47 protein-coding genes (2 of these 47 cut by a window edge) are annotated in these 57,671 nt (G+C 32.5%); 29 read left to right on the forward strand and 18 right to left on the reverse strand.

Going from position 1 to position 57,671, the window contains the following annotated elements; translation table 11 throughout:
- The 7 genes from ACJBCC_RS00240 to ACJBCC_RS00270 all read left to right on the forward strand — a co-directional run.
- Positions 1-43, forward strand: partial view of a glycoside hydrolase family 2 TIM barrel-domain containing protein gene (locus ACJBCC_RS00240; protein ID WP_299098859.1) — the end only. The gene continues 1,013 nt to the left of window position 1, outside the view; 43 of the gene's 1,056 nt are visible here — the last part of the coding sequence; its start codon lies beyond the left edge, outside the window; its stop codon occupies positions 41-43.
- Between the two features lie 139 nt (positions 44-182).
- On the forward strand, positions 183-1,691 hold the full coding sequence (locus tag ACJBCC_RS00245) for a glycoside hydrolase family 30 protein (RefSeq protein WP_407556086.1): 1,509 nt from the start codon (positions 183-185) through the stop codon (positions 1,689-1,691).
- Between the two features lie 2 nt (positions 1,692-1,693).
- A complete protein-coding gene (locus ACJBCC_RS00250) occupies positions 1,694-3,115 on the forward strand; it encodes an MFS transporter (protein ID WP_299098861.1) in 1,422 nt (473 codons plus the stop codon).
- Positions 3,116-3,184: 69 nt separating this feature from the next.
- Positions 3,185-6,478, forward strand: coding sequence for a VCBS repeat-containing protein (locus tag ACJBCC_RS00255; RefSeq protein WP_299098862.1), 3,294 nt, complete (start codon positions 3,185-3,187; stop codon positions 6,476-6,478).
- Positions 6,479-6,916: 438 nt separating this feature from the next.
- Positions 6,917-8,644 (forward strand): T9SS type A sorting domain-containing protein, encoded by a 1,728-nt coding sequence (locus ACJBCC_RS00260; protein ID WP_299098863.1) that lies wholly within the window; start codon positions 6,917-6,919, stop codon positions 8,642-8,644.
- A 126-nt stretch (positions 8,645-8,770) separates the two neighbouring features.
- Complete coding sequence (locus ACJBCC_RS00265; RefSeq protein ID WP_299098864.1) at positions 8,771-10,888, forward strand: thioredoxin domain-containing protein; 2,118 nt, start codon at positions 8,771-8,773, stop codon at positions 10,886-10,888.
- Positions 10,889-10,961: 73 nt separating this feature from the next.
- Positions 10,962-11,966: a LacI family DNA-binding transcriptional regulator gene (locus tag ACJBCC_RS00270; RefSeq protein ID WP_299098865.1), complete on the forward strand. Its 1,005-nt coding sequence runs from the start codon at positions 10,962-10,964 to the stop codon at positions 11,964-11,966.
- 69 nt (positions 11,967-12,035) lie between these two features.
- Here ACJBCC_RS00270 and ACJBCC_RS00275 read toward each other — a convergent pair whose 3' ends face one another.
- Entirely contained in the window at positions 12,036-12,449 is a 414-nt protein-coding gene (locus ACJBCC_RS00275; protein ID WP_407556087.1) for a hypothetical protein, read from the reverse strand.
- A gap of 205 nt (positions 12,450-12,654) precedes the next feature.
- Between ACJBCC_RS00275 and ACJBCC_RS00280 the strand changes: the two genes are divergently transcribed.
- The gene (locus ACJBCC_RS00280; protein ID WP_407556088.1) at positions 12,655-13,977 is read left to right on the forward strand and encodes a M20/M25/M40 family metallo-hydrolase; all 1,323 of its coding nucleotides are present in this window, start codon (positions 12,655-12,657) and stop codon (positions 13,975-13,977) included.
- Between the two features lie 18 nt (positions 13,978-13,995).
- The gene (locus tag ACJBCC_RS00285) at positions 13,996-14,604 is read left to right on the forward strand and encodes an alpha-ketoglutarate-dependent dioxygenase AlkB (RefSeq protein WP_299098868.1); all 609 of its coding nucleotides are present in this window, start codon (positions 13,996-13,998) and stop codon (positions 14,602-14,604) included.
- Here ACJBCC_RS00285 and ACJBCC_RS00290 read toward each other — a convergent pair.
- Positions 14,601-15,839 carry a 3-deoxy-D-manno-octulosonic acid transferase gene (locus ACJBCC_RS00290; RefSeq protein ID WP_299098869.1) on the reverse strand — a complete coding sequence of 413 codons (1,239 nt, stop codon included), beginning with the start codon at positions 15,837-15,839 and terminating at the stop codon, positions 14,601-14,603. The genes ACJBCC_RS00285 and ACJBCC_RS00290 overlap by 4 nt on opposite strands.
- 283 nt (positions 15,840-16,122) lie before the next feature.
- Between ACJBCC_RS00290 and ACJBCC_RS00295 the strand changes: the two genes are divergently transcribed.
- From ACJBCC_RS00295 to ACJBCC_RS00310, 4 genes are all read left to right on the forward strand, one after another.
- A complete protein-coding gene (locus tag ACJBCC_RS00295) occupies positions 16,123-17,283 on the forward strand; it encodes a DegT/DnrJ/EryC1/StrS aminotransferase family protein (RefSeq protein WP_299098870.1) in 1,161 nt (386 codons plus the stop codon).
- A 2-nt stretch (positions 17,284-17,285) separates the two neighbouring features.
- Positions 17,286-18,305: a UDP-glucose 4-epimerase GalE gene (gene galE / locus ACJBCC_RS00300; RefSeq protein WP_299098871.1), complete on the forward strand. Its 1,020-nt coding sequence runs from the start codon at positions 17,286-17,288 to the stop codon at positions 18,303-18,305.
- Between the two features lie 10 nt (positions 18,306-18,315).
- Positions 18,316-19,593: an amidohydrolase family protein gene (locus tag ACJBCC_RS00305; protein ID WP_299098872.1), complete on the forward strand. Its 1,278-nt coding sequence runs from the start codon at positions 18,316-18,318 to the stop codon at positions 19,591-19,593.
- Positions 19,594-19,782: 189 nt separating this feature from the next.
- Positions 19,783-19,974: a hypothetical protein gene (locus ACJBCC_RS00310; protein ID WP_299098873.1), complete on the forward strand. Its 192-nt coding sequence runs from the start codon at positions 19,783-19,785 to the stop codon at positions 19,972-19,974.
- Positions 19,975-20,013: 39 nt separating this feature from the next.
- On the opposite strand, the gene lspA is transcribed toward ACJBCC_RS00310, so the two are convergent.
- The 4 genes from lspA to ACJBCC_RS00330 form a co-directional block, all read right to left on the reverse strand.
- The gene (gene lspA, locus ACJBCC_RS00315) at positions 20,014-20,514 is read right to left on the reverse strand and encodes a signal peptidase II (protein WP_367179556.1); all 501 of its coding nucleotides are present in this window, start codon (positions 20,512-20,514) and stop codon (positions 20,014-20,016) included.
- A 12-nt stretch (positions 20,515-20,526) separates the two neighbouring features.
- Positions 20,527-21,420, reverse strand: a complete 894-nt coding sequence (gene fabD / locus ACJBCC_RS00320; protein ID WP_407556089.1) for an ACP S-malonyltransferase — start codon at positions 21,418-21,420, stop codon at positions 20,527-20,529.
- Positions 21,421-21,512: 92 nt separating this feature from the next.
- Positions 21,513-22,328, reverse strand: coding sequence for a hypothetical protein (locus tag ACJBCC_RS00325; protein WP_407556090.1), 816 nt, complete (start codon positions 22,326-22,328; stop codon positions 21,513-21,515).
- Positions 22,329-22,407: 79 nt separating this feature from the next.
- Complete coding sequence (locus ACJBCC_RS00330; protein ID WP_299098876.1) at positions 22,408-23,961, reverse strand: NAD(P)/FAD-dependent oxidoreductase; 1,554 nt, start codon at positions 23,959-23,961, stop codon at positions 22,408-22,410.
- A gap of 124 nt (positions 23,962-24,085) precedes the next feature.
- Between ACJBCC_RS00330 and ACJBCC_RS00335 the strand changes: the two genes are divergently transcribed.
- The gene (locus tag ACJBCC_RS00335) at positions 24,086-25,090 is read left to right on the forward strand and encodes an App1 family protein (RefSeq protein ID WP_299098877.1); all 1,005 of its coding nucleotides are present in this window, start codon (positions 24,086-24,088) and stop codon (positions 25,088-25,090) included.
- A gap of 13 nt (positions 25,091-25,103) precedes the next feature.
- Here the strand turns inward: ACJBCC_RS00335 and ACJBCC_RS00340 are convergent, their stop codons facing one another.
- From ACJBCC_RS00340 to ACJBCC_RS00360, 5 genes are all read right to left on the reverse strand, one after another.
- Positions 25,104-25,931 (reverse strand): phosphatase PAP2 family protein, encoded by an 828-nt coding sequence (locus tag ACJBCC_RS00340; RefSeq protein WP_299098878.1) that lies wholly within the window; start codon positions 25,929-25,931, stop codon positions 25,104-25,106.
- Positions 25,932-25,961: 30 nt separating this feature from the next.
- Positions 25,962-26,576 carry a deoxynucleoside kinase gene (locus ACJBCC_RS00345; protein WP_115817884.1) on the reverse strand — a complete coding sequence of 205 codons (615 nt, stop codon included), beginning with the start codon at positions 26,574-26,576 and terminating at the stop codon, positions 25,962-25,964.
- Between the two features lie 3 nt (positions 26,577-26,579).
- A complete protein-coding gene (locus ACJBCC_RS00350; protein ID WP_299098879.1) occupies positions 26,580-27,380 on the reverse strand; it encodes a hypothetical protein in 801 nt (266 codons plus the stop codon).
- 96 nt (positions 27,381-27,476) lie between these two features.
- Complete coding sequence (locus tag ACJBCC_RS00355) at positions 27,477-28,160, reverse strand: response regulator transcription factor (protein ID WP_407556091.1); 684 nt, start codon at positions 28,158-28,160, stop codon at positions 27,477-27,479.
- Positions 28,153-29,685 (reverse strand): sensor histidine kinase, encoded by a 1,533-nt coding sequence (locus ACJBCC_RS00360; protein ID WP_407556092.1) that lies wholly within the window; start codon positions 29,683-29,685, stop codon positions 28,153-28,155. Before ACJBCC_RS00360 ends, ACJBCC_RS00355 begins: the two co-directional genes overlap by 8 nt.
- 140 nt (positions 29,686-29,825) lie before the next feature.
- Between ACJBCC_RS00360 and ACJBCC_RS00365 the strand changes: the two genes are divergently transcribed.
- The 3 genes from ACJBCC_RS00365 (at position 29,826) to ACJBCC_RS00375 (ending at position 34,529) form a co-directional block, all read left to right on the forward strand.
- Positions 29,826-30,689 carry a GLPGLI family protein gene (locus ACJBCC_RS00365; protein WP_407556093.1) on the forward strand — a complete coding sequence of 288 codons (864 nt, stop codon included), beginning with the start codon at positions 29,826-29,828 and terminating at the stop codon, positions 30,687-30,689.
- A 115-nt stretch (positions 30,690-30,804) separates the two neighbouring features.
- Positions 30,805-31,707 (forward strand): GLPGLI family protein, encoded by a 903-nt coding sequence (locus tag ACJBCC_RS00370; RefSeq protein WP_407556094.1) that lies wholly within the window; start codon positions 30,805-30,807, stop codon positions 31,705-31,707.
- A 98-nt stretch (positions 31,708-31,805) separates the two neighbouring features.
- The gene (locus tag ACJBCC_RS00375; protein WP_407556095.1) at positions 31,806-34,529 is read left to right on the forward strand and encodes a carboxypeptidase regulatory-like domain-containing protein; all 2,724 of its coding nucleotides are present in this window, start codon (positions 31,806-31,808) and stop codon (positions 34,527-34,529) included.
- 16 nt (positions 34,530-34,545) lie between these two features.
- Here ACJBCC_RS00375 and ACJBCC_RS00380 read toward each other — a convergent pair whose 3' ends face one another.
- From ACJBCC_RS00380 to ACJBCC_RS00400, 5 genes are all read right to left on the reverse strand, one after another.
- The gene (locus ACJBCC_RS00380; RefSeq protein ID WP_407556096.1) at positions 34,546-35,283 is read right to left on the reverse strand and encodes a carboxypeptidase-like regulatory domain-containing protein; all 738 of its coding nucleotides are present in this window, start codon (positions 35,281-35,283) and stop codon (positions 34,546-34,548) included.
- A gap of 135 nt (positions 35,284-35,418) precedes the next feature.
- A complete protein-coding gene (locus ACJBCC_RS00385) occupies positions 35,419-37,836 on the reverse strand; it encodes a sodium-translocating pyrophosphatase (protein ID WP_407556097.1) in 2,418 nt (805 codons plus the stop codon).
- A gap of 282 nt (positions 37,837-38,118) precedes the next feature.
- A complete protein-coding gene (locus tag ACJBCC_RS00390; protein WP_407556098.1) occupies positions 38,119-38,646 on the reverse strand; it encodes an inorganic diphosphatase in 528 nt (175 codons plus the stop codon).
- Between the two features lie 125 nt (positions 38,647-38,771).
- Positions 38,772-41,252 carry a DUF5686 family protein gene (locus ACJBCC_RS00395; RefSeq protein ID WP_407556099.1) on the reverse strand — a complete coding sequence of 827 codons (2,481 nt, stop codon included), beginning with the start codon at positions 41,250-41,252 and terminating at the stop codon, positions 38,772-38,774.
- Positions 41,253-41,368: 116 nt separating this feature from the next.
- The gene (locus ACJBCC_RS00400; RefSeq protein WP_299098894.1) at positions 41,369-42,346 is read right to left on the reverse strand and encodes a pyruvate dehydrogenase complex E1 component subunit beta; all 978 of its coding nucleotides are present in this window, start codon (positions 42,344-42,346) and stop codon (positions 41,369-41,371) included.
- A 175-nt stretch (positions 42,347-42,521) separates the two neighbouring features.
- On the opposite strand from ACJBCC_RS00400, the gene ACJBCC_RS00405 reads away from it, so the two are divergent.
- The 6 genes from ACJBCC_RS00405 (at position 42,522) to ACJBCC_RS00430 (ending at position 49,140) form a co-directional block, all read left to right on the forward strand.
- On the forward strand, positions 42,522-43,547 hold the full coding sequence (locus ACJBCC_RS00405) for a T9SS type A sorting domain-containing protein (protein ID WP_407556100.1): 1,026 nt from the start codon (positions 42,522-42,524) through the stop codon (positions 43,545-43,547).
- A 119-nt stretch (positions 43,548-43,666) separates the two neighbouring features.
- Entirely contained in the window at positions 43,667-44,413 is a 747-nt protein-coding gene (locus ACJBCC_RS00410; RefSeq protein ID WP_407556101.1) for an electron transfer flavoprotein subunit beta/FixA family protein, read from the forward strand.
- An 88-nt stretch (positions 44,414-44,501) separates the two neighbouring features.
- Positions 44,502-45,464, forward strand: coding sequence for an electron transfer flavoprotein subunit alpha/FixB family protein (locus ACJBCC_RS00415; RefSeq protein WP_299098900.1), 963 nt, complete (start codon positions 44,502-44,504; stop codon positions 45,462-45,464).
- A 184-nt stretch (positions 45,465-45,648) separates the two neighbouring features.
- Complete coding sequence (locus tag ACJBCC_RS00420) at positions 45,649-46,263, forward strand: bifunctional nuclease domain-containing protein (protein WP_407556102.1); 615 nt, start codon at positions 45,649-45,651, stop codon at positions 46,261-46,263.
- 15 nt (positions 46,264-46,278) lie between these two features.
- Entirely contained in the window at positions 46,279-48,078 is a 1,800-nt protein-coding gene (locus ACJBCC_RS00425; protein WP_407556103.1) for a NupC/NupG family nucleoside CNT transporter, read from the forward strand.
- A gap of 237 nt (positions 48,079-48,315) precedes the next feature.
- Complete coding sequence (locus ACJBCC_RS00430) at positions 48,316-49,140, forward strand: thymidylate synthase (RefSeq protein WP_407556104.1); 825 nt, start codon at positions 48,316-48,318, stop codon at positions 49,138-49,140.
- A 79-nt stretch (positions 49,141-49,219) separates the two neighbouring features.
- Here ACJBCC_RS00430 and ACJBCC_RS00435 read toward each other — a convergent pair whose 3' ends face one another.
- Complete coding sequence (locus ACJBCC_RS00435) at positions 49,220-49,522, reverse strand: isoamylase early set domain-containing protein (RefSeq protein ID WP_299098905.1); 303 nt, start codon at positions 49,520-49,522, stop codon at positions 49,220-49,222.
- Between the two features lie 287 nt (positions 49,523-49,809).
- Here ACJBCC_RS00435 and ACJBCC_RS00440 point away from each other — a divergent pair, with 287 nt between their 5' ends.
- On the forward strand, positions 49,810-50,742 hold the full coding sequence (locus ACJBCC_RS00440; protein WP_407556105.1) for a dihydrofolate reductase: 933 nt from the start codon (positions 49,810-49,812) through the stop codon (positions 50,740-50,742).
- A gap of 75 nt (positions 50,743-50,817) precedes the next feature.
- Here ACJBCC_RS00440 and metK read toward each other — a convergent pair whose 3' ends face one another.
- Complete coding sequence (gene metK / locus ACJBCC_RS00445; protein ID WP_407556106.1) at positions 50,818-52,071, reverse strand: methionine adenosyltransferase; 1,254 nt, start codon at positions 52,069-52,071, stop codon at positions 50,818-50,820.
- A 364-nt stretch (positions 52,072-52,435) separates the two neighbouring features.
- Here metK and ACJBCC_RS00450 point away from each other — a divergent pair, with 364 nt between their 5' ends.
- The 5 genes from ACJBCC_RS00450 to cobA form a co-directional block, all read left to right on the forward strand.
- Positions 52,436-53,635: a polysaccharide lyase family 7 protein gene (locus ACJBCC_RS00450; RefSeq protein ID WP_407556107.1), complete on the forward strand. Its 1,200-nt coding sequence runs from the start codon at positions 52,436-52,438 to the stop codon at positions 53,633-53,635.
- A gap of 32 nt (positions 53,636-53,667) precedes the next feature.
- Positions 53,668-54,078, forward strand: a complete 411-nt coding sequence (locus tag ACJBCC_RS00455) for an Rrf2 family transcriptional regulator (RefSeq protein ID WP_299098912.1) — start codon at positions 53,668-53,670, stop codon at positions 54,076-54,078.
- 214 nt (positions 54,079-54,292) lie between these two features.
- The gene (locus tag ACJBCC_RS00460) at positions 54,293-54,913 is read left to right on the forward strand and encodes a phosphoadenosine phosphosulfate reductase family protein (RefSeq protein WP_407556108.1); all 621 of its coding nucleotides are present in this window, start codon (positions 54,293-54,295) and stop codon (positions 54,911-54,913) included.
- A gap of 9 nt (positions 54,914-54,922) precedes the next feature.
- Positions 54,923-57,016, forward strand: coding sequence for a HEPN domain-containing protein (locus ACJBCC_RS00465; protein ID WP_407556109.1), 2,094 nt, complete (start codon positions 54,923-54,925; stop codon positions 57,014-57,016).
- 4 nt (positions 57,017-57,020) lie between these two features.
- Positions 57,021-57,671 carry the 5' portion of a uroporphyrinogen-III C-methyltransferase gene (cobA, locus tag ACJBCC_RS00470; RefSeq protein WP_407556110.1) on the forward strand. 126 nt of this gene lie beyond the right edge of the window, so the window shows 651 of its 777 coding nt (coding positions 1-651); the start codon lies at positions 57,021-57,023; its stop codon lies off the right edge, out of view.

The following is a 57,671-nucleotide window of genomic DNA, read 5'->3' on the forward strand; positions in this document are numbered from 1 at the left end:
TGTAAAAAACATCTATACGAATGTAAATAGCACTAATAATTAGATTGTTTGAATGCAATTATTCAATTATTAAAATTAGTTTATATATGAGTATTGTCCCCTTGAGGGGACTTTAGGGGTGTTTTATAGGAGCACACTAAACAGTTATAGAAAGAAACAAATAATATAAGTGTAATCAACACATGAAAACATCAAAACACAGCATATTAGCACTCTTAATTTTTACTGTAATTAGTTGTGCTTCAGAAAAAAAAGAAATTGAAAACTTAGATGTCGAAATTTATGAAACTTCAGAAAGTGGAAATAAACTCACAAGAATTACAGAGTTTTCTAAGGTAGATTCTTCAGCAGTTATAAAAATATTACCAGAGCAAAAATTTCAAACCATAACAGGTTTTGGTGGTTCGTTTACTGAGTCTTCGGCTTATTTGTTAAATAAGTTGAGTAAAAAGAATCGCGATACTATTCTTCAAGCTTATTTTGCAGAAGATGGTGCGCGGTATTCATTAACAAGAACACATATTGCGTCTTGTGATTTTTCATTAACTAACTATACCTACGCACCAAAAGTTGATGATATGGAAATGGAAAGTTTCAATATCGATGAAGATCGTGATGATTTAATTCCGATGATAAAAGAAGCGCAAGCTATTTCTCAAGATGGTTTTAAAATCATTTCTTCACCTTGGACGTCGCCACCTTGGATGAAAGACAACAAAGCATATGTTGGTGGAAAATTATTGCCAAAATATTACGATGCGTTTGCCTTATACTTTTCAAAATACATAGAAGCTTATAAAGCTGAAGGAATTGATATTTGGGGATTAACACCAGTTAATGAGCCTCATGGAAATGGAAATAATTGGGAAAGTATGCACTTTTCACCAGAAGAAGAAACTGATTTTGTGCAAAACCATTTAGGTCCAAAATTAGAAGCTGATGGTTTTGGAGACGTAAATATTCTCGGATATGACCAGAACAGAAAAGGTATAAAAGAATGGGTAGATGAAATGTATAAAAATGAAGCGTCATCAAAATATTTTGATGGATTAGCTATTCATTGGTACGAAAGTACATTCGATTATTTACCTAAGGAATTACAATACGCGCATAACAAAGCACCAAAAAAATATCTTATTGAAACCGAAGGTTGTGTTGATTCTGAAAATCCAAAGTGGCAAGATGATGCTTGGTATTGGAAAAAAGAAGCTACTGATTGGGGTTGGGATTGGGCTTCGCCAGAAGAAAAACATCTACACCCGAAATATTCGCCCGTAAATCGTTACGCCAGAGATATTATTGGTTGCCTAAATAATTGGGTAGATGGTTGGGTAGATTGGAACATGGTTTTAGATCGACAAGGAGGACCAAATTGGTTTAAAAATTGGTGTGTGGCACCAGTCATTCTAGATCCAGATGCAGATTCCATTTACTTTACACCATTGTATTACACAATGGCTCATTTTAGTAAATACATAAGACCAGGTGCTGAGGTTATTGGTGTAGAGAATGCTGATAAAGATTTAATGGTAACGGCAGCTAAAAATCTTGATGGATCAATTGCAGTTATATTATTTAACGAAGGTAAAACACCAAAGAATTTTACACTGTCGCTTGGATCCGAAACTGTAAAAGTAAAAATAAACCAACAAGCTATTCAAACGATTTTAATTCCAACGAAAACGAAATAAACATGTCCACGATAACCAATAAAGTGCCATTAGGTCAGAAAATTGCTTTTGGATTTGGAATGCTAGCCAATCAAATGTTTCCTGCTATTATAAGTATTTTTATTGTAGTACTTGTTCAGGGTATGGGATTTCCTGGCTGGATGTGGGGAGTAGTTTCTTTAGTTCCAAGACTTTTTGATGCTATTACAGATCCAATTATGGGTTTTATTTCAGATAACACAAAATCAAAATGGGGAAGAAGAAGGCAATATGTTTTTATTGGTTCCATAATTATGGGTATTACGTTTACAATAATGTGGCAACTATATCCTGTGAACGGCATCGATTATAATTTTGCTTATTTTCTTTTTTGGTCTCTATTGTTTTATTTAGGACTAACTATCTTCAGTGTACCATATGTTGCTATGGGATATGAAATGAGTGATGATTTTCATGAGCGTACTAATATTATGGCAATTGCTCAGTTTATAGGACAATGGGCTTGGGTAATTGCACCATGGTTTTGGATTTTAATGGATGACAAAGATTGGTTTGCTTCTAGTGCAATAGCAGTAAGAGAATTGGCTATTTGGGTCGCACTTGCGTGTATGATTTTCGCAATGATACCAGCGATTTTTATAAAAGGAAAATCTACGATAAATGAAAATTATGAGAGCGTAACTTTTGCAAGCATTCTTCAAAAATTACGTATAATTTTTGTTGTTAATTTTAGAGAGGCTCTTAAAATGAAGCCGTTTAGAAAACTATGTTTAGCTACTTTTTTAGTTTTCAATGCATTTAATACAGTAGCCGCTTTTACTTATTTTATTGTAGTGTATTATTTGTTTGATGGTGTGACAGGTCCAGATGGTGCATGGTGGTGGCCAACACTTTTTGGTAGTGTTGGTGCGTTAGTAACTACGTTTATGGTAATTCCGGTAGTTGCGAAAATGGCTAAAGTATTAGGGAAGAAAAAAGCCTTTATGGTATCTCAAGGTGTCTCAGTAATCGGCTATATTATGTTATGGTTCTTGTTTATACCTGGAAAGCCATATATGTTTTTATTTGCATTACCTTTTTTCTCTTTTGGAATTGGAGGTTTATTTACTTTAATGATGTCTATGACGGCAGATGTAATAGATCTAGATGAACTTAACACAGGCAAGCGACGCGAAGGTGTTTTTGGCGCTATCTATTGGTGGATGGTAAAGTTTGGATTTGGAATTGCTGGTGGACTAAGCGGACTTATTTTTTCAATCATAGGTTTTGAATCTGGTGCTACAACTCAAACAGAAGAAGCAATTACAGGTTTAAGGTTGTTCTTCTCCGGCTTACCTATCTTAGGTACACTTGTAGCGATGTACATCATGCGTAATTACAATTTATCTGAAGAACGTGCCAATGAAATTAGAGCAGAATTGGATGCACGAAAAGCAGAATCTTAGTATGTAATTGTATTCTTAGCCTTCATAATTCCATATCTTTACTACATTGATTATAATACTAAATATAATATGAAGACTACTAAAATTCAACTTTCAATCGCAAGTTTATTTTGCCTTTTTATTCTTAATTGTAATCAAGAACCAAAACGAGATTTAAACCCAGAAACTTTAGTTGGTGGATTTCAGTTATTATCTCCAAAACAAACAGGTATAGATTTTAACAACGCGATTAAAGAATCGGAGAAAGTCAATCATTTATACTATAACCAAATATATAGTGGAGCTGGTGTAGCTATAGGAGATATCAACAATGATGGATTGCCAGATATATTCTTCTGTGGTAACCAAGTTAGTGATAGACTGTATTTAAATAAAGGCGATTTAAAATTTGAAAATATTACAAAATCATCGAGAGTTGCAAGAAATTCTGGATGGTCTTGGGGAGTGACCATGGCAGATGTGAATAATGATGGTTATTTAGATATTTATATTAGTAGAAATGGCGAATCTATGAAGCCAGAAGAGCGTAAAAATCAACTTTTAATAAATAATCAAGACCTTACGTTTACAGAATCTGCTTCGCTCTATGGGTTAGCAGATCTTGGATTCTCTTCGCAAGCCGTATTTTTTGATATGGATAATGATGGTGATTTAGATATGTATCAAGTCAATCAACTTCCTGACTCTAGATTGTTTAAGCGCTACATAAATATTCCTAAAAAACGCGAAGTTTATTATAAGGATAAATTATATAGAAATGATAATGGGAAATATACTGATGTATCTGAAGAAGTGGGTATTTCTAGAGATATGACATACGGATTGAGTGTAAGTGCGTCAGATTTTAATAACGATGGATGGACGGATTTGTACATAGCAAATGACTATGATAAACCAGATATGTTGTATTATAATAATGGCGATGGAACTTTTAAAAATGTAATTGATGATAAACTAAAACACATCTCTCAATTTAGTATGGGAACTGATACAGGTGATATAAATAATGATGGCCTTATGGATCTAATTACCTTAGACATGGCATCAGATGACCACTATCGCTCAAAGACTAATATGGGTTCTATGAGTGCTGAGAAATTTCATGCTTTAGTAGATGATGGTAATCATTACCAATATATGACCAATACGCTTCAAATTAATAATGGAAATAGTTTTTCAGATATTGCAAATATTGCAGGTATTGCAAAAACCGATTGGAGTTGGGCAGGCTTATTAGTGGATTTAGATAATGATGGATTAAAAGATATAATCATTTCAAACGGTGTAAAAAAAGATGTTAGAAACAATGATTTTTTAACAGATTTATACAAAAAATTGGAAACGGATTCTCAAGAGTTTTTTGAGATGACAAAATCTGCGCCATCTGTACCATTAGCTAATCATGCCTTCAAGAATAAAGGGAATTATAAATTTGAAAGAGTTGCAGAAGATTGGAGTTTTAATACACCAAGTTTTTCTAGCGGAATGTCTTATGGCGATTTGGATAATGATGGCGATTTAGATATTGTTGTTAATAATATGGAAGCGCCTGCTTTTGTTTATGAAAATAAAACCAACGGGAATTACCTTAAGATTAAATTTAAAGGTTCAGATAGAAATCAATTAGGTTATGGTGCAAAAGCAATAATTTATCATAATGGAAAAAAACAGGTTTCAGAGAATGTGGTAACGCGAGGCTATTTATCGTCGGTAGAACCTGGTCTGTTTTTTGGCTTAGGTAAAGATAAAGAAATAGACAAAATTGAAGTGATTTGGCCAGATGGTAAAACTAATATGTTTGAAGATGTTAGTGCAAACAAAGCAATAACCGCAATTTATTCAAAAGCGGAAGCCGTATCAAAAAAAGCAGAAGTCTCAGAAAAACTCTTTTTAGAAACCAAAGCATCAAATTTAGGTATTGATTTTGTTCATGATGAAAATGAGTTAAACGAATACAAAGAAGAAGTTTTGCTACCGCACAATATTTCTCAAAACGGACCTTTTTCGTCTGTTGCAGATGTGAATAATGACGGATTTGAAGATTTATTTATTGGTGGAGCCGCAGGACAATCAGGTGTGCTTTATTTACAAAAACCAGATGGAAGATTTGAATTAAGTAGCTCTCAGCCTTGGCAACAAGACAAAGCATCTGAAGATTTGGGAGCATTATTTTTAGATGTTGATGGCGATAATGATTTAGATTTATACGTTACTAGTGGAGGCAGTGAATACACTCAAGGAAACACGTTGTTAAAGGATAGATTGTATATCAATTCAGGAACCGGAAGTTTTATAAAAAATGAGAAAGCAATTCCTAATGTTTATGAAAGCACAATTTGCGTAAAAGCTTCAGATATTGATAACGATGGCGATTTAGATCTGTTTGTAGGTACAAGACTAAAATCTGGTCAATATGGATTTCCTGCAAGTAGTTATTTGCTCATCAATAATAATGGTATTTATAGTAAAGCATCTAATGAAACAGCTATAGAATTAAGCAATATTGGTATGGTTACAGATGCCGTATTTTCAGACGTGGATAAAGATGGAGATGAAGATTTATTAATTGTTGGTGAATGGATGGAGATCAAAGTGTTAGAGAATAAAGAGGGCATTTTTAAAAATAGTTCTACTGATTTTGGTTTAAAAAATACAAGAGGAATTTGGTGGTCTATTACAGCTAGTGATTTAGATAATGATGGTGATGACGATTACATTATAGGAAACCTTGGTTTAAATAATAAATTTAAAGCCTCTGCAGAGCACCCTTTTAAAGTTTACGTTAATGATTTTGATGATAATGGAACAAATGATGTGGTCCTAGCAAAATTCTATAAGGATGATTATGTGCCAATGCGAGGAAGAGAATGTACAAGTCAGCAAATGCCTTATGTTGCAGATAAATTTAAAGACTACCATAGTTTTGCATCTTCAAAATTAATAGACATTCTACCTGTAGATAAAGTTGAAGAAGGAGTTGTTTATGAGATAGAGAGTTTTGAAAGTGTTATTTTAATTAATGAAGGTGGTCGCTTAATTAGAAAACCACTACCTATTGAAGCTCAAGTAACGCCAATTAAATCGTCTATCGTTATGGATTTCAACAACGATGGAAATAGCGATATTTTAACAATTGGTAATCACTACGGTGTTGAAGTTGAAACCACGCGCTATGATGCTGGGTTTGGTAATGTCTTATTGAACGATGGTAACAATAATTTTGAAAATCTTTCCACTTCTCAAAGTGGTTTTTATATCCCAGCAGATAGTAGAGATGCTAAAGTTCTAAAATGTGGTAAAAAGAGTATTCTGATTATTTCTAATAATGATAGTGCGGTTTCTGCATTTGAAATCAAAAAGTAAATCGAAAGGTTTTGGCACTTTTAGCATATGTCTTGAAATATACAATTTCAATATAACAACTTAAGGATGTTTAAAATTGAATTAACTCGCGTTTTTACCATAGTATTATGTTCCATTAGAGAAAAAACGAACACATCATTGAAAAAACGAACCACTACATTACCTATACATAACTGATTTTTCGATTAATTACAGTTGGATTAAAAGGGTTTCGAACTATTATGAATGCTTATATCTGCTGGTCTTATTTGGAATTTCGCACTAAAGCTGTATTTTGATTGCGATGTATGCTTTTTGTATTGTAAAAATTTTAGAATTTCACAAAAAACAAGCTTAATTTTAAAGGTATTGATAATTGGTGGGTTCAACTCTGCTTTCAGATTATTACAATGACCACTAATTATTGATTCAATAAACTAATAAATAAACAAACTAATTATGAAAAAAATTACTTTACTGTTTGCTCTTTTGGCTATGTCATTTGGGTATTCACAATCTTTACCTTTTGATTTTAGCGATCCAGAGCAGTTAATGACTGGGCAAGAAGGAACATCGGCAAGTATTATTGATGATGCTGGTAATGACGTTATGGAAATTGTTGGTGGAACGACAGATTGGGATCACGTATCAATTACTTTCGCAGAAAATGTTGATCTTTCTGATGACGCTAACAACACAATAACCCTGAGATTTAAGCCAACAACAGATTTGGGTACTAGAAACCATATCTTAAAGTTTGAAGGAGGCGTAGGTGGTGATGCAGCTACTGAAATGGGCTTTACAAGTTCGGGTGCAGATTGGCAAGATATTACTCTAGATATGCCGGCAGGAGCAGGAAATTATTCAAGCATGATTCTTTTTACAGATGCTGGAGGAGGAACTGCTACAGGGACTTATTTAGTTGATGATATTGCTTGTACATGTGGCAATATTGCGCCACCTCCACCATCAGAAGCTACTTTGCCAATTGATTTTAGTGATGCTTATGAATTATTTGAAGGTGTAGGAGCGGTAACAAGTTTAACAGTAGATCCACTTGATGCTAATGATGCCGTAATGGAAGTTACTAGTGGAGGAGGAGATTGGGATCACGCCAAAATAGAATTTGCACAAAACGTTGATCTATCTGATGATAGTAATAATACCATTTCATTTAGAATTAATCCTTTAAACGGTACAGGAAGTAATAACCACTTATTAAAGTTTGAAAATGGTACTACCGCGCCAACTGAAGTTGGTTTTACCACTATAGGAACAGGTTGGCAAGATGTTAGCTTAGATTTTCCAGCAGGTTTAGGTAACTATCCGTTAATGATTTTATTTACAGATGCTGGTTCAAATGGCCAAGATACTTATTTAGTAGACGATTTTTCAGGTGCTACAAATATTGTACCTGTCGAAGATCCAGAAGCTGCACCAATTCCAAATGCACCAGATGGAGAGACCTATAGTATTTATAACGATACCAATAGTTATTCTACAACTTTTCCGGTTGCTTATAGTTTTGGTACGTTAAGTGATGAGCCAGATTTAGATCCAGGAGCCAGTGAAAATAAAGCATTAAAATTTGACTTTAGTTTTGCAGGTTGGGGACAAGGTGAAGGAGGACCAGATGACGTGTCTAGCTACGGTTTTGTGAACTTTATGTATTGGGCTGCTCCAGGTGTACCAGGTTTTCAGTTTAATATGATAAGTAATGTTGGTGGAAATGTTACCGAGCATACTTATGAAATAGGAACACAAGAAGCAGTAGTAACAGGAGAATGGACTCAAGTATCTATTCCGATGTCTTATTTCACTAATATAGGATTTTCTAGCACAGATTTTTTCCAATGGAAGTGTGATGCATTTATGGCAGTAGTTCACGATCCAGGTGTTGTTTTCTTTGACAACTTAATTTTAACACAAAATGCATTATCGGTTAATTCTTTTAATGCTGCGGAATTTACAGCGTTCCCTAATCCAACAAATGATAACTGGAATATTTCAAGTAGTGTTCAAATGAATAGTATCGGTGTATTTAACGTTTTAGGAAGACAAGTATTAACCTTGGCTCCTAATGCTAACGAAACTGTAATTGATGCAACATCATTAAAAACAGGGATTTATTTTGTCAAAATTGAAGGAGAAAACGGTTCTAAAACCATCAAATTAATTAAAGAGTAAGATTAATAGCAATAAATATAATTTTAGATAAAGCGTGTTTATTAAATTTAAACACGCTTTTTTTATAAATTAACTTTTGGAAGTTTTAATTTAGTTGCTTGTCATTAGTTCAATAGAAAATAATAGATGTTTAAAAAGTTACATTTCTACATAGTTATCGTTGCAGTCCTTACGAGTTGTTCTCAAGGTAAAAATCCTAAAGAAACCAATACTGATGATAGAGCTAATGATTTAATAAATGAAACTAGTCCTTATTTGCTTCAACACGCATACAATCCCGTAAATTGGAAAGCTTGGAATAAAGAATCACTAAATTATGCAAAACAAGAGAATAAACTTATTGTGATCTCAGTAGGATATTCTGCTTGTCATTGGTGTCATGTGATGGAAGAAGAAAGTTTTGAAAATGATTCTGTGGCAAAATTGATGAATGAAAACTTTATTAGTATAAAAGTAGATCGAGAGGAACGTCCAGATGTAGATCAGATCTATATGAATGCTGTTCAATTGATGACAGGTAGTGGTGGTTGGCCATTAAACTGTATAGCTTTACCAGATGGCAGACCTGTTTTTGGTGGTACATATTTTACAAAAGCGCAATGGACTAAAATTTTAAAAGATATGTCTGCATTGTATAAAAGTGATCCTCAAAAAGTAATCGCATATGCAGAACAACTAACGGAAGGTGTTAAAAATTCAGATTTAATAGCTGTTAATAAAGAAGAGGTTCTATACACACCTTTGGCAGTTAAAACAATGGTAAAACAATGGCGATCTTCATTAGATTTTAAAGATGGAGGACATGAAAAAGCGCCTAAGTTTCCTATGCCTAGTGATCTACATTTCTTATTGCGATATAGTTTTCAACTTAATGATAATGCCATTAAAGATTATGTTCTTACAACTTTAACTAAAATGGCTAATGGTGGAATTTATGATCAAATTGGAGGAGGTTTTTCAAGATATTCAGTTGATGAACGCTGGCATGTGCCTCATTTTGAAAAAATGTTATATGATAACGCACAACTAGTAAGTTTGTACTCAAAAGCCTATCAAATAACAAAAAATGAAGCCTTTAAAAATATAATTATTGAGACCTTAGATTTTGTTGATAACGAACTTACACAAACTGAAGGTGCCTTCTATTCTTCAATAGATGCAGATAGCCATACTAAAGATGGCGAATTAGAAGAAGGTGTTTATTATACCTGGACAAAGGAAGAATTAAAAGCAGCATTAGGTAACGATTTTAAATTATTTCAAGACTATTATAATATCAATGCTCTAGGTAAATGGGAAAATGACCAATACATTTTATATAAAACTAAAAATGATGTTGAGTTTTCAAAATCAGAAGGTTTATCATTAATAGATCTCCAATCAAAAGTCAAAACTTGGAAAACAAATCTTTTAAATTTAAGAACTCAACGAGAACGACCAAGAACTGATGATAAGGTTCTGACTTCTTGGAATGCTTTGATGTTAAAAGCCTATGTAGATGCCTATCGTGTTTTAGGAAATGAAATTTACTTAAATAAAGCCATTAGAAATGGTAAGTTTCTAAAAGAGAATCAAATAAATAAAGATGGTTCTATGTTTCATAATTATAAAAATGGAAAGAGTTCTATAGAAGGTTTTTCTGAAGATTATGTACATACTATTTCTGCCTTTATAGAATTGTATCAAGCCACTTTTAATGAAGAATGGTTGCACTCTGCAAATGAATTAATGATATATGTTATAGCGCATTTTCTTGATAAAGAAAGCAGTATGTTCTATTTTACTTCAGACAAAGCCACAGATCTAATAGCTAGAAAAATAGAAATTTTTGATAATGTTATTCCTTCATCTAATTCCGTTTTAGCAGATGGTTTATTCAAATTAGGACATTACTTTTCAAATAAAACATATACCAATTTAGCGCAGCAAATGTTAAGTAATGTAAATAAAGATTTAGAGCAAACGCCATCTGGCTATTCTAATTGGTTAAACTTATATCTTAATTATTCTAATCCATATTATGAGGTGGCAATTTCAGGTAATGATGCTAAGGAAAAACTAAAAGAATTAGATAAATCTTATTTGCCTAATGTGCTATTTTCTGGAGCTAAAAATGAAAGTGAGTTACCTCTGTTGCAGAATAAATATATTGAGGGAGAAACATTTTTATATGTATGTGTTAATGGAACCTGTAAAATGCCCGTTTCAAGTTCTAAAAAAGCAATAGATCAAATATTAAAGTAAAGTTAACAGAGTTTACATATTTTGAAAAGAGTATATTTGGTAATACCCTTTTTCTAGTTAAAATAGAACCATTATGACAACACTTAAAGAATTAGCAGCCCTTTTAAATATTTCAGTTTCTACGGTATCAAAAGCCTTAAATGATAGTCATGAAATTAGTGAAAACACAAGAACTCGTGTTAAGGAGTTAGCGACTAAACTTAATTATAAGCCTAATAGAATTGCGCAACAATTAAAGACCAATAAATCTAAAACCATAGGTGTCATTCTTCCAACAGTTACTAATCCATTTTTTGCAGAAGTATTACATGGCATTGAAAAAACGGCCACAAATAACGATTACGATATCATTGTTTGTTTGTCTAACGAAACGTTTTTAAAAGAAAAACGAAGCTTAGAGTTATTATCTAATGGAAGTGTTGATGGATTTATAATGGCCGTTGCTAGAGAGAGCCAAGTTAAAAATGAAACAGAGCATATTTTAGATGTTATTAAAAGTAGACTGCCAGTTTTAATGTTTGATAGAGTGGTAAACGAAATTGAATGTAATAAAGTTATAGTAGATGATTTTCAATCTGTATTGGAAGCTACCGAATATTTAATTGAAAAAGAAAATCGAAAGCACATTTTATTAGTTAGTAATATTGAGGAGCTTAGTGTTGGTAAATTAAGAATAGAAGGGTATTCAAAGGCTCTAGAAAATCACAATTTAAAACCGCACATACTTAAGTTAGATCATGCGGTAGATGTTGATGTTGAAAAAAAGATATACGACTATTTAAAGGCCAACACTACTATTGATGCTATCTTGTCAATTGATCATGTGACCGGAATTGTAGCCATCAATATGGCTAAGAAATTAGGACTAAAAATCCCAGAAGAAATGTCTGTAATGGGATTTGGTTTTGACCATACACCTTTACTATCTAGTCCAAAAATTTCTATTATTCATCAAAAAGCACATGAAATAGGAGAGATATCTACGAAATTATTAATTGATAGTCTAAAAGATGATTCTCTACAATTACAAACAATTGTTGTGCCAAGTGATCTTAAATTAAATGAATCTACCGATTAAATTTTAAAAAAGACACAAAAAAAAGACCTGATTTAAAATCAGGTCTTTTTTTTATATCTAAAAGATAGATTACATATCTTTTACTTTGTTTACTGCATTTTGTCCAGCTTCTTTAGCTCCGTCAACTGCATTTTTACCAGCTTCTTTAGCTCCATCAACAGCATCGTTAGCAGCATCTTTTACGCTATCTACAGCGTTAGAAGCACCTTCTTTTACGCTATCAGCAGCATCACCAGCAGCTTCTTTAGCTTCATCAACAGCATCACCTGCAGCATCAACAGCATCACTAGCAGCACCTTCTACAGCGTCAGCAGCGTTATCAACAGCATCTCCTGCAGCATCAGCAGCATCTTCTAATGCATCACCTGTAGCATCAGCAGCGTTTTCAACAGCATCAGCAGCATTTTCAGCAGTTTCTCTACATGACGTAAATGATAAACCTAATACAGCAACTAGTGCTAAACTTAATACAACTTTTTTCATTTTAATAGTTTTAGTGTTAATTTTTGTTAATGTACGAAAATACTAATTTCAATGTAATTTTAACATAATTTTTTAATTTATTATCCGTACAGCTGTGGTATATACGTATGTAGGTTTAAGTTTGGACTATGAATTTAAGTTTTTTTTTCAATTGTAAATAGGTTAATATTTATATTTACATGTAGAACGTATATGGTAATTTATTATGATAAATTTAAAATCTATAGATAGAGGAATTCTATTTTTTCTTTTTTTGAGTATCTCTATTCTGAGTTTCGCACAAAATGATAAAATTGAACGTAGAATATTAAAAGGTGTAGATATACACTTAGAAAATGCTATTGATCTGATTAAAACATCAGTTAATATTAATAGTGGAACTATGAACTTTAAAGGTGTAAGAGAAGTTGGTTCATTATTTCAAAAAGAACTAGATAAATTAGGTTTTAAGACGGAACTTACTAATGGACAAGCTTATGGTAGAGCAGGTCATTTAATAGCAACGAGGAAGGGTACAAAAGGACCTAAGTTTTTAATGATAGGTCATTTAGATACTGTTTTTGAGTTAGAAAGCCCTTTACAAGAGTACACCATGCAAAATGATTCCATAATGAAAGGTCCTGGTGTAGCCGATATGAAAGGAGGAGATGTTATCATCATTCTGGCATTGCAAGCGTTAGAAAAAGCTGGTGTTTTAAATGATATGTCAATTGAAATTATAATGACTGGTGACGAGGAGAAAAGTGGTAAACCGTTAGAGTTGTCAAAAAAAGATTTAATTGAAGCAGCAAAGCGATCTGATATTGCGTTAGGTTTTGAGAATGGCGATAATGACCCAACGACCATTGTTGTTGCTCGAAGAGGTTCTACTGATTGGGAGCTTAAGGTAACTGGAAAACCAGCCCATTCTTCTCAAATATTTACAGAAGAAGTTGGTGTAGGCGCTATTTATGAAACCTCTAGAATCTTAAATGAGTTTTATCTACAATTGGCCAAAGAAAAAGATTTAACTTTTAATCCAGGGTTTATAATTGGTGGTACCACGTTAAATCAAGAAGAAGATGGAACGGGAGGTTTAGCTTATGGAAAGACTAACGTTGTGGCACAAAACGCAATTGTTCGAGGAGATTTAAGAGCAGTTTCCCTTGACCAATTACTAAAGGCAAAAGAAATAATGACTAAAATTGTTTCCGACAATTATGCCCAAACAAATGCACAAATCAACTTTTCGTCCGGTGGTTATCCGCCATTATCTTTAACCGAGGGTAATACTAGGCTATTAGGTTATTTTAATACTGTAAGTGAGGATTTAGGTTTTGGTTCGGTTACAGCAGTGAACCCAAGAAATGCTGGTGCTGCAGATATATCGTTTACTTCAGGATATGTAGATATGGCCATTGATGGTTTAGGACTTACAGGTGGAGGAGGAGATCATACAATCCATGAGTCAGGTAACTTAAAAACCGTTGAAAAGCAAGCGAAAATTACAGCTGTATTAATGTATAGATTAGTTAATTCAAAGTTTTAAAAATTACTAAAAATTAGTTTGGACTTATTCAATTCAAAAATACAATCTAACCTTTTGCCCTTTGATGGTACAGTTCATTATTATGGATCTATTATGTCTGTTCAAAATGCGCAAGAATATTATAAATATTTATTAGAAAATATTGAATGGGAAAACGATAAGGCCATCATTTTTGGAAAACTCATCGTTACAAAGCGAAAAGTCGCCTGGTATGGAAATAAGCCTTATAGTTATACCTATTCTAAGACGACTAAGTCTGCTTTACCATGGACAAAAGAACTTCTGGACCTTAAAGAACTTGTGGAGCAAAAAACAGGCGAACGTTTTAATTCGTGTTTGCTGAATTTATATCATAGTGGTGAAGAAGGAATGTCTTGGCATAGTGATGGTGAAAAAGATTTAAAAAAGAATGGCGCAATTGGTTCTTTAAGCTTTGGAGCAGAACGCAAATTTTTATTTAAGCATAAAGTTACTAAGCAAAATGTTGCTGTTAATTTGCAAAAGGGCAGTCTATTGGTAATGAAAGGCGCTACGCAAACGAATTGGTTACATCGCTTACCTCCAACAAAGAAGGTAAAAACGCCAAGAATAAATTTAACGTTTAGAACAATTGAACCTAAGACTTAAATTTTTAAGTAGTCAATAATCTTAAGAACGGCCCCTTTATTAGAATCTATATAGTTTTTGTTAATATAACCTTTATTTTTTCTATAAGTACTCTCAGTAATTAAAGTGTTAATATTAGAATTAAATTCTGTAGAATTACTCACAGTAATTACACCATGTAATTCAATTAGCTCTTTTGCTTCTGGGAATTTGTCATAGTTTTTTCCTATTAATATTGGGATTCCAAATACAGCAGGTTCTAATATGTTGTGAAGCCCTGTAGAACCAGCTCCTCCACCAACATAAGCTATGTCGGCATAGCTGTATACTTTGCTTAAATATCCAATGGTATCTAGGATAAAAACAGGGTAGCTTGAAAGATCTATATTGTCATTTAATTGAGAATAACAAATGGTTTCTACACGTAATTGCGTTTTTAATGAGGTTATATAACTAGGTTTTATATTGTGTGGTGCAATAACAAATTTTAAATTCGGATCAGAATTTGAATTAATAAAATCCATATATATTTTGTCGTCCTCTGGCCATGTGCTTCCAAAAACAATACAGATGTTTTCATTTTTAAACTCCTCAATAAACGCAACATTATTGTCTGTTTTTAATTGGTTGTGAACACGGTCAAATCTGGTGTCGCCAGAAATAGTCACATTATTATAGTCAATATCTTCAAGTAAAGATTTTGAATTTTTATCTTGAGTAAAAATATGATTAAAGGCAAATAAAGCAGATTTTGTATAGCTTCCATACCATTTAAAAAAAGTTTGATCTTTTCTAAATACTGCCGAAATTAAAATAGCTTTTAGCTGACGATTTTTAAGTTCATTTAAGAAGTTAGGCCAAATTTCATACTTAACGAATAATGTATAATCAGGATTTACGATGTCAAGAAATTTTTTGGCATTCGCTTTAGTATCTAAAGGTAAATAAACGACAACATCTGCAATCTCAGTGTTCTTTCTAACTTCATAGCCAGAGGGAGAAAAAAAGGTAAGTACGACTTTGTAATTTGGGTATTTGGCCTTTAGAGCTTCAAAAACAGGGAGTCCTTGTTCGTATTCTCCAAGTGAAGCACAATGAAACCAAAAGCTATTATCATTGGTTTTTATAGAATTTTGAAGTTTTAAAAAGGTGTTTTTTCTACCATCAACACCTTGTTTCAATTTAGAATTGAATAATGCTAAAATTCTAATCACTAAACTAGCGATATTAATTCCTATGGAATAGAGTGCTTTCAAAAACAAATATTTGTGCTAAAATACAGTTCTTTCAATAAATTGCGTTGTTATAGCGCTTACAATTTTGTATTTTCGCTGAGCTCATCTTGACTTTTTGTTTTTAACCGAAAATGTGATAGAAAATGTGTAATTGAAGTTATTTTTGATGAGCATAGCCTCACTGCGCACAAGAATATAGCAAGTATTTGATTATATAATATTCTCAATTGAATATGGAGAAGAATAATTAAATATTTTATGCTATTAATTTTCTTATTTATTTACAATAAATGTAATCTCGAGAATGAAAAAAATTCAAATGGTTGACCTTCAGAGTCAATACGCAAAAATAAAAGATGTTGTAGATCCTTCAATTGCCGAAGTGATGAATAGTGCTGCATTTATTAATGGACCAAAGGTACATGAGTTCCAAAAAAATCTTGAAGATTATTTAGGTGTAAAACATGTTATTCCTTGTGCCAACGGAACGGATGCTTTACAAATTGCCATGATGGGTTTAGGTTTAAAACCTGGTGACGAGGTCATAACAGCAGATTTCACTTTTGCAGCCACTGTAGAAGTAATTGCTTTACTGCAGTTAACACCTGTTTTAGTAGATGTAGATCCCGTAACTTTTAATATCGATGTAGATGCTATTAAAAAAGCAATAACACCAAAAACAAAAGCAATTGTGCCAGTTCATTTGTTTGGACTGCCTGCAGATATGGATGCTATAATGGATTTAGCTAAAGAGCATAATTTATTTGTCATTGAAGATAATGCGCAAGGTATTGGTGCAAATTACACGCACAAAGATGGTAGTAAAACGAAAACAGGAGCAATCGGTCATGCGGCTTCAACGTCATTTTTTCCGTCTAAAAATTTAGGTTGCTATGGTGATGGTGGTGCAATTTTTACAAACGATGATGACTTAGCACATACGATTAGAGGTATTGTAAACCATGGTATGTACAAACGCTATCATCATGATGTTGTTGGTGTAAACTCTAGGTTAGATTCTATACAAGCCGCAGTATTAGATGCGAAATTACCCCATTTAGATACGTATAATCGAAAAAGACGTGCTGCAGCCAATAAGTATAATGAAGCTTTTAAAAATCATCCTAACATAACAATTCCAACAGGAAGAGATGTTTGTGAAGGTATTTGCGATACCTGTGACTGCCATGTATTTCATCAGTATACATTAAATTTAAAGGATGTAGATCGTGATGCTTTAGTAGCACATTTACAAGAAAACAATATTCCATGTGGTGTGTATTATCCAATTCCACTTCATAGACAAAAGGCTTATTTAGATGAACGTTATAATGAATCTGACTTTACAGTTACAAATCAACTGATTAAATCTGTTATTTCATTACCAATGCATACAGAATTAGAAGATGATCAAATTGAATTTATAACGAGTTCGGTTCTTAATTTTATTAATAATAATTCTTAAATATGAAAATATTAGTTACTGGAGGACTTGGTTTTATTGGGTCTCATACAGTTGTGGAGTTACAAAATAAGGGTTTTGAAGTTGTAATTATTGATGATTTATCTAACTCTTCAGAGGAAGCTTTAGATGGTATCACAGCAATTACTAACGTGAAGCCGCATTTTGAAAAATTAGACCTAAAAATAAAAACAGACGTACAAGATTTTTTTAAGCGTCATAATGATATCGCAGGAGTTATACATTTTGCGGCAAGTAAAGCGGTTGGAGAAAGTGTTTTAGAACCATTGAAATATTATGAAAATAATATTTCTACGTTGGTTTATTTACTTCAAGAATTAAAAGGTTTAAGTAGAAAAAATTTTATATTTAGTTCTTCTTGTACAGTATATGGTCAAGCAGATGAATTACCTATAACTGAAAACGCTCCAGTAAAACCAGCAGAATCTCCGTATGGTAATACAAAACAAATTGGAGAAGAAATTATTAGTGATACATGTAAAGTGAACGAAGATATTAATGCAATCGCTTTACGCTATTTTAATCCAATTGGAGCACATCCTTCAACTGAAATTGGCGAATTGCCAATTGGAGTACCACAAAATTTAGTACCTTATATCACTCAAACAGGAATTGGGATGCGTGAACAACTTTCAGTATTTGGTGGTGATTACCTTACTTCTGATGGAACATGTGTTAGAGACTATATTCATGTTGTAGATTTGGCAAAAGCGCATGTTGTTGCATTACAACGTTTATTAGAGAATAAAAATGATTCTAATTATGAGTTTTTTAATTTAGGATCAGGCAAGGGTAGTACAGTTTTAGAAGCTATTCAATCTTTTGAACGTGTTTCTGGTAAAGTCTTAAATTATAAAATTGTAGATAGACGAGAAGGTGATATCACTGCGGCTTATGCTGAAACATCTAAAGCGAACAATGTCTTAGGCTGGAAAACACAGTTAAGTTTAGATGACGCAATGGATTCCGCATGGAAGTGGGAACAGAAAATTAGAAATAAATAAAAATTAACTTATGAAAACTTTACTCAGAATTTTTGTACTACTCTGTTCAATTTCTTTAACTGCGCAAGATACCTATTTGCATTGCGGAAAATTAGTAGATACAAAATCGGGTAAAATACTCAAGAAAAAAACAATTATAATTTCTGGAAATAAGATTAAATCTGTTGAAAGCGGTTTTATAGAGTCAAGTAATAATGAAGATTTAATAATTGATTTAAAGTCTAAAACGGTAATGCCAGGTTTAATAGATATGCATGTTCATATTGAAGGTGAAACAAACCCTAAATCTTATTTAGAAGACTATACATTAAATGACGCTGATGTAGCTTACAACTCAGTAAACTACGCAAATATTACTTTAATGAGTGGTTTTACAACAGTTAGAGATTTAGGAGGATCTGGAGTAAATGTTTCATTAAGAAACGCAATAAATGCGGGGAAAATTACAGGTCCAAGAATTTTTACTGCAGAAAAGGCATTGGCTACAACAGGAGGTCATGCAGATCCTACAAATGGTGCTAAAAGATCTTTAATAGGAAATCCTGGTCCTAAAGAGGGTGTTGTTAACGGCATAGAAGATGCAAAAAAAGCAGTGCGACAACGTTATAAAAACGGAGCAGATTTAATTAAAATTACGGCCACTGGTGGTGTTCTAAGTGTTGCAAAGAGTAGTCAGAATCCTCAATTTACTGTAGAAGAAATAAAGGCAATTTGCGATACAGCTGCCGATTACGGGTTTCATGTTGCAGCGCATGCACATGGCGATGAAGGTATGCAGCGTGCTATTTTAGGAGGCGTAAAAACTATTGAGCATGGTACTTTAATGAGTGAGGAAACCATGGAATTAATGAAAAAGCATGATGTTTATTTAGTGCCTACTATAACTGCAGGAAAATTTGTTTCGGATAAAGCAAAAATTGATGGCTATTATCCTGAAATCATTGTGCCTAAAGCTTTAAATATAGGTCCTAAAATTCAGGAAATGTTTGGTAGAGCCTACAAAGCTGGTGTTGGTATTGCTTTCGGAACTGATGCCGCAGTTTTTTATCATGGCGATAATGGAAAAGAATTTGGTTATATGGTAGAAGCAGGAATGCCGGAAATGGAGGCGCTTCAGAGCGCAACACTCACGAATGCCATGCTGTTAAAAATGGAAAATGAAATAGGGCAAATAAAGCCTGGTTTTTTGGCGGATATTATTGCCGTAGATGAAGACCCAATTAAAAACATTTCTACAATGGAAAACGTCACTTTTGTGATGAAGGAAGGTGTTGTCTACAAAAAATAGTAATATTTAATTCTAGATTTCTATTAGTGTATAATAACTCAAACAATTCCTCGTTAAGGATTGTGTACGTATTAGTACATCTAAATTTCAATATGCTAATTCTATAAGCACTTAACTAGGTTTTAACGTTTACAACTTGGGATTGGTTTCTAATCTTTGTTATTTTGTAAGGAATGATAATTGAATAAGATGAAATTGATAAGTATTAAACGAGAGACCAAAACAGAAGGTCGCTTCACAAAAAAAATGGGTGTATTGTCTACAAACGTTACCTACATTAAAAAACAATTCTTAAGTATCCCTTACCAAACTTTACACAAATATCGTGAAACATATTATGGTAAAGTTAAAGATTGCGACGATTGCCAACTAGCGCGTTAGGTTCTTTTTTAAATTATGAGTTGAATAGATCTATTTTTACTAAGATTGTAGATCAGCTTTCTTTTTACTTTTTAGTGTAAAACCACTCCATAATAACATAACCATTCCTAAAGAAACAGATAGGTCAGCTATGTTAAATATACCAGTTTTAAAGACACCACCTAAATTAATAAAAAAGAAATCTGTTACTTGACCAAATACAATTCGGTCAAAAACATTAGCAATTCCACCACCAACAATACAGCAAAAAGCGATTAAGCTTAATTTGTCTAGTTCTTTCGTTTTCACAATGTAGTAGATAACGTAGCCTAAAACAATTGTTGGTAAAACTAATAAGAAGATTAATCTAAGTGTAGGATTCATATCGCTTCCCATACCTAAAAAAGCACCTTTATTTTCAACCCAAATTAGTTGAAAATATTCGCCTATAATATTAATTACTTTTTTAAATTCTAAAGTGTTTCTCACAACTACTTTAGATATTTGATCGATAGCAATATTGAAAATAATAAGTACTGTGATAAATAAGTTTCTATTCAAAACATATATGGTTTAAGCATTAGTTTCAAAAGTAGCTGAAGCTGTTTCAGATGCTCTATTTATTTTATTAACTAAGCCTTGTAACACTTTACCAGGACCAACTTCAGTAAAGAGAGAAGCACCATCTTCTATCATTTGTTGTACAGATTGCGTCCAACGAACAGGAGCTGTTAATTGCGAAATTAAATTAGCTTTAATTTCGTTTTCATCGGTAATGGCAGAAGCCGTTACATTTTGATAGATAGGGCAATTTGGTTTACTAAATGTTGTGTTTTCTATGGCTGCTGCTAATTCTTCACGAGCGGGTTCCATTAAAGGCGAGTGAAAAGCACCACCAACAGGCAGCACTAAAGCACGTCTTGCTCCTGCATCCTTAAGAGATGCACATGCTTTATTAATAGCTTCTACATCACCAGAAATTACTAATTGTCCAGGACAGTTGTAGTTTGCAGCAACTACAACACCTTCTGTTGTAGAGCATACTTTTTCTACTATGTCATCTTCTAATCCTAGAACGGCAGCCATAGTACTTGGTTGTAATTCACAAGCTTTTTGCATGGCCTGAGCACGTTGCGAAACTAATTTTAATCCATCTTCAAATGTTAATGCTCCTGCAGCAACGAGTGCTGAGAATTCACCAAGTGAATGACCAGCAACCATGTCTGGCTTAAAGCTATCTCCAAGTGTTTTGGCTAAAATTACCGAATGTAAAAATATAGCAGGTTGAGTTACTTTAGTTTCTTTAAGGTCTTCAGCAGAGCCTTCAAACATTATATCTGTAATATGAAAGCCTAAAATATCGTTGGCTTTTTCAAACAATTCTTGAGCTAAAGGAGAATTTTCGTAAAGGTCTAATCCCATTCCTGAGAATTGAGCACCTTGACCTGGAAATATATATGCGTTCATTTTTATTAAGATTAGTTAGGCAAAAATAGATATAAAATATCAATTTATATAGTTCCTTAAATTTTGGTTATTTATCTAATTTAAACTTAATACTAAATAAAGAAATGTTCTTTTGTATTCAGCTTTATACCATACAATTCAATAGGTTGCCATTTTGTATTTAAGATGTATTCTTTCAATCGTTTTTTTAGATGATCATTCTTTTTGTCTTGATAACCTATATTGTAAGTTTCTAAACTATCAATTTTTCCAGATTTAGTTATAATGAATTGGGCAGAAAAATGATAGTCTTCTTCGCTTTGTGGTTGAAATGCTATAGTGTGTTTTATATTACGTATTTCATTTTGAATAGAGTCTTTCCATAGTCTATAATTTTTTGATCTATGTCTGGTATTTAAGGCATAAGAATCACTCCAAGTATAAATTAAGTTTTTGTTATGATGTAAGTATATACTATCAACAATTCTTTTTGAATCATTTATAAAGTCAGCTCCATATTTGTCAGCAATGGCTTTATGCATTATACGCTCATAGCATTCGTAATATTCGTCATCTGCAGACACTATGCAGCTTAATAGTAATTCTATAGAATTTATTGAGTAATTGTTCTCTAAATAATTTGGAAAGTTTCTAAGACTTGGAGGTAAATGTTCTCTCTCACTTCCTATAAAATATGTTAGCTTATTTTTCTTAATATCAATTTCGGCTTTAAATGAATCTAGCAAGCAATAAGATTCTTTAATGGGTTTAAGTTCTGATATTCGTTGATGATATTTACGATAAGAATCATAATCGTTAATATCTAAAGTATCTAACATACTATGGTATTCTGAGATTTTTTTTTGTTCAGAGTTATTACAGCCAGCTGCTAGAATAACCAATAGAATTGTAGGAATAATTTTTCTCATATTAGCATAACGTTTATTGAGAAATTTTCTTATTTCTAAAAAAACCAGATCATTATTTTTAAAACGTGACAAAAGCTTATTATTGACAAGCTGCTTCAGCACAACGCTCACCATCCATTGCTGCAGAAATAATACCACCAGCATAACCACCACCTTCGCCACAAGGAAATAAATTAGCAATTTCTGGATGTTCTAAAGTTTCTGTCCTTGGTATACTAACAGGTGAAGAGGTTCTAGATTCTACACCAATAATATTAGCTTCTTCTGTATAGTATCCTTTCATTTTTTGCCCAAAAGCTTTAAAACCTTTTCTTAGTGAACCACCAATTATTTTAGGTAATAAAGAGTGTAATGGTGCGGAATTTAGGCCTGGTTGATATGAGGTTTCGTTAAGGCTATTTGATGTTTTTCCTTCCACAAAATCCGTTAGTTTTTGTGCAGGTGCAGATTGTTTTCGTCCTCCAGATGTAAAGGCTAAACGCTCTAAATCTTTTTGATATTCTAATGCTTTTAGAGCACCAAAATGTTCGTATTTATATAAATCTTTATCTGCATTTATTTCAGTAACAATACCAGAATTGGCAAACTTATTATTTCGTTTAGAAGGTGACATTCCATTTACTACTACTTCTCCATTTGCGGTGGCAGCAGGTACAATAAATCCACCAGGACACATGCAAAAAGAGTACACACCTCTATGATTAATTTGTTCTACCAAACTGTATGATGCAGCAGGTAATAATTCGTCTCTTGGTTCACCTGAACAATGGTATTGAATACCATCAATAATCTCTTGTGGATGCTCAACTCTAACTCCCATTGCAAAAGATTTCGCTTCAAGTTTAACCTTTTTGTCATTTAATAAATAGAAAATATCTCTTGCAGAATGACCAGTTGCTAAAATTACTTTTTCTACATTAAGTTCTTTTCCGTCTAAAAGTTGAAGCGCAACAATCTTATTATCTTTTAATGTAAAATCTGAAACTCGAGATTCAAAGTGAACTTCTCCTCCATATTTTAAGATGGTTTCGCGAATGTTAGTGACAACCTTTGGCAATTTATTAGTACCAATATGAGGATGAGCATCCACCAATATTTGATCAGTAGCACCATGATAAACTAAATTTTCAAATACTCTACGTACATCACCGCGCTTTAAGCTTCTGGTGTAAAGTTTACCATCAGAGTAGGTGCCAGCACCACCTTCGCCAAAACAATAATTAGAATCCTCGTTTACAAAATGATCTTGATTAATGGCTTTTAAATCGCGTCGTCGGTCTTTTACATTTTTACCGCGTTCTAAAACAATAGGCTTAAAACCTAACTCTATACAACGCAGTGCTGCATACATTCCTGCTGGTCCAAAACCAATGATATGTATAGGTTTTGAATTAGAAACATCTTTGTAGTCAAAGTGATACTCAGAGGTTTCTGGCATTGGTTCATTAATATAGACCTCAACTTTGTAATTAAATATGATGTTGCGTTTACGAGCATCAATAGATTTTCTTAGAATTTTAATTCCAGAAATTTCAGAGGTTTTAATATCTAAATTATAAGCTGCTTTTTTTAGCAAACCATCTGGTTGTCTTTCTTCGAATAAATTAACACGTAATTGTAAGGCTCTTATCATGTGGCGAAATTAATTATAATTATGAATACTTACTGTTTATCCTTCTAAATTTAGATAAAACGGTTAAGATGTTTTAAAGCTTTGTAGATTTTACTATCTTGAAAATTATTAAAAATAATTTCATTTGAGCTGGTTAAAGAAAGATCCATTACAGATTATAGCTTTTCAAGGTTATGGTACTGATAATCATTTTTATGCACGCGGAAGAGCACTAGAAGATGAGTCTATAGATTTAGATGAGCAGCATATTTGGCATCTTATTGTAAATACTTGGAAGCGTTTTGAGACTGATGAAATTAAAAACGTAGGTGTTAGTATAAAATTGCCCAATAATACCATTCTAAAAGGTGTTACAGATAATAAAGGATATTATAAGTTTGAAGAGAGCTTAGAAAATTTAAAAACTCTTACTAATGAAGAAGGTTGGTTGTCTTTTGAATTGTTTTATGATGATTTAAAGATAAAACGGACGATACAGAATAAAAATAGATTTCCAGGTGAGATTCTAATACCTTCCTCTAAGGCGCAATTTGGTGTGGCTAGTGATATTGACGATACTATTTTGCACACTGGTGTTGTGTCTACCTTAAAATGGAAAGTAATTTATAATTCAATTTTTAGGCATGCTAAGAATAGAATTCCGTTAGAAGGTGCTGCAGATTTTTATCATAAACTGCATAGAGGAATTTCTGGCGAAAATGCAAATCCTATTTTTTATGTCAGTCATAGTCCATGGAATTTATATCGCTATTTAGAATTGTTTTTAAGACAGAACAAATTTCCTAAAGGTCCTATTTTATTAAGAAGTTTAAGCAATTTTTTAAAGAAGAAATCTCAAGATGAAAAACCTCAGAAACAAAAAGAAATTCTTAATCTATTAAAAACGTATCCAGATTTACCATTTATATTAATTGGTGATAGTGGTGAGCATGATCCAGACATTTACATGGAAATTGCAGAAGAATTTCCAAATCGAATTTTGGCAATTTATCTTCGTAGTGTGCAACACAAAAAGAAAATGTTGCGGGTAAAAGGATTAGTGGAAAACTACAAAACCACAATGGTTTTAATGGTGGAAAGTAGCGCACAGGCCATTGAGCACGCTAGAGAGAATGGCTTTATTGTATAATTTCAGCATTTATTTAAAAAGTGCCAACAACACCAAAAGTACCTGCACCCATTTTTAGTTGCCAAGATATTTGCTTTGGCTCTTTAATTTCATAACGCTGATTACGCTTCATAAAATTATCGATGCCGTCTGTAATAACAATGCTAAAAGCCATACCAAAACCTACATCAGATATCCAATGTGCATTTTTCCATAATCTAGAAATTGGAGCAATTGATCCAACAGTATAAATACCAGCTTTAACCCAAAAATTATCAAATTGTTTAGCTATAGCATGAGCCATAGAAAATGATAAAATTGAATGTCCGGAAGGAAAAGAGTGGTAGCCAGGTTCATTACTAAATGGACTAAAATGATCATGGTTTCCTGTTTTTGGCCTAGCACGACCAATAGCAGTTTTTGCAACACTTTGAAACAAGCCTGAAGCCACAGCAGACGAAATAATTAAAACACCTGTATATCTTACTTTTTCATTTTTTGTTAGTAATCCAAAACCATAAACACCAGCCGTTACCATGAAGAAATTTTGAGGACTGCCAAAATACCATCCAAAATCTTGTAATATAGTTGGAGCATGCTCACCTTGTTCTGTAAAAATGCGTTGTGCTTCATTATCTGCAAGATATAGTAAACTTGTACCTGCAATAAAACTTCCTGCAGTTATAAAATCCTTCTTTTTCCATCTTAAAGGTTGGGTGTAAGCATTGCCAACGCCTTTAATAATAGATATACCGTCGTATTTAAAATCGTTCCATATTCTTTTACCATCAGAAATAGAATCGTTTTGTGATTGAATATTAAGTGTAGATAATACTGCGAGAGCAAGTAAAAAGTATTTCAATTTTTAGCGTAATAATTGAAGACTATAACTTTAAAATAATCCATTAATTTCAGCATCAATTCGGTTGATTATGTCTCCTAAATCTTCAGGATTAGCAACAAAATCTAAATTGTCTACGTCTATAATTAATAAATTTCCTTTATCGTATTTAGAAATCCAAGCTTCATAACGTTCGTTTAATCGGCTTAAATAATCGATACTAATTGTGTTTTCGTAATCGCGTCCTCTTTTATGGATTTGTGCGACTAAATTAGGAATAGAACTACGTAAATAAATAAGTAAATCTGGTCCTTTTACAAAAGATTCCATTAATTCAAATAACGAAGAATAATTTTCAAAATCACGATTGGTCATTAAACCCATGGCGTGTAAGTTGGGTGCAAAAATATGTGCATCCTCATAGATTGTTCTGTCTTGAATGATATCTTTTCCGCTATCGTGAATTTGGTTAACTTGTCTAAATCTACTATTTAAAAAATAAACCTGCAGGTTAAAACTCCAACGCTCCATCTGATTGTAAAAATCATCTAAATACGGATTGTCAACTACATCTTCTAACTGTGCTTCCCACTTAAAATGTTTCGCTAGTAATTTTGTAAGTGTAGTTTTTCCGGCTCCAATATTTCCTGCAACGGCTACATGCATAATCTAATCTAATTTTAATTGGTATTGATATAGTAAATTTTCTCGGTAAAGATACACTGTTTCGTTGGTTACCAAAAACTGATTTATTAACATTTTTGGATGTTTAACAGGTAATATTTCTGTTTGGTTTTTTTCTAAGATAAACAAAGAATCTTCTTTTTTTAAAACCAAATGCGCTTCGTTAAATGCCAAACTTTCGTAACCTGTGTTTTTCAGTTTTCTTATTAAGCTTCCAAAATAATTATAGATATAAAGATAATTTTCAGTGAGTAAGAAGCAATAATTATAATCGCTTTTTAAATCTAGAACTTTAGATTGTACTGGTACTGTTTTTAGTTTGGTTTTGTTTGAAGCATAATCGTATAATTCTAAATATTGAAAATCTTCATTAAATAACCAAAGTGTATTGTTATAGCCCGAAGAAACAAACGATACATTTTTGTAGGTTGTGTTAGAGTTAAAATCAATTTTTGAAATTTCAGCCAAGCGATTATCTAGGATTATAACTGTATTAAAGTCTTTATAGAACAGATTTATTTTTAAAGGATTAAATGTGTTTGCCGATGTAATTTCGCCTAACTGAAAATTAGAATAACTAATAATAGTGTCCTTCGTTTTTTTATTGAAGGTGTTATTTTCCGTTGAATAATAAAAGGTTCCATAATTATCTATTCCGAAAATAGACTCCGCTTTTATAATTGTAGAATCTTTTAAAGTCGCTGTAGCTGTAACGAGTTGTTGGTTTTCTCCTTGCGCAAAGCCTAAAAAACTAGAAATTAAAAATAAAAGAAAAAGCTTTTGCATAAAGGTTGACCACTTAAGACTGAAAAATACAAAATTGTACCAATTAATAACGCTTAAGGATTGCAGTAATTTTAAAAACGAACAGATTTCATAAAATTATACCGTTAATTTATAACCAAACCCACGAACATTAATAATCTGAATGTTTTTATCCTTTTGTAATTTTTTTCGCAGTTTACTAATAAAAACATCCATGCTTCTTGCGGTAAAAAAATCATCAGTTCCCCAAAGTTTATTCAATATTAAAGAACGGTCTAAAACCTGATTTTTATTTTTTATAAGATGAAACAATAAGTGTGCTTCTCTGTGAGTGAGCTGAACGGACTCCTCATCCATGAAACTTAATTGTTGTTTAGGAAAATCGAAAGCGAATTGACCAAGCGTTATAATCTCAGAGGACTTTTGTGTTTTAGTTCTATCTACTAAGTTATGCACTCTAACAATGAGTTCTTCTATGCTGAACGGTTTTTTAAGGTAGTCATTTCCGCCAATAGAAAAACCTTCAACCACATCTGCGGTTTGAGATTTTGCTGTTAAGAATATAATAGGAATAGTATCATCTACAGCTCTAATGTCTTTGGCTAAAGTGAAACCATCTTTTTTAGGCATCATTACATCCAAGACTAAAATGTCTGGCGCTTCAGTTTGATATTTTTTAAAAGCAATATCTCCATTTTCGCAAAGGGTAACTTCAAAGTCCCTTGTTTCTAAGCTTTCTTTTATAATCTGTCCTAGCGCTGCTTCGTCCTCAGCCAATAAGAGTTTAATTTTATTAGCCATTTGGAAGTGTGATTTTAAACGTAGTTAAATTTTTATTCAATTCTAAATTTATAGAGCCTTTATGTTTTTCTATAATCGTTTTGGTGTAATATAAACCAATGCCAAATCCTTTTACATCGTGCTTATTGCCTTTTGGTACACGATAAAATTTATCGAAAATTTGTTCTTTATTAGTTTTAGTTAAACCGGTTCCGTTATCAGAAATTAGAATGATGCAATTATTTTTGTTTTCCCTTAATAGAACAGTAATTTCTTCTCCACCATATTTTATAGCATTATCTAAAATGTTATTTAAAGCATTTTCAATATGAAATATATCTGCATTAATGATTAAGTTTTCAACTAGAAAATTATTGTTTATGGTTTTTTCTCTGAATTGTATTTTATAACGATTGGTTAGTGTTAACAGCAATTCAGATAGATTAAAGTTTTCGTTTTTTAGGTCTAAATTATTACTGTCTAAGGTTGCTGTTTCTAACATTTTTTCAACCATAACATTTAGTTTCCCTAATTGCACTGAAGACATGTTTAGGTATTTTTTGGTCTTTTCCTTGTCTTCAATAGCATTAAAACTATTTATACTTTCTATTGCTGCACTTATGGTGGCTATAGGCGTTTTAAACTCGTGCGTTATATTACTAATAAGGTCGTTTTTTACTTCGGCTAGTTGTTTTTGGTCTCGTATAATTTTCAGTAGGTAAAATAATGAACTTATTACAGCAAGTATGAGAAGTGTAGAGATTAAAATTCCACCTAAAATTCTATATAAAATAGCTTCAGTTGTATTTGTAAACAATATGGTTAAAAAAGTACCTTTTGGCAGAAACGTAGATTTTGAGTCCGTCTGTAAATAATCGGCTGACATGTGATTAGGATCAAGCTCTGGCATTTCTTTTGTTTTAATCCAATGTTCAATATCGTGTTTAGGATTTTTATAGTCTAAATAGAATGCGATATCAATATTTTTGCGTTTTAATTCTTGCTTAACTAAACTATCTACGCTTTTTATATCTAGAGTATCATTAGTCATTGAAATCATGACTTTTGATGTTAAAAACTCAGCAGTTTTAAAATCAATGCCCTTATTTTTTAAACTGTCTTTTTTTAAATGAAAATTTTCTATTGTTAAAGGGTTGAGTTTTTCATCTTCTTTTTTAGCCATCGAGTCGGCCTTACGTCCCCTAAGTATCGTTATGCCGTCTATGGCAGTGACATCTAAAGAATCAATATTACTAAAGCCACTATTAGATTCATCTAAGTTTTTTAAAAAATTTTGAAGTTTACTTCCTTCTTTAAAGGCATCCTTTTGTTGATCGCCTTTTAAGAAAATACCAATAGTAGATTGTTCTGCTAAAGCGGTATAATAATCATCAACGGCTTTGTCTAAACTAATTTGTACATCATTAATGAGCTGTTGTTTGCTAGTTTGGTAGTTTTTGTAATTCCAATAGACTTGTATTCCAATTGTACCAAGAATAACAACCACTATAGTATATAAAATCCATTTGTATCTTACATCATTCATAATTCAAATGTAGAAGTAAAAAAAATAGATTGCTAATCGGTTAACACTCGTTAACGTTGGTTAACATAAGTAGTGGTTTAATTTTCAGATAATTGTAGTATATTAATCAAAAACATAATCAATCTATAATATATCAAATTATGAAAAATCTCTCAATCTTATTCTCATTAATATTAATTCTTGTGGCGTCATCAGTTTTAGCTCAAGATTTTCAAGGCGTGGCAACATATAGAACACAACGCAAAATTGACATAAAAATGGATAGCACTAAAATGAATGACGCTATGCAGACCAAGATGATAGAAATGATGAAAAAGGGATTTCAGAAAACCTACACTTTAACCTTTGATAAATCTTCATCATTATATAGGCAAGAAGTTGAATTAGACAAGCCGCAAGTTGGTGGCGAAATGATGATGTCTTTTGGAAATAGTGGTAACGATGTTTTTTATAAAAATATAAAAGACAAAAGCTATATAGATCAAAAAGAAACGATGGGTAAAAAGTTTTTGATAAAAGATTCAATTGTCTCAATTGACTGGAAATTGGAGTCAGACACTAAACATATTGGAGAATACATGTGTTTTAAAGCAACTTATACTAAACAAGTGCCAAAAAGAAAGAGTATTAGTTTTAGCAGTAATACAAATAAAAAAAAGGAATCTGATGATGAAAAGGAAGAGGAGGAAGCGATTGAAATGGAAGATCGTATAATCACAGCTTGGTACACACCTCAGATACCTGTGAGTAATGGGCCAGCTAAATATCAAGGATTACCTGGATTAATTTTAGAAATTCATGATGGAAAGTTAACTGTTATTTGTAGTCAAATAGTAATTAATCCAGAAGAAAAAATAGAAATTAATGAACCTACTAAGGGAAAGCAAGTTGACCAACAAGAGTATGACGATATAATGGATAAAAAGGCCAAGGAAATGATGGAGCGTTATGCACCTCGTAAAGGTTCAAAAGGAGAGCACGTTATAATTTCAGTTGGTGGTTAATTTTCTTAACATAAATTTAACGGTATAGGATTTTACTTTTCTTCATTCAATGAGTCTTACGTTTAGTGAGATTAACTAAATTCGTTTTGGATTTTATAACAATATCGATAAACACATGAAGAAATTACCATTTAAAATTGCATTACTGTTAACAGTCTTTTTTACGAGTTTCAATGCATTTGCTCAAGATTTTCAAGGCAAGGCGTATTACCAATCTAAAACCACTATGGATATGGAAGGTATTGGTGGGCCAGACGCAAGTCCGGAACGTAAAAAGCAAATTGCCGAACGTATGAAAAGCTTTTTAGAAAAAGAATATGTGTTAACGTTTAACCAAGTAGAATCTATTTATAAAGAAGATGAGAAATTAGCAGCTCCAGGTGGAGGAAGAGGATTTGGAGGATTTGGTTCTAGTTTTACTGGTGGTCCAAAATATAAAAATGTAAAAACCAAAGAAGCTATTACAGACCAAGAATTTTTTGGTAAGAAGTTTTTAATTGTAGATGATTTAAAAAACTTAGAATGGAAAATGGGTACTGAGACAAAGCAAATAGGTCAGTACACATGTTTTAAAGCTACAGCAACTACAACATCTGATGCCTTTGATTTTAGTGCTTTTAGAAGACCAAGTAGAGGAGGAAATGATAGAGAAGAAGGTAAAAAAGAAAAAGATAGCACTAATAGTAAGAAAAAAGAAAAAAAAGATAAGCCAGAAGCTAAAGAACCAAAAATTATCGAAGTAGTTGCTTGGTATTCTCCACAGATACCTGTAAACCAAGGACCAGATGGTTATTGGGGTTTACCAGGATTAATATTAGAAGTTAATGCAGATCGTACTACTATTTTATGTACAAAAATTGTTTTAAATCCTGAAGAAAAAGAAGAGATTGAAAAGCCTAAAAAAGGAGATGAAGTTACACAAACAGAATACAACGAAATTGTAACAAAAAAGATGAAAGAGTTAAGAGAGTTACGCGGAGGTCGAGGCGGACGAGGAGGAGGTCGAGGACGTAATTAATTCGTCACTATCTTTTTTATGTACAACCACATTTATTATCAAATGTTAATGCGTTTGATAAGATTAAAAATTTAAAATAACAATCACAACCAAATTATATGAAGAATGTATTAGCGCTATTATGCCTATTAATAGCAAGTAGTTCCTTTGCCCAAATTAAACTTCAAGGTGTTGTAAAGGATAGTATTGGTACCCCTTTAGAACTCGCAAATGTTATCGCAATTAATAAAGATTCGAATACTTTAGAGTCTTATGGTATAACAGATGCTAACGGTAAATATGCACTGTCTTTAAGTAAGAATACCTTATACAATATTCAAATTAGTTATATCGGTTTAAAATCTGTAGACGAAACCCTTCAAACAAAAGAAGAAGATTTAACAAGAAATTTCAATATGGTTTCTGATAATCAGTTAGATGCTGTTGAAATTACTTACGAAATGCCTGTAACCATAAAAGGAGATACATTAATCTATAATGCAGATTCTTTCAAAAATGGATCGGAACGGAAGCTAGAGGACGTATTGAAAAAATTACCTGGTGTTGAAATAAATGATGATGGACAAGTTGAAGTAGAAGGTAAGGTTGTCGATAAGTTAATGGTTAATGGGAAAGATTTCTTTGATGGTGATTCTAAGTTGGCAACAAAAAACATTCCTTCTAGTGCTGTAGACAAAGTTCAAGTTTTGCGTAATTATTCTGAAGTTGGCCAGTTAAGTGGTGTACAGAATAACCAAGATAATGTAGCTATTAATATTAAATTAAAAGAAGGTAAAGAAAACTTTTGGTTTGGAGATGTCACAGTAGGAGGAGGTGTAGCACCTTCACCAACAGATGAGCTTTACTTGGTGCAGCCTAAACTTTTTTACTACAGCCCTAAGTATAGTATCAATGTTATTGGTGATTTAAATAATACGGGAGAAGTAGCCTTAACAGGAAGAGATTTAAGAAATTTTGGTGGTGGATTTAGAGCGCCAAGCAGCAGTAGCGGAACAAGTATAAATCTTGGAGATAATGGGTTAAGAGGTTTAACTAACCTTGGCGATGCACAAAGTATTGAGTCAAAATTAGGCGCTGTGAACTTTAGTTATGCACCAAATAAAGCCTTAGATCTTAGTGGCTTTATAATTTATAATGCCAATAGGTTAAAAACAAGACAAGAGAGTTTTGTGCGTTATACAGACGCAGACTTAGGAATACCAGATGAAGAAACTGTTCAAACAGGTAGAGAAGCAACTAACCAAGGTTTAGCCAAATTAAGCGCTAGTTATAAACCAAACGCGAATAATCAATTGAATTATGATATTCTTGGTCGTATTTCAGATGATTCAGAAATGAATAATGAGTTTTCTACGGTAGTTGGTACAACCAATCAGTTAGATGAAGCGAAACCATATAGTATTAATCAAAACGTTAACTACTATTACACCCTAAATGAAACTAATATTTTTGCTTTTGAAGCACAACATTTATTAAAAGATGAAGATCCATTTTACAATGTTATAGGTTTAAAAGATGAAAATGCTTTTGAAAATACTGCTAGTGCATTAGGATTAGATGTCAACCAGAATGACTATAATCTTAATCAAGAAAGACGAATAAAATCTAATCAATTAGATGCTAAATTAGATTACTATAATATTCTAAATTCAAAAAGCAATATCAATTTTACTTTGGGTACAATATTAAGCAATCAGCAGTTTGACTCTAATATTTTTCAGTTTTTAGATGATGGTACTTTCTTTGATCCAACAGCGACTTTAACTAATGATGGTGAGTTATTGCGTAATGAAAACGATACTGAATATAACTTTAGTGATGTTTATTTAGGGATGCATTATACACTAAAAACAGGAAAGTTTACAATTACACCAGGTTTTTCAGTACATGCATATGGTAATAAAAACACGCAATTTGGTACAACATACGAAGATAATTTCTTTAGATTATTGCCAGATTTTGAAACAAGAATACAATTTAAAAAGAGTGAAAGTTTAACCCTAAGTTATAATATGCAAAACTCCTTTACAGATGTTACGAGTTTAGCAGAAGGGTTAGTATTAAATAATTACAATAGTATACAATATGGAGAACCAAATTTGCAAAATGCACTTTCTCATAACATCAGTCTACGTTATTTTAGTTTTAATCTTTTTAATTATACTAATGTTTTTGCGTTCTTTAACTACAATAAAAATATAGATCAAATTAGATCACTTACAGATTTTGATAATGTTATTAGAACAAGTTCGTATTTTAATTCAAATTTTGCAGATGAGAGTGTATCTACATTTGGTCGTGTTCAACGTACGTTTGGGAAACTTAAAGCAAGTTTGAGAGCTAATTTTAATTACAGTAAAATAAATCAATTTGTACAGGATGAAAGATCGGTAAATGAGAGTTTTACTCAAAGTTACACACCAGAGTTAAGCACTAATTTTAGAGAATGGCCAAATGTTACTTTAAAATACCGCTACAGTATTAGCGATAATAATCAAGGAGAAAGCGACACGCAATATATTACTAGTGCGCCTTCAGTTGAGTTTGATGCGTATATATGGAATTCATTAACAGTGAGAACAGATTATGCGTATACCAATCAGAGTAGTAATATTTCGCCTTCAGAATCTTTCCAGACTTGGAATGCTAGTTTGGCTTATAGAAAAGATCAAGATGCTAAATGGGAATATCAAATTAAAGCCTCTAACTTATTAAATATCGATTCTAACGTTAATAATGGCGCAAGTAATATTTCGGTTTACAGTTCTGAAACCTTTATTTTACCAAGGTTTATTACCTTTAGATTGACTTATACGTTATAAAATAAGACTTTATTATTTAAAAAGTCTTGTATTCATGATATAGAATATAAGGCTTTTTTATTTCAATTTCAGAAGTAGAGCCTTCTGCTAAATTTAATTCTTCTCCACCAGAACCTCTTAACTCTACAGCGAGCATACCAAAAGTTTGTAGCAAACGTTCAGCACCTTCTTCATTTTGAGCGTATAACATTCCTGGCATTTGCAGAGCCATATCTTCATCTGCAGGATCCAAATGATGCATTATAACATCTACCGAACCAGAATAAGTAGAGCCATCTTCTTTAATAAAATTGCCATCAAAGCTTACCGAACTTCCATTTGTTAAAGATACAGTTTCACTATTACCACTATTTACTGCGCCAACGATGTTAGCCTCTAATAACATAATTGTCACTTTATTGGTTCCGTTAGATGGTATTATGCTTCGAGATCCATGAATATAACCTGTTTTATCTGCTATTATGTAACCAAAACGTTCTTTTACATTGGCATCTTTTATTAAAAACACACCATTATTATCTGTAATAGCTATGTCATTGCCGATAGTAATTGTAACACCTTCAATTGGGTTATTGTTAGTGTCTACGACGTTGCCTATAAAATCTCTTGAAATGGTATTTCCGAAGTATTCAGAAAATGTATTTGGGATTATTTCTTGTTGATCTCCTCCTAAATTTCCATCATCTTTTTCACAAGAGTTAAATGAAAGACAAAATAATAGAAGAATTGTAAGTAAAACTTTGTTTGATTTCATAGCTGTTGATTTTGTGGTTATATTCAATAGATGGATAAACCTTAAAATGGTTGCGTCTAAATTCTTACAACAAAAAAAACCTCATAAAATTAATTATGAGGTTTCTATACAAATGTCTAAAAATGTTTATTAATATTATTTAGAAATATCAACACTTTCTATAGTTCTTTTAGTCTTGCTATCAGAATTGTTTATAGATGTTTCAAAAGCAGCTAAATCTTTCTTTATCTCAGCTTCTGTACCTTCAAAAATAATAGTTTCTACAACCTTTTTTCCATTCTTAATCGTAGAATAGTCAACAGTAGCTTTTGCTAAATCTTGTGAAGCAATAGTCATTTCTATGGTAACTTCTTCGTCAGTGTTAGCTAAGCCAGTTTCATCAGTGTGTCCTCCTAAAATAGGTGCAATCACTAAACCAATTAAACACGTCAATTTAATTAAGATGTTCATTGATGGTCCTGATGTATCTTTAAAAGGATCACCAACAGTATCACCAGTTACGGCAGCTTTATGTGCTTCAGAACCTTTATAGGTCATTTCTCCATTGATTTCTACACCAGCTTCAAAAGATTTTTTTGCGTTGTCCCAAGCGCCACCTGCATTGTTTTGGAAAATTGCCCATAGCACACCAGAAACAGTTACACCAGCCATATAACCACCTAGCATTTCTGCAATTGCTAAAGAATCCATTCCAAAAATCATTGGAACAAAAGCGATAATTAGAGGAAAACCAATAGTTAATAAACCTGGTAACATCATCTCTTTTAAAGATGCTTGCGTAGAAATTGCAACACATTTATCGTATTCTGGAGTTCCAGTACCTTCCATAATTCCTGGAATGTCTTTAAACTGACGACGTACTTCATGTACCATTTCCATTGCGGCTTTACCTACGGCATTCATTGCTAAAGCAGAAAATACAACAGGTACCATTCCACCAACAAATAGCATAGCTAAAACTGGTGCTTTAAATATATTAATGCCATCAATACCAGTAAAGGTTACGTAAGCTGCAAATAAAGCTAAAGATGTTAATGCAGCAGAAGCAATTGCAAAACCTTTTCCGGTTGCAGCTGTTGTATTACCAACTGAATCTAAAATATCTGTACGTTCTCTTACGATTGGTTCTTGTTCGCTCATTTCTGCAATACCACCTGCATTATCAGATATTGGTCCAAATGCATCAATAGCTAATTGCATTGCTGTAGTTGCCATCATTGCTGAGGCAGCTAATGCTACACCATAAAAACCAGCAAATGCGTAAGATGCCCAAATTGCACCTGCAAATAAAAGAACAGAAGGGAATGTAGAAATCATTCCTGTTGCTAAACCAGAAATAATATTAGTACCAGCTCCTGTAGATGATTGTTGCACTATTTTTAAGATAGGACGTTTCCCTAATCCTGTATAATATTCCGTAACTGAAGAAATAACAGCGCCTACAAATAAACCAACTAAAGTAGCATAGAAAACTCGCATTGAAGAAATTTCAACTAAACCTTCACCAAAAAACTCCATTCGCATAGTTTCTGGTAACATATATTTACATAAAGCAAAACAAGCTAAGGCTACTAATACAATAGATGTCCAGTTGCCTTTGTTTAAGGCTCCCATTACTTGCGATTCTTTTGCGTCGTTACTACTAATTTTAACTAGCATAGTACCTATTATCGATATAATGATGCCTACACCAGCGATTGCCATAGGTAACAAGATAGGACCAATTCCACCAAAGGCATCAGAAATAGCGCCTCCCATATCTTTAATAACGTAGTTTCCTAAAACCATAGCTGCTAAAACTGTTGCTACGTAAGAACCAAACAAATCTGCTCCCATACCAGCTACATCACCAACATTGTCTCCTACATTATCTGCAATAGTTGCAGGATTACGAGGATCATCTTCAGGAATTCCTGCTTCTACTTTACCTACTAAATCGGCACCAACATCTGCAGCTTTTGTGTAGATTCCACCACCAACTCTAGCGAATAAGGCAATAGATTCAGCACCTAATGAGAAACCAGCTAATGTTTCTAATACAATTGTCATATCCATAGTGTTTGTCCAAACACCATCCATAAATACGTTGAAAAATATAATGAAGAATACAGTTAATCCTAATACAGCTAAACCAGCAACGCCAAGACCCATAACGGTTCCACCTCCAAAAGAAATTTTAAGTGCATTTGGTAAACTAGTACGTGCAGCTTGTGTAGTTCTTACGTTGGTTTTTGTAGCTATTTTCATTCCTATATTGCCTGCAAATGCAGAAAAAACGGCTCCGAATATAAAAGCAATGACTATAAGCCAATGAGTTGTAGGAACTACATAAGATACAATAGCAAGAAGTATACTTACTATAACAACAAAAATACCTAGTAATTTATACTCAGCATTTAAAAAGGCAAGAGCACCTTCATATATATGATCTGAGATCTCTTTCATTTTACCGTCACCAGCATCTTGCTTCATTACCCAAGATTGTTTAATTATCATATAAATTAAACCTAAAGCAGCCAAAGCTATTGGCATATAAATCATCATTGAATCCATATATTTTTTATTTGATTAGTTTTTTGCTCGGCAAAAGTAGTAAAATGAATCATATTTTACGAAAAAAGCAATATCAATTACTTGATATTGCTTTTTTATTATTTAAAAGTTAAAAAATCTACGATTCCGAAAACGATGTAGTTGAGAAGTAAGATCAAATTATATATTTATAATGAACTATTTTTTTACAACAAATGAAGAGATGGTAATAAATAATTGTATAAAAAAATAGCCCTCTTGCTTTTAAAGCAAAAGGGTTATTTTTATACAGCGTATATTTTTTTAAATCGTAAAAGTACGTTTCTTTTTATGTTCACTATCATCATAACGTTTTACACATTCGTGATAAATTTGAACAGCTTCTTCAGCATTTCCCCAATCACCAACATCTACTTTCTTTTTTTCTAAATCTTTATATACTCTAAAGAAATGTTCAATCTCCTTTAATCGATGTGGATTTAAATCGCTTATGTCCTTATTATTACTCCAAATTGGGTCAGATACTGGAACACAGATTATTTTTTCATCTGGTCCTTTTTCATCCGTCATGTGAAATACTCCAATTGGTCTAACTTCCATAACAACCATTGGAAAAGTTGGTTGATGTCCTAAAACCAAAACATCTAAAGGATCACTATCTAATGCTAACGTTTCTGGTATAAAACCGTAATCTCCAGGATACATCATTGAAGAAAAAAGCATACGGTCAAAACGAATTTTATGTAATGTAAAATCGTATTCATATTTATTACGGCTACCTTTTGGTATTTCAATTAATACATCAAATGTTATTTCTGGTGTTTCAGACATGTTATATTTTTTTAGTAATTTATATAAAGAATATCGTTGTAAAACTTGAGGCCTTTAGGTCTAAGTATACTGCAAATATAGTATAATGCGTGCTTTTGCCAAAGGAATAAAGGCTTAATGAAAGTTTAAAAATAAAATCCAAAACTACCCGTAATACCAAATCGTCTGGCATCTGGACGATCTAAGTAATTACCTCTAAAATTAAAATCGAGTCTTAAAACTTTAAAAATATTGGCTACACCAAAACTGTATTCATAATACATTCTAGAGTCTGGTGCTATTAATGGAATCTCAACGGGACTGCCTGTAGTATTAAGAGCAATGTTTTCATCAGATAACTCTCCCCAAACCCCTCGTAAACCTAAAATAGCTCTAAGGTTATATTTTTTTAAGAACGGAATTCTAGAAAATATTCTACCATTAAAGTTATGTTCTAAATGAATTGAACTATAAGTATCTGTTACAAACTCATAAAAATCTAACTGAGGAAATGTATTATAAATTGAAAAATAAGTTTGGTTTCCTGGTACTACATTTAATAAAGCTAAGGGAAGTTCTCCAAAAGTTTTACCAGCTTCTATTGATGAGGTTAAACGACCAAATCCACCAATTTGCCATGGTTGTATATATGAAAACTGAACCTTGGTGTAATCAAAGTCACTACTAAACCAGTCACGATCTCCACGGCTAACTTGAGCAAATAACCTTGCAAAATTTGTGTTCTTTTCTCGTCGTTCTACACCAAATCCAGTCATTTCGCGATTTGGAAAATAGGATAATGACAATCGAGATTCAAATTGGCTTAGCTCAGAGGAAATGCCAGTTAATGAGTTAGGATCATTATAGTCTAAACTAAAAGTTGGAGATGCAGAGCTAAGATCTCTAAAGCTACCATCTACACGTACTTCAAAATTTCTCATTGGCTCAATTGAAAACCCTAAATTGGTTAACTTTATATTAGTTAACTTGTCGTTAGAACCTGTTCCGATAATTGAAGACGATGCTAAACTTCGACCTAAAACATCTGTAGAGCTTGTTAAACTAGCTCCAATTTGTTCTACATCACGTCTATTGCCACCAAAAATTGTTAATCTGCTCCGCTTGTCTAAAAGCCATTTTCCAGAAATTCCGTATTTAAATTTGTCATCTTTAAAACCGTAAGCTAAAAACCCTTCTATACGCCATAAGTCATTAGGTCCAAAATAAGTTCGTCCACCAGTTCTAAGTCTTATGCCTTCTACTTCGTTATAGCCAAACGTTGAGAAAATAGGTCCATAATCTAAGTTTAAACTTGTGAATTCAATATAACCAGAAGCTAAAATGCTTCCTAAATTATACATTCTTTTAAATTTCTTTACGGTTTTAAGCGTGTCTAACATTTTGTAAACACCTTTCTCATCTTTACTTAATTCTTCAAGTCTATTGGTTTCCCAAAAATCATCTTCTCTATTGTAAACGTCGGCTTCATAATTATAAACTACCTTATCATAAAACTTTTCATCCTTTGCTTCGTTGAATTTATAATTATCATATATAGTGGTTCGTTTTCCATATATACCTCTTGACTTTTCCTTTTTATTCATAGAAAAATCAGATAGGAAGTAATCGCGTTTTATAAGAAATAGTGAATCATTTAATACGTCAAATTCTTGTTCAATATAGATTTCTTTAACCCAGTTTATATTAGCACTTTTTGAAGCCTGAAGATTAATTTCTTTTATGGCAAAGGTGGAATCATTGACCCAAAAATCGCCTTTAAAGGTTAATTCGTTTTTACGTCTAGGATAGTATATTATATTATAACACCATTTATTGTCTATATATGCGCTATCTGATAATACATAGTTGTAGGTCTGTACACCAGTTTTACTTAATGGACTCACAAAACTTTTATCAAAGAATTTTAGATAATTATCGTAAACGTTATATTCTGAGTAAAGATCATCAATAAAATCTATAATAATTTGATTATTACTGAAACCAGAATTCTTATTTCCTATTAAATCTTCACGCTCTTTACTCATGGTATTATCGCCAGAGATTTTCTTTACCGATTCGTTTAAAAATATAGGTAAGTATGTTTTTCCTGTAACGTTAGAGGTGTCAACTTCCTCAAAAACAAACTCCATACCTTTAAAAAGCTTACTTTTTATTAAAGCGCTATCAATAGTGTTTAGGTCAAATTCTACTTTTTCGTATTGGTCGTATTCGTATTGTTTAAATTGACTTAAACCATTTTCTCGTTTACGGTCCCAAATCTTTTTGAGTATTCTTATAGCCGGATTTTCAGATGCTTTTTTAGATTGTTTACCCGTAACTATTAAAACTTCATCTAGCGAAGATTCCTCTTCAATAAGTGTAAATTTTAGCTCGTAATTAATACGCTTAGCTAATGGGATCTCAATAGTTTTAAAACCAACAAAAGAAACCACGAGTGTTTCCCAGTCTTCTTCAGATTCTAAATAAAATTTTCCGTCTTCATTGGTAATTGTACCAATAGTAGATCCCTTAAACAAAACATTAGCAAAAGGAATAGGTGTATTGCCTTCATCGTAGACGTGACCACTAACTTTTGTCTGCGCAAAAGTAGATGCAAGGCCAAGCATGAAGCATATATAAAGTAGTTTCAATTTCATAATAAAAAATAAACTTCATCAACAACCATGCTAAATTTAACTTTTAGGGTCGCTGATGAAGTTTTATAAACGCAGAAAACTGCTATTTATTTGTACATCACTTTTTTTACTGCTTTAATAACATCGTCACTATTAGGTAACCATTCTTCTAATAAAACAGGTGAGTATGGTGCAGGTGTATCTGCAGTGTTTATTTTTACAATAGGAGCATCAAGGTAATCAAATGCTTCAGACTGCACTAAATATGTAATTTCAGTTGATACATTTCCAAAAGGCCATGCTTCTTCTAAAATAACTAATCTATTTGTTTTCTTTACAGATTCTAAAATTGCTTTTCTATCTAAAGGACGTACTGTACGTAAATCTATTATTTCACAAGAAATATTTTCTTTAGCTAATTCATCTGCAGCCTTATAAGCTTCTTTAATAATCTTACCAAAGGATATGATCGTTACATCAGTACCTTCTCGCTTAGTTTCTGCAACACCAATTGGTACTACGTATTCTCCTTCTGGCACTTCACCTTTATCGCCATACATTTGCTCACTTTCCATAAAAATAACAGGATCGTCATCTCTAATAGCAGCTTTTAATAAACCTTTTGCATCGTACGGATTTGAAGGTACAATAACTTTTAAACCAGGTGTGTTAGCAAACCAGTTTTCAAAAGCCTGAGAGTGCGTAGCTCCTAGTTGACCAGCAGAAGCTGTAGGTCCTCTAAAAACAATTGGGCACTTAAATTGCCCACCAGACATTTGTCTAATTTTTGCTGCATTGTTTATAATTTGATCAATACCAACTAATGAGAAGTTAAAAGTCATATATTCTACTATAGGACGGTTGCCAGTCATCGTAGAACCGATAGCAATACCAGCAAAACCAAGCTCAGCAATTGGCGTATCTATGACACGCTTAGCACCAAACTCATCTAACATACCCTTTGATGCCTTGTACGCACCATTATATTCTGCTACTTCCTCACCCATAAGATAAATACTCTCATCTCGGCGCATTTCTTCACTCATGGCTTCGCAAATAGCTTCTCTAAATTGAATTGTCTTCATATTCTAGTTTTTGTTCTAAAAGCAAAAATAATAATTATTGCTTATATAATAACATTAAATGTGTTTCGAATAATGAAAAAAATTGTAACTTTATTTATAAATAAATAATTAAAATTCCATGATTGGTAAGAATTGCGTTTTTCTCTGTTTGCTAGTTATTATTTCTAACTCTGTTTTGGGACAAGAAACAATTTTATGTCCTTTGCAGTCGGATATTCTGAAAATAGAAAATTCTACTAATATTCCCGCTATTTCGTATAATACTGATGACACCATTTCATTAACATTTCCGGATCAGTATATAAATGATATTTTTGCCAACTATACCATTTATGATTTTTATCAAACTTTTCCTAATACGAGTGGTGCTCTTTTAGATTATTATACTGTGGTGCACAGGAATAAGGATTTAATTAATGAAGTGTATCTTTCTGTACCACAGAACGTTCTAAATATTGAAAATGATTATCCTTTTGGGGCCATTAATAATAACATCATTAATTTAGTAGATGGCAAAACTTTTAGAGTAATAAAGACTTGTAGTAATAATCCTGAGACTGGTCAGTATTGTTCAACTACAGAAGTGGTTGTGCCAGAGACCTTAGATATAAATATCGAATTCTCCTATAATTCCGTAACAAATATTATGAATATTGAAACCGCGGATAATACTTCGCCTTGTGGTAATTATTTTTCAGCAGATTATAAGGGGTTTTCAACAGGGTTGCAGCTATGGTACTCAGATCCTGGTATTATTTCGGAATCTAGTCCCAGTGAACCTTGTCATAGTTTTGAAGAAAAATTATATCAAATTCTAGGAATTGAATGTCAAGGTTTTAATGTTGGTGCTTTATCAATTTATACAGAAGTCGATACAGGTAATTTAATATTGGAAAGAGAGACAGCGGTGTTTTCTTCAGATTTGGTAGTATTACAAGAATATAATCTTTCTATTACTGAAAACAATTTAGATGATATAAAATTTTTTCAAATTAATAATAATCCGTATTTACAAGCTAGTTACCTCAATGATCAACGTTTTAGTATTTACATTTATGATATTTCAGGACAACAAATTTTGAAAGCTGAAAAGTTTGAAGAAAACAGTATTAATATTTCAAATCTATCAACAGGATTATATTTCATTAAAGTAATAGATGTGGATAATCGACAAAAAATCTTCAAATTTTTGAAAAATTGATAGTTTAATTCCATAAAACTGACATTTCACAAAAATTTATTATGCGTGCATAGTAAAATTTCAATATTTATATTTATCTTCGTCGGGAATAAATAGACGTTTAAATAAATCATTTTTATATGAAAATATTAGTATGTATTAGCCATGTGCCAGATACAACCTCAAAAATTAACTTTACAGATGGTGATACTAAGTTTGACACTAATGGTGTGCAATTTGTAATCAATCCTAATGACGAATTTGGTCTTACACGTGCCATGTGGTTTAAAGAAAAACAAGGCGCAAGTGTAGATGTAGTTAACGTTGGTGGAGCAGAAACCGAACCAACCTTAAGAAAAGCATTAGCGATTGGAGCAGATGCTGCTATTAGAGTAAATACACCAGCAACAGATGGTTTTGCTGTAGCAAAGCAATTAGCGAAAGTAGTAAGTGATGGTGGTTATGATCTTGTTATTGCAGGTAGAGAATCTATAGATTATAATGGAGCTATGGTTCCTGGTATGTTAGCTGGTATGATTGGTGCAAACTTTGTAACTAATTGTATCAGTCTAGAAGTAGATGGTACATCTGCTAAAGCAGTAAGAGAAATCGATGGAGGTAAAGAAACTGTGAGTACATCATTACCTTTAGTAATTGGTGGACAGAAAGGTTTAGTTGAAGAAAGTGATTTACGTATACCAAATATGCGAGGTATTATGATGGCACGTAAAAAACCGCTTACAGTTGTAGAGCCGGCAGAGGCCAGTAATGAAACAAAAGCAGTTAGTTTTGAAAAACCAGCACCAAAAGGAGCGGTTAAATTGGTAGATGCCGATAATATAGATGAATTAGTAAGCTTACTTCATAACGAAGCTAAAGTGATTTAATCTGTTATTCCTGTGCAGTCAGGAATTCGCAAATAAATTATAATAATAATAGATTCCTGCCTTCGCAGGAATGACAAAACAGAAAATTATGTCAATTCTAGTATATACAGAATCCGAAAACGGAAAATTAAAGAAAACAGCTCTAGAAGTAGTTTCTTACGCTAAAGCGGTGGCAGACCAAATGGGTAGTTCAGTGACAGCTGTTGCTATTAATGCAGAGCAAGCTGAAACACTTGGGAATTATGGAGCTTCAAAAGTACTTTTAGTTAATGATGATAGTTTAAAGTCATTTGATGCTAAGAAATATGCAGCAGTTATAAACGAAGCAGCCAAGAGTGAAGATGCAAAAGTAGTTGTGGTTAGTTCTAGCGCAGATAGTAAATATTTAGCGCCATTATTGGCAGTAGGTTTAAATGCTGGTTATGTGTCTAATGTTGTAGCTGCGCCATCTAACGTATCTCCATTTACAGTAAAACGTTCTGCATTTACAAACAAAGCATTTGCCAATACAGAAATTACTACAGATGTAAAAATTGTAGGTTTATCTAATAATTCATTTGGTATTGTTGAATCAGCAGGAAGTGCTTCAGTTGAAGACTTTTCTCCATCAGTTCCAGATTCTGGAGTATCTGTAGAGTCTGTAGATAAAGCTACTGACAAAGTAAGTATTGCCGATGCAGAAGTTGTTGTCTCAGGAGGAAGAGGTCTAAAAGGACCTGAAAATTGGGGGATGATTGAAGAATTAGCCGAAGTATTAGGGGCAGCAACGGCATGTTCTAAACCAGTATCAGATTTGGGTTGGAGGCCACATAGTGAGCACGTTGGTCAAACAGGTAAGCCTGTAGCTTCTAATTTATATATTGCAATTGGTATCTCAGGCGCTATTCAGCATTTAGCAGGTATTAATTCGTCTAAAGTAAAAGTTGTAGTAAATACAGACCCAGAAGCACCTTTCTTTAAAGCTGCAGATTATGGTGTTGTAGGCGATGCATTTGAGGTTGTTCCAAAATTAATTGAAAAATTAAAAGCTTTTAAAGCGGCAAACGCATAATTTTATTACCTTTAAAATTCAATATTTTATCTATTCAAATAGATAAGGTAACAATAAGGACTGTTTAAATTTAGAAAACTCCTTTATACTAACATTTTATCGAAAGTATAGGGGAAATTAGCCAAATCTGTATTTTGCAGTTGGTAAAGTCCAAATTTAAACAGTTCTTTGTGTTTTGTAAATTATGAGTTTAGTTCGTTTAAATATAAAAGGCATTTCTTACAGTCAAACCCAAAATGGTGCCTACGCTTTAATACTTAATGAAGTTGATGGAGATCGAAAGCTACCAATAGTTATTGGTGCTTTTGAAGCGCAATCTATTGCTATTGCTTTAGAGAAGGAAATACGTCCTCCTCGTCCTCTCACTCATGATTTATTTAAAAACTTCGCTGATCGGTTTGATATTGTGGTAAAACAAGTTATTATCCACAAGCTGGTAGATGGTGTGTTTTATTCAAGTTTAATTTGCGAACGCGATAAAATTGAAGAAATAATTGATGCAAGAACTAGTGATGCTATAGCTTTAGCGTTGCGCTTTCAGGCACCAATATTCACTTATAAAAATATTTTAGATAAAGCAGGTATTTATCTAAAAGTTAATCCTAAAAAGGAAGACGAAGAACAAGATAGTATTCTTGTTGATGACCTTATTGTTGAAGAAATTGAAGCTGCTTCAGTAGAACAAGAAGGTTATAAAAACACGTCTCTAGAAGAACTACACAAGCTACTAGATGAAGCAGTTAATAATGAAGATTATGAGACGGCTGCTAAATTAAGAGACGAAATTTCTAAACGCTAACTAACACTACATTTTATGAATTATTTTTTCAAGGCCTTTCTTGCTATATTTATTGGACTCTCATCAATTACAGCACAAGAACTTGAAAAACCCATAAATGATTCCATTAACATAGAAACCAGAAAAGATGTTCCACTCCAAATATCTGAGATTGAAGATTCAAAACTTAAAGATTGGCAGTTATTTGAATATACAATTTATGAAAGCTATCCAGATAGTATTCAAGAGCAAAAACAATTTTCAAAAGGTAAAGAATTTCTGAATCTAAGTAAAAATGGAGAATATGAATCTATTCTTAATAGCAGCTATAACAAAGGTGTTTGGCTTCAAAATAATAATCTTATAGTTTTTAAACAAAAAGTCCCTACAACGGTTGATATATATTATGAAATCTTAAAACAAGATACAACAACATTACAACTAAAAAAGGGAGATGACGTTCTTACATATGTATCAGAAGGGCATCCTAGTTATATAATACAAGCAGTAACGGATGATGCTATTATTAAAAGTGAAGGCTTTACTTTCACTAGTTTTTGGCGTGGTATTCTAGGTATGATTTCTTTAATATTTATTGCCTTTTTATTTAGTAGTAATCGTAAAGCAATTAATTGGAGAACAGTTGGTATTGGTCTAGCGTTTCAATTACTAATTGCTGTAGGAGTTTTAAGAGTTGAATTCATTAAAAATGCTTTTGAAGGCATTGGACAAGTATTTATAAATATTTTAGATTTTACCAGAGCAGGTAGCGAATTTTTATTTAGTGGAGTTATGGATGTGAATTCTTATGGATTCATCTTTGCATTTCAAGTATTGCCTACCATATTATTCTTTTCTGCATTGACATCTGTATTATTCTATCTTGGAATAATACAAAAGGTAGTAAAAGCAATGGCATGGTTGTTATCTAAAGCTTTAAAAATATCAGGTGCGGAAAGTTTGAGTGTTGCAGGAAATATTTTCTTAGGGCAAACTGAAGCTCCATTATTAATAAAGGCGTATTTAGAAAAAATGACAAAGTCTGAAATTCTGCTTGTAATGATAGGTGGAATGGCAACAGTTGCAGGAGCAGTGCTTGCAGCTTATATTGGTTTTCTAGGTGGTGATGATCCTGCTCTACGTTTATTTTATGCTAAACATTTATTAGCAGCTTCAGTAATGGCTGCACCTGGCGCCATTGTTATTTCTAAAATATTATTTCCGCAAACTGAAAAAGTAAATACTGATGTTGCAGTATCTCAAGAAAAAATTGGAGCAAATATTCTAGATGCTATTGCTAACGGAACAACAGAAGGTTTAAGACTTGCTGTAAATGTAGGAGCAATGCTCTTAGTCTTTGTTGCGTTTATTGCAATGATAAATGGTATACTTGGTTGGGTAGGGGATGTTACATCTCTAAATGGCTGGATGGCCGCAAATACACCATATCAAAACTTTTCTCTCGAAGCTGTTTTAGGGACTGTATTCGCACCATTAATGTGGTTAATTGGTGTGGCTAAAGAAGACATGATGTTAATGGGGCAATTATTAGGAATCAAACTAGCAGCCAGTGAATTTATTGGCTATATACAATTGGCAGATTTAAAGAATGTTGCTAATACAACTCATCTAACATATGAGAAATCAATAATAATGGCAACATATATGCTATGTGGTTTTGCAAATTTTGCATCCATCGGAATTCAAATTGGAGGTATTGGTTCTTTGGCACCAGGACAACGTAAGCAGCTATCTAAATTTGGTATGAAAGCTCTAATAGGAGGGACAATTGCCTCGTTGATTTCGGCTACCATTGCAGGTATGATTATTGGGTAGCCAATTCTTGCAAAAACAGGGATCTTTAAAATTATAGTTAATAACTTATCATATATAGTAAAGCATCAAATATTCAATTTTGATGCTTTTTTTTTATTTTCGTAAGCTGTCATGCTGAACTAGTTTATTCATTTGATTTACTTTAGTTAAAAAAATATGAATCTTCAATTTAAGCATCTCATCTCAACAAAATTTTAGTTTAATTTAAAAGGATTCTCACTTTTGTGGGAAGTGCACATGAAACAATACCACGACTTAGTAAAACACGTTTTAGCCGAAGGCAACGAAAAAGGAGATAGAACAGGGACAGGTACAACCTCTGTTTTTGGTTATCAAATGCGATTCGATTTAAGTGAAGGTTTTCCCATGGTAACGACCAAAAAGTTACATTTGAAATCTATAATATATGAGCTGCTTTGGTTCTTAAAAGGCGATACAAATACTAAGTATTTAACAGAGAATGGTGTAAGAATTTGGAATGAATGGGCTGATGAAAATGGCGATTTAGGACCTGTTTATGGACATCAGTGGCGTAATTGGGCCAGTGAAGATATTGACCAAATAAAAGAAGTTATTTCAACTTTAAAAAATAATCCGAATAGTAGAAGAATGATGGTTTCTGCATGGAATCCTTCTGTTTTACCAGATACATCTAAATCTTTTTCAGAGAATGTAGCTAACGGAAAAGCGGCTTTACCGCCTTGCCATGCATTCTTTCAATTTTATGTGGCAGATGGAAAATTATCTTGTCAACTGTATCAACGTAGTGCAGACATCTTTTTAGGTGTACCTTTTAATATAGGCTCTTACGCTTTATTTACTATGATGATGGCACAAGTTTGTGGTTATGAAGCAGGCGATTTTATTCACACATTTGGTGATGCGCATATTTATAATAATCATAGGGAGCAATTAGAATTACAATTATCTAGAGAGCCTAGACCATTACCTAAAATGATTTTAAATCCGGATGTAAAAGATATTTTCGACTTTAAATTCGAAGATTTTACCTTAGTAGATTATAATCCGCATGCTCACATTAAAGGTAAGGTTGCTATATAAATTTAAGAAGTAATTATTAAAGAAAAAGCGTTTCGAAATAAATCGAAACGCTTTTTATATTTATAGATAATGTAGTATCTTATAAGTTGATAACACCATTCTCTGCTCCAGCAAAGTCACTCCAAGCATAAGAATCCGCCTGTTCATCATTGATGTAAGATTTACCATCAACAAGGTATCTGAATTCGTAAGAATTGTCTTTTTCTAAATCAACAGTTGCTTTAAAAGTACCGTTTTTTAATTTCTTTAATTTAGTAGCTTTTTTTGCGTTCCACTCGTTAAAGCTTCCAACAACAACTACACTTTTTGCCTCTTCTGCAGGTACAGAAAATGTTACCTTACAAACAGGCTTGCTTTTTAAATACTGCTTTTTAATTGCCATAATAATTAATTTAATTACAAGGCAAAAGTATAAAACAATAAGACATCATTAATCTATTAAGAAACTTAAAACTAAAGAATTATGAATTTCTCAATTTTGACTTTGCATTTTGTTGAAGTAAATAATAAATAAACTCTAATTTTAATGGATTAACAATCCTGAGAATGAATTCTTTATGCCTGATTTTCAACTAAATCGATTGCGAAATGAAAATTTTTAGCAACTCTAAATGATACAGTAATATTAAAATGAAAAAAAAGGTATCTTTATACTATTAAATTAAGATCATGTTTGGGAAGAAAAAACAAGTTTCTACAATAGATAAAGACCAATTAGAGCTTATAGAAAATGCTCAAAAACGAATTAAGCAAAAGAAGCGTTTGTACATTCATTTTGTGGTGTTTTTAATTGGATCTATTATTTTAATTTTATCTGAAACCGTTTTAGGGATTGGAAAAAACTTTAAAATTGCTGGTATTAACTGGTTTGTGTTTGCAATTATTGGCTGGTTGTTTTTACTTATTTACCATTTTGTAAGTGTATTTATCACCAATAAGTTTATGGGTAAAGCATGGGAGAAACAGCAATTAGAGAAGTTAGTAAACCAACAACAAAATAGAATTAATAAATTGAAGGAAAACTTTGTAAAGGAAGAAACTAAAATAGCTCAAACACAAGCTTATAATGAAGTTAAAGATGGCGCTATAGAAATAGAAAAAAAAAAGGCAACTGAGTTAACAATCATAGTTGCTGCTGGAGAAAATAATGCCATAGGGAAAGACAATAAATTAATATGGCATTTAAGTGACGACCTTAAGCATTTTAAATCATTAACAAATGGTCACCATATTATAATGGGACGGAAAACTTTTGAAAGTTTCCCAAAGCCATTACCAAATAGAACACATGTCGTTATTACTAGGCAGAAAGACTATAAAGTACCAGAAGGAGTAATTGTAGTAAATTCATTAGACGATGCAATTGACGCAGCAAGGTTTGATAAACAGCCATTTATTATTGGAGGAGGAGAAATTTACAAACAAGCCATGCCTTTAGTAGATAAATTAGAAATCACTAGAGTGCACTCTAATTTTGAAAATGCTGATACTTATTTTCCAGAGATTGATAAAACAAAATGGCAAGAAGTCAGCAGAAAAACACATGATGCTGATGAAAAGCATGCTTATGCTTTTTCGTTTATTACCTATTTAAAAAAGTAAGACATAACAGGAGAAGTAAAAAAAAAGACCCTAACTAAATTTAGCTAGGGTCTTTTCTGTAAGTGTAAACTGATTTTAAATATTAAAAGCAGCTTTTACTTTATCAACGTAATCTAGTTTTTCCCAAGTAAATAATTCTACATCTAACGTTACAGATTCACCATTTGGTTGTGTAAAAGATTTACTTACCGTTTCATGCTGTCTTCCCATATGTCCATATGCTGCAGTTTCGCTATACATTGGTTGACGTAATTTTAAACGCTCTTCAATTGCTGCTGGTCGCATATCAAAGATTTTTTCAACTTTTTTAGCAATTTCGCCGTCAGTTAAATTAAACGGACAGGTACCGTAAGTTTCAATAAAAATACCCATTGGTTCTACGACTCCAATAGCATAAGAAACTTGTACTAATACTTCTTCACATAAACCAGAAGCGACTAAGTTTTTAGCAATATGCCTTGTAGCATATGCAGCACTTCTATCTACTTTACTAGGATCTTTACCAGAAAAAGCACCTCCACCATGTGCACCTTTTCCGCCGTAAGTATCTACAATAATTTTACGACCAGTTAAACCTGTGTCTCCATGCGGTCCACCTATTACAAATTTTCCAGTTGGGTTGATATGGTATGTTATATCATCATTAAATAAAGGTTTAATGTGCTCTGGTAATTTAGCAATAACTCTAGGTATTAATATTTCAACAATATCTTTTCTAATTTTTGCTAACATTACATCATCAGTATCAAACTCATCATGCTGTGTAGAAACCACAATAGAGTCTATACGCTGAGGGGTGTTGTCATCACTATATTCTATAGTTACTTGACTTTTAGAATCTGGTCTTAAGTAATCTATATCTTTATTCTCACGACGTAGTTCTGCAAGTTCAATTAAAATTCTATGTGATAAATCTAAAGCCAAAGGCATGTAGTTATCAGTTTCGCTAGTAGCATAACCAAACATCATTCCTTGGTCACCAGCACCTTGTTCTTCTTTTGTAGCTCTGTCTACACCACGATTAATTTCTTCAGACTGTTCGTGAATAGCAGAGAAAACACCACAAGAATTACCATCAAACATATACTCACTTTTAGTATATCCTATTTTGTTAATTGTGTCTCTTGCAATTTTCTGTACGTCGAGATATGTGTTTGATTTTACCTCACCAGCTAATACTACTTGTCCTGTTGTTACTAATGTTTCACAAGCCACTTTAGATTCTTTATCAAAAGCTAAAAAGTTGTCTATTAATGCATCACTAATTTGGTCTGCAACTTTGTCTGGATGTCCTTCAGAAACACTTTCTGAAGTAAATAAATATGCCATAAATCCTATTTTTAGGTATCGTGTTATGAAAAAAATGAGATTGCTTGGTCGCTAGAGAAGTCCTTAACTTACTGCTTTAGCATTTTTTGTTTCGGCTGAAAATTTTTCAACGTCAGAGGTTGCAATCAGATCAAATTTTTCCTCTAAATTTTGATAATGCAAAAGTAGAAAAATTAAATGAATATTAAATCCATTTCATTTTTTTTATGTTTTTTTTAGCGTTAAATGCTTATGATTTATTTTATTATTTTTGTTGCATGGGTTTATAAATCCTTCAAAACGAAGATTACTTATTTTATATAAATTATCATCAAGTATTCGTTTTGTCACGTATTTTAGACTTTTTACAAAATATTATACACGCATGAAATTATTATCCTTGGCTTGTTCTTTATTGATTTTTACAGTTCTATTTGGTTGTAGTTCTAAGGATTCTGATGAAGATGATGTTACAGAAAATTTAACCTTAACTGGAGTTTCTGAATTTACGGCAAATGAACAAACTCAGTACATTACAGTGGCCTCTAATTTAGATTGGAGCGTAAGTGTAAACGCAGATTGGATTACTGTTTCACCAATTAGTGGATCTGATAATGGTACCGTTTATGTTACTGCGCAGACTAATACAACCTTCAATAATAGAACAGGAAGCGTAACAGTTTCTGGTGGTAATATTTCGAGAGTTGTTTCAGTATCTCAAGCAGCAGGTGAAGAAACAGGTGTTTTAGACCCAAACAATCCACCTTCTGATAATTTTGATTTATCTACATGGAAATTAAGTATACCTGATGACCAAGGAAACGGTACAGCTTCAACGATTTCAGTAAGCGATATACAAGGTTATCAAAACAGCTCTTATTTCTATACAGCTTCAGATGGTGGAATGGTGTTTAAATGTCCAGTGGCAGGTTTTACAACATCCGAAAATACGAGTTATACTAGGGTTGAATTACGAGAAATGTTAAGAGGAACTAACACGAGTATAGGTACTCAAGGCGTAAACGGAAATAACTGGGTTTTTGGTACTGCTCCAACTTCAGACATTAATGCTGCTGCTGCTTATGATGGTGTAATGAATGCTACACTTGCGGTTAATCACGTTACGACAACAGGGAGCAGTAGTCATATTGGTCGTGTAATAATTGGTCAAATTCATGCAAATAATGATGAGCCTATTCGTATTTATTATAGAAAATTATTGAACAATGAATTGGGATCAATTTATTTTGCTCATGAGCCAACAGATGGTAATGGTGATGAACAATGGCATGAAATGATTGGCTCAAGAAGTAATAGTGCAGCAAATCCTGAAGATGGAATTGCTTTAAATGAAGTGTTTAGTTATACAATTAAAGTTGTTGGCGATAGTTTAACATGTACCATTATAAGAGAAGGTAAACCAGATGTAATTAAAACTATAGATATGGTTAATAGTGGTTTTAATGTTGGTGGTCAATATATGTATTTTAAAGCAGGAGTTTATCATGTCAACAACTCAGGTAATGATGACGATTATGTACAGGCAACATTTTACGCTTTAGATAAATCACACACAACAAATTAGTATATTGTTATTAAAACACGTATTATAACCTAATGTTATCAAAAAAAACAAAATACGGAATAAAGGCATTAGTTTATTTAGCTAGGCAAGAAGACCGTATGCCTGTACAAATTTCTACCATTTCTCAATCAGAAAATATATCTCGAAAATTCTTAGAGAGTATCTTGCTATCCTTGAGAAAAAATGGATTATTAGGTTCTAAAAAAGGTAAAGGAGGAGGTTACTATTTATTAAAAGACCCTAAAGAAATCCCTATGACTACGGTTATGCGCTTATTAGAGGGGCCAATTGCAATGGTGCCTTGTGTGAGTTTAAATTTTTACGAAAAATGCGACGATTGCACAGACGAAGATGTTTGTGCAGTAAATAAACTCATGCTAAAAGTGCGCGATAATACTTTAGAAATATTTCGTAATACAACCTTAGCAGATTTGTCTAATTAGCAGATTCTGAATTTTTCACACTTATTTTTTCGAATTTTTCACATGATTCATTCAAATAAATGTTTTATGTTTGCATTATCCTATTAAACCGATAGGGTTTAAGGATTAGTAAATTAATAGCAATTAATGCAAAGTGCAATAGTAGAAGATTTTAGTTATTAGACATCATACTTTCTTTCTCTTAAAATGCCTTTGAATTATTTAAAATAACGAAATGATAAACATAGATATAGACATTTGGAACAAAAAACTAAGGGATAAAACACCTAGTGAAATTGCAGAATGGGCATTACAGCTTTCAGACAATTATATTGTTACCACCAGTTTTGGTATATACTCATCTGTTTTATTAAGCACTATGTCTCAACTCGATAAAAATATAAGAGTGGTTTGGTGTGATACACTTTATAATCAGCCAAGTACTTATGAGCATGCTTCCAAATTAATTGAAAAGTATAAACTTAATATTCTTAAATATCAGAGTTTATACACTAAAGAAGAAATTGATACAACAATAGGTCTGCCAAGTTTAGAAGATGATAATCATGCTGTTTTTTCAGAAGCAGTAAAGTTAGAACCATTTAGACGTGCCTTAAAAGAGCAAAATCCAGATATATGGTTTACTAATATTAGAGTTAGACAAACGGAATATAGAAACAAAAAAGACATTTTAAGTTATAGTAAAGATGGTATACTTAAAGTAAGTCCTTTTTACTACTGGAGTGATGCTGATTTAGATACTTATATTGAAGAGCGTCAATTAGATAAAAATGGTTATTACTTCGATCCAATAAAAGCACTTCTTAACAGAGAATGTGGAATTCACTTTCAATAAATAGAACACATGCAAAGTTTTAGAACAGAAATAGAAAATCCAGTCGTTGAAAAAGATATTATTGAATTAGCCAATAAAATTGAGCTTTTTAATAATGGTAAAATTGACGAAGAAAAATTTCGAAGCCTAAGGTTAGCCAGAGGAGTTTATGGTCAGCGCCAAGCAGGAGTACAAATGATCAGAATTAAGTTGCCTTATGGTAAAGTAATGAGCAATCAATTACGCAGAATTTCTGAAGTTTCAGATGAATATTCTAGAGGAAGATTACATATTACAACACGTCAAGATATTCAAATTCATCATGTAGATTTAAACAGAACACCAGAATTATGGGCAGAGTTAGAACGTGATGATGTAACCTTACGTGAGGCTTGTGGAAATGTAGTAAGAAACGTTACAGCTTCTGAAACGGCTGGTATAGATATAAATGAACCTTTTGATGTATCTCCTTATGCTGACGCTTTATATAAATTCTTCTTACGTAACCCAATTTGTCAAGAAATGGGACGTAAATTTAAAGTGTCATTTTCTTCAACAGATGAAGATACAGGCTTATCATATTTACACGATTTAGGGTTTATTGCTAAAATTGAAAATGGAGAAAGAGGATTTAAAGTAATGGCTGCAGGAGGATTAGGTTCTCAACCACGTCATGCAGAAACATTATATGAATTTTTACCATCTGATAAAATTATTCCAGTAATGGAAGGAGTTTTAAGGGTTTTTGATCGTTATGGTGAACGTAAGAGTCGTGCTAAGGCAAGGATGAAATTCTTATTAAAAGATATTGGTTTAGAAGCTTTTAGAGATTTAATAGAACAAGAGCAAAACGCCATTGAATTAAAAACAGTGGCTATTGATGCAGAAGCTTACGTGCCATCAACACCAGTTTCTGTAGAAACACCTTATGTTGAAATAAAAGATCAAGAAGCTTTTAATTTATGGAAGTCAACGAATTTAATTCCTCAAAAACAAGATGGTTTTGTCGCTATTGGGATTAAAGTTTTATTAGGAGATTTTTATACAGATAAAGCACGTTTGTTGGCAGATTTAGTTGATAAATATGCGGCTGGAGAAATTCGTTTAACCTTACGTCAAAATATTGTTATTCCATTTGTAAAGAAAGAATTAGTTCCTTTTTTCTATCAAGAATTAGAGAAATTAGGTTTTGTAGAAGCTGGTTATAACAAGGCAGTAGATATTACAGCTTGTCCAGGTACAGATACTTGTAACTTAGGTATTGCAAGTAGTACTGGGATTACTGTGGAATTGGAAAAAGTGATAAAAACCGAATATCCTCAGTATTTAAAGAACGAAGATCTTATTATTAAGATTAGTGGTTGTATGAACGCTTGTGGACAGCACAACATGGCAAACATAGGTTTTCAAGGTATGACTGTGAGAACACCAGAAAAGTTAGTTGCGCCAGCATTACAAGTATTATTAGGTGGTGGAAATTTAGGAAATGGAAACGGTGCGTTTGCAGATAAGGTAGTAAAAGTACCAAGTAAAAGAGCTCCTGAAGCTTTAAGAAGAGTCTTAGATGATTTTGAGGCGAATGCAAATGGCCTACAATTTGTTGATTATTATAAGGAGAAAGGAGAAAAATACTTTTATAATTTCTTAAGCGACTTACAAGATGTTACCAATTTAACTCAAGATGATTTTATTGATTGGGGAGAAGACGAAAAATATGTTAAAGAGATTGGTATTGGTGAATGTGCAGGTGTTGTAATTGATTTAATCGCAACACTATTTTTAGAAAGTGATGAAAAAATAGATAATGCAAAAGAGGCTTTTGAGAACAGAGTGTATTCTGGAGCTATTTATTACGCTTATCAATCCATGGTCAATTCTGCAAAAGCATCATTGTTAGCAGAGAACAAGAAAACAAATACACATGCTAATATAATCTCTCAATTTGATGAATTATTTGTTGAAACAGGAGGTATAGATTTAGGAAGTTCTTTCGCAGATATTATCTATCAAATAAAAGAGTTTGCACCAAAGGAAGAATTTGCAAGTAGCTATATAAAAGCAGCAGAGCAATTTTTGAAAGCTGTTAGAGATTATAGAGAATCGCAAGTTGAAGTTAAAATTTAATAGTATGACACCAAGATTAACCATAGTTGGCGCAGGTCCAGGAGATATAGATCTAATTACAGTGAAAGCTATAAAAGTAATTAAGTCGGCAAATGTAATTTTATATGATGCATTAGTTAATGTAGAATTATTAGAATATGCAGCACCAAATGCTGAGTTAATCTTTGTAGGAAAACAAAAAGGATGCTACGCGTATCATCAAAATCAAATCAATGAATTAATTGTAGAGCGTGCACTTAAGTTCGGTCATGTGGTACGTTTAAAAGGAGGTGATCCATTTATTTTTGGTCGCGGTTCAGAAGAATTAGAGTATGCTAAAGAATATGCAATAGAAGTTGCATTTGTACCAGGTGTGTCATCTTCTGCAGCTGTACCTGCATCACAAGGAATTCCATTAACTAAACGACATGTATCTGAAAGTTTTTGGGTAATTACGGGAACTACACAATCGCATAAGATTTCAGGAGATATTGCTTTGGCAGCGAAATCTACAGCAACAGTTGTTATTTTAATGGGAATGAGCAAACTCTCAGAAATTGTACAAATTTTTTCAAATGAAGGTAAAGCAGAAACTGCAATAGCCATTATTCAAAATGGAACAAGAGCAAATGAAAAGGTTGGTATAGGAACAATTTCTAATATAGAATCTATAGTG

The organism is Winogradskyella sp. 4-2091 (assembly GCF_045765065.1).
GTDB lineage: Bacteria > Bacteroidota > Bacteroidia > Flavobacteriales > Flavobacteriaceae > Winogradskyella.

Coding starts and splice junctions, on each gene's coding strand:
- ACJBCC_RS00245 (WP_407556086.1), top strand. CDS start 183: ATGAAAACATCAAAACACAGCATATTAGCACTCTTAATTTTTACTGTA.
- ACJBCC_RS00250 (WP_299098861.1), top strand. CDS start 1,694: ATGTCCACGATAACCAATAAAGTGCCATTAGGTCAGAAAATTGCTTTT.
- ACJBCC_RS00255 (WP_299098862.1), top strand. CDS start 3,185: ATGAAGACTACTAAAATTCAACTTTCAATCGCAAGTTTATTTTGCCTT.
- ACJBCC_RS00260 (WP_299098863.1), top strand. CDS start 6,917: ATGAAAAAAATTACTTTACTGTTTGCTCTTTTGGCTATGTCATTTGGG.
- ACJBCC_RS00265 (WP_299098864.1), top strand. CDS start 8,771: ATGTTTAAAAAGTTACATTTCTACATAGTTATCGTTGCAGTCCTTACG.
- ACJBCC_RS00270 (WP_299098865.1), top strand. CDS start 10,962: ATGACAACACTTAAAGAATTAGCAGCCCTTTTAAATATTTCAGTTTCT.
- ACJBCC_RS00275 (WP_407556087.1), bottom strand. CDS start 12,449: ATGAAAAAAGTTGTATTAAGTTTAGCACTAGTTGCTGTATTAGGTTTA.
- ACJBCC_RS00280 (WP_407556088.1), top strand. CDS start 12,655: ATGATAAATTTAAAATCTATAGATAGAGGAATTCTATTTTTTCTTTTT.
- ACJBCC_RS00295 (WP_299098870.1), top strand. CDS start 16,123: ATGAAAAAAATTCAAATGGTTGACCTTCAGAGTCAATACGCAAAAATA.
- galE (WP_299098871.1), top strand. CDS start 17,286: ATGAAAATATTAGTTACTGGAGGACTTGGTTTTATTGGGTCTCATACA.
- ACJBCC_RS00305 (WP_299098872.1), top strand. CDS start 18,316: ATGAAAACTTTACTCAGAATTTTTGTACTACTCTGTTCAATTTCTTTA.
- ACJBCC_RS00310 (WP_299098873.1), top strand. CDS start 19,783: ATGAAATTGATAAGTATTAAACGAGAGACCAAAACAGAAGGTCGCTTC.
- fabD (WP_407556089.1), bottom strand. CDS start 21,420: ATGAACGCATATATATTTCCAGGTCAAGGTGCTCAATTCTCAGGAATG.
- ACJBCC_RS00325 (WP_407556090.1), bottom strand. CDS start 22,328: ATGAGAAAAATTATTCCTACAATTCTATTGGTTATTCTAGCAGCTGGC.
- ACJBCC_RS00330 (WP_299098876.1), bottom strand. CDS start 23,961: ATGATAAGAGCCTTACAATTACGTGTTAATTTATTCGAAGAAAGACAA.
- ACJBCC_RS00345 (WP_115817884.1), bottom strand. CDS start 26,576: ATGCATGTAGCCGTTGCAGGAAATATTGGAGCCGGAAAAACTACACTT.
- ACJBCC_RS00350 (WP_299098879.1), bottom strand. CDS start 27,380: ATGCAAAAGCTTTTTCTTTTATTTTTAATTTCTAGTTTTTTAGGCTTT.
- ACJBCC_RS00355 (WP_407556091.1), bottom strand. CDS start 28,160: ATGGCTAATAAAATTAAACTCTTATTGGCTGAGGACGAAGCAGCGCTA.
- ACJBCC_RS00360 (WP_407556092.1), bottom strand. CDS start 29,685: ATGAATGATGTAAGATACAAATGGATTTTATATACTATAGTGGTTGTT.
- ACJBCC_RS00365 (WP_407556093.1), top strand. CDS start 29,826: ATGAAAAATCTCTCAATCTTATTCTCATTAATATTAATTCTTGTGGCG.
- ACJBCC_RS00370 (WP_407556094.1), top strand. CDS start 30,805: ATGAAGAAATTACCATTTAAAATTGCATTACTGTTAACAGTCTTTTTT.
- ACJBCC_RS00375 (WP_407556095.1), top strand. CDS start 31,806: ATGAAGAATGTATTAGCGCTATTATGCCTATTAATAGCAAGTAGTTCC.
- ACJBCC_RS00380 (WP_407556096.1), bottom strand. CDS start 35,283: ATGAAATCAAACAAAGTTTTACTTACAATTCTTCTATTATTTTGTCTT.
- ACJBCC_RS00385 (WP_407556097.1), bottom strand. CDS start 37,836: ATGGATTCAATGATGATTTATATGCCAATAGCTTTGGCTGCTTTAGGT.
- ACJBCC_RS00390 (WP_407556098.1), bottom strand. CDS start 38,646: ATGTCTGAAACACCAGAAATAACATTTGATGTATTAATTGAAATACCA.
- ACJBCC_RS00395 (WP_407556099.1), bottom strand. CDS start 41,252: ATGCTTGGCCTTGCATCTACTTTTGCGCAGACAAAAGTTAGTGGTCAC.
- ACJBCC_RS00400 (WP_299098894.1), bottom strand. CDS start 42,346: ATGAAGACAATTCAATTTAGAGAAGCTATTTGCGAAGCCATGAGTGAA.
- ACJBCC_RS00410 (WP_407556101.1), top strand. CDS start 43,667: ATGAAAATATTAGTATGTATTAGCCATGTGCCAGATACAACCTCAAAA.
- ACJBCC_RS00415 (WP_299098900.1), top strand. CDS start 44,502: ATGTCAATTCTAGTATATACAGAATCCGAAAACGGAAAATTAAAGAAA.
- ACJBCC_RS00420 (WP_407556102.1), top strand. CDS start 45,649: ATGAGTTTAGTTCGTTTAAATATAAAAGGCATTTCTTACAGTCAAACC.
- ACJBCC_RS00425 (WP_407556103.1), top strand. CDS start 46,279: ATGAATTATTTTTTCAAGGCCTTTCTTGCTATATTTATTGGACTCTCA.
- ACJBCC_RS00430 (WP_407556104.1), top strand. CDS start 48,316: ATGAAACAATACCACGACTTAGTAAAACACGTTTTAGCCGAAGGCAAC.
- ACJBCC_RS00435 (WP_299098905.1), bottom strand. CDS start 49,522: ATGGCAATTAAAAAGCAGTATTTAAAAAGCAAGCCTGTTTGTAAGGTA.
- ACJBCC_RS00440 (WP_407556105.1), top strand. CDS start 49,810: ATGTTTGGGAAGAAAAAACAAGTTTCTACAATAGATAAAGACCAATTA.
- metK (WP_407556106.1), bottom strand. CDS start 52,071: ATGGCATATTTATTTACTTCAGAAAGTGTTTCTGAAGGACATCCAGAC.
- ACJBCC_RS00450 (WP_407556107.1), top strand. CDS start 52,436: ATGAAATTATTATCCTTGGCTTGTTCTTTATTGATTTTTACAGTTCTA.
- ACJBCC_RS00455 (WP_299098912.1), top strand. CDS start 53,668: ATGTTATCAAAAAAAACAAAATACGGAATAAAGGCATTAGTTTATTTA.
- ACJBCC_RS00460 (WP_407556108.1), top strand. CDS start 54,293: ATGATAAACATAGATATAGACATTTGGAACAAAAAACTAAGGGATAAA.
- ACJBCC_RS00465 (WP_407556109.1), top strand. CDS start 54,923: ATGCAAAGTTTTAGAACAGAAATAGAAAATCCAGTCGTTGAAAAAGAT.